This is a genomic window from Aquitalea magnusonii, from assembly GCF_003202035.1.
Lineage (GTDB): Bacteria > Pseudomonadota > Gammaproteobacteria > Burkholderiales > Chromobacteriaceae > Aquitalea > Aquitalea magnusonii.
In genome coordinates, this window is record NZ_QJKC01000005.1 from 113194 (window position 1) to 170864 (window position 57671).

At 61.6% G+C, this 57671-nt stretch carries 51 protein-coding genes and 1 pseudogene (2 of these 52 only partly in view); 27 read left to right on the forward strand and 25 right to left on the reverse strand.

All coding sequences use genetic code 11. The annotated features are described in order from the left end of the window. The 4 genes from motD to DFR38_RS06995 all read left to right on the forward strand — a co-directional run. Positions 1-758, forward strand: partial view of a flagellar motor protein MotD gene (gene motD, locus DFR38_RS06980; RefSeq protein WP_059286152.1) — the 3' portion only. 64 nt of this gene lie to the left of the window's left edge; the window shows 758 of its 822 coding nt (coding positions 65-822); its start codon lies beyond the left edge, outside the window; the stop codon is at positions 756-758. Between the two features lie 35 nt (positions 759-793). Beyond that, positions 794-1384: a malonic semialdehyde reductase gene (locus tag DFR38_RS06985; protein ID WP_059286151.1), complete on the forward strand. Its 591-nt coding sequence runs from the start codon at positions 794-796 to the stop codon at positions 1382-1384. Between the two features lie 93 nt (positions 1385-1477). Continuing rightward, positions 1478-2518 carry a quinone-dependent dihydroorotate dehydrogenase gene (locus DFR38_RS06990; RefSeq protein ID WP_110313189.1) on the forward strand — a complete coding sequence of 347 codons (1041 nt, stop codon included), beginning with the start codon at positions 1478-1480 and terminating at the stop codon, positions 2516-2518. A gap of 29 nt (positions 2519-2547) precedes the next feature. Further along, positions 2548-3003, forward strand: coding sequence for an outer membrane lipoprotein (locus DFR38_RS06995; RefSeq protein WP_233170294.1), 456 nt, complete (start codon positions 2548-2550; stop codon positions 3001-3003). A gap of 67 nt (positions 3004-3070) precedes the next feature. Here DFR38_RS06995 and DFR38_RS07000 read toward each other — a convergent pair whose 3' ends face one another. The 3 genes from DFR38_RS07000 to fur are packed head-to-tail and all read right to left on the reverse strand — an operon-like array spanning position 3071 to position 4918. Further along, complete coding sequence (locus DFR38_RS07000) at positions 3071-3802, reverse strand: arginyltransferase (RefSeq protein ID WP_110313190.1); 732 nt, start codon at positions 3800-3802, stop codon at positions 3071-3073. Continuing rightward, the gene (aat, locus tag DFR38_RS07005) at positions 3789-4490 is read right to left on the reverse strand and encodes a leucyl/phenylalanyl-tRNA--protein transferase (RefSeq protein ID WP_059286149.1); all 702 of its coding nucleotides are present in this window, start codon (positions 4488-4490) and stop codon (positions 3789-3791) included. The genes DFR38_RS07000 and aat overlap by 14 nt, the downstream gene beginning before the upstream one ends. Then, positions 4490-4918, reverse strand: a complete 429-nt coding sequence (gene fur, locus DFR38_RS07010; RefSeq protein ID WP_059286148.1) for a ferric iron uptake transcriptional regulator — start codon at positions 4916-4918, stop codon at positions 4490-4492. Before fur ends, aat begins: the two co-directional genes overlap by 1 nt. 100 nt (positions 4919-5018) lie before the next feature. Between fur and DFR38_RS07015 the strand changes: the two genes are divergently transcribed. From DFR38_RS07015 to DFR38_RS07030, 4 genes are read left to right on the forward strand one after another with little or no spacing between them, the layout of a single operon-like run. Beyond that, entirely contained in the window at positions 5019-5426 is a 408-nt protein-coding gene (locus DFR38_RS07015) for an outer membrane protein assembly factor BamE (protein ID WP_059286147.1), read from the forward strand. Continuing rightward, positions 5423-6229: a 4-hydroxy-tetrahydrodipicolinate reductase gene (gene dapB / locus DFR38_RS07020; RefSeq protein WP_110313191.1), complete on the forward strand. Its 807-nt coding sequence runs from the start codon at positions 5423-5425 to the stop codon at positions 6227-6229. Before DFR38_RS07015 ends, dapB begins: the two co-directional genes overlap by 4 nt. 44 nt (positions 6230-6273) lie before the next feature. After that, the gene (locus DFR38_RS07025) at positions 6274-7248 is read left to right on the forward strand and encodes a FecCD family ABC transporter permease (RefSeq protein ID WP_158527704.1); all 975 of its coding nucleotides are present in this window, start codon (positions 6274-6276) and stop codon (positions 7246-7248) included. Further along, positions 7241-8017: an ATP-binding cassette domain-containing protein gene (locus DFR38_RS07030; protein ID WP_158527705.1), complete on the forward strand. Its 777-nt coding sequence runs from the start codon at positions 7241-7243 to the stop codon at positions 8015-8017. Before DFR38_RS07025 ends, DFR38_RS07030 begins: the two co-directional genes overlap by 8 nt. Positions 8018-8021: 4 nt before the next feature. On the opposite strand, the gene DFR38_RS07035 is transcribed toward DFR38_RS07030, so the two are convergent. The 6 genes from DFR38_RS07035 to DFR38_RS07060 all read right to left on the reverse strand — a co-directional run bounded on the left by DFR38_RS07035 (position 8022) and on the right by DFR38_RS07060 (position 14636). Beyond that, a complete protein-coding gene (locus DFR38_RS07035) occupies positions 8022-9536 on the reverse strand; it encodes a SpoVR family protein (protein ID WP_059287231.1) in 1515 nt (504 codons plus the stop codon). Positions 9537-9568: 32 nt separating this feature from the next. Then, positions 9569-10843 carry a YeaH/YhbH family protein gene (locus DFR38_RS07040; protein WP_059287232.1) on the reverse strand — a complete coding sequence of 425 codons (1275 nt, stop codon included), beginning with the start codon at positions 10841-10843 and terminating at the stop codon, positions 9569-9571. A gap of 165 nt (positions 10844-11008) precedes the next feature. Continuing rightward, entirely contained in the window at positions 11009-12937 is a 1929-nt protein-coding gene (locus tag DFR38_RS07045) for a PrkA family serine protein kinase (protein WP_059287233.1), read from the reverse strand. A gap of 347 nt (positions 12938-13284) precedes the next feature. Beyond that, complete coding sequence (locus DFR38_RS07050) at positions 13285-13602, reverse strand: PilZ domain-containing protein (protein ID WP_239688809.1); 318 nt, start codon at positions 13600-13602, stop codon at positions 13285-13287. Beyond that, positions 13589-14146 carry an NUDIX domain-containing protein gene (locus DFR38_RS07055; RefSeq protein ID WP_059287234.1) on the reverse strand — a complete coding sequence of 186 codons (558 nt, stop codon included), beginning with the start codon at positions 14144-14146 and terminating at the stop codon, positions 13589-13591. The genes DFR38_RS07050 and DFR38_RS07055 overlap by 14 nt, the downstream gene beginning before the upstream one ends. Beyond that, complete coding sequence (locus tag DFR38_RS07060; RefSeq protein WP_158527706.1) at positions 14133-14636, reverse strand: DUF2062 domain-containing protein; 504 nt, start codon at positions 14634-14636, stop codon at positions 14133-14135. The genes DFR38_RS07055 and DFR38_RS07060 overlap by 14 nt, the downstream gene beginning before the upstream one ends. Before the next feature lie 237 nt (positions 14637-14873). On the opposite strand from DFR38_RS07060, the gene DFR38_RS07065 reads away from it, so the two are divergent. Beyond that, the gene (locus DFR38_RS07065) at positions 14874-16658 is read left to right on the forward strand and encodes an acyl-CoA dehydrogenase C-terminal domain-containing protein (RefSeq protein WP_110313195.1); all 1785 of its coding nucleotides are present in this window, start codon (positions 14874-14876) and stop codon (positions 16656-16658) included. Positions 16659-16892: 234 nt separating this feature from the next. On the opposite strand, the pseudogene aldA reads toward DFR38_RS07065, so the two are convergent. The 7 genes and pseudogenes from aldA to rhmD all read right to left on the reverse strand — a co-directional run bounded on the left by aldA (position 16893) and on the right by rhmD (position 23585). Next, positions 16893-18304, reverse strand: a pseudogene (gene aldA, locus DFR38_RS07070) (aldehyde dehydrogenase). A 71-nt stretch (positions 18305-18375) separates the two neighbouring features. After that, complete coding sequence (locus DFR38_RS07075) at positions 18376-19179, reverse strand: HpcH/HpaI aldolase family protein (RefSeq protein WP_082693574.1); 804 nt, start codon at positions 19177-19179, stop codon at positions 18376-18378. Positions 19180-19188: 9 nt separating this feature from the next. Beyond that, complete coding sequence (gene lra1 / locus DFR38_RS07080; RefSeq protein WP_059286850.1) at positions 19189-19956, reverse strand: L-rhamnose 1-dehydrogenase Lra1; 768 nt, start codon at positions 19954-19956, stop codon at positions 19189-19191. Between the two features lie 118 nt (positions 19957-20074). After that, positions 20075-21133 (reverse strand): L-rhamnose/proton symporter RhaT, encoded by a 1059-nt coding sequence (gene rhaT / locus DFR38_RS07085; protein WP_059286849.1) that lies wholly within the window; start codon positions 21131-21133, stop codon positions 20075-20077. A gap of 4 nt (positions 21134-21137) precedes the next feature. Continuing rightward, positions 21138-22037: an amidohydrolase family protein gene (locus DFR38_RS07090; protein WP_110313196.1), complete on the reverse strand. Its 900-nt coding sequence runs from the start codon at positions 22035-22037 to the stop codon at positions 21138-21140. After that, entirely contained in the window at positions 22025-22345 is a 321-nt protein-coding gene (locus tag DFR38_RS07095) for an L-rhamnose mutarotase (protein WP_059286848.1), read from the reverse strand. Before DFR38_RS07095 ends, DFR38_RS07090 begins: the two co-directional genes overlap by 13 nt. Before the next feature lie 40 nt (positions 22346-22385). Next, entirely contained in the window at positions 22386-23585 is a 1200-nt protein-coding gene (rhmD, locus tag DFR38_RS07100; RefSeq protein WP_059286847.1) for an L-rhamnonate dehydratase, read from the reverse strand. A 276-nt stretch (positions 23586-23861) separates the two neighbouring features. On the opposite strand from rhmD, the gene DFR38_RS07105 reads away from it, so the two are divergent. Continuing rightward, on the forward strand, positions 23862-24806 hold the full coding sequence (locus DFR38_RS07105; RefSeq protein WP_059286846.1) for a LysR family transcriptional regulator: 945 nt from the start codon (positions 23862-23864) through the stop codon (positions 24804-24806). A gap of 96 nt (positions 24807-24902) precedes the next feature. Here the strand turns inward: DFR38_RS07105 and DFR38_RS07110 are convergent, their stop codons facing one another. Together DFR38_RS07110 and DFR38_RS07115 are read right to left on the reverse strand one after the other, a co-directional pair. Continuing rightward, positions 24903-25574 carry a UPF0149 family protein gene (locus DFR38_RS07110; protein WP_059286845.1) on the reverse strand — a complete coding sequence of 224 codons (672 nt, stop codon included), beginning with the start codon at positions 25572-25574 and terminating at the stop codon, positions 24903-24905. Positions 25575-25671: 97 nt separating this feature from the next. Continuing rightward, positions 25672-27360, reverse strand: a complete 1689-nt coding sequence (locus tag DFR38_RS07115) for an AMP-binding protein (protein WP_110313197.1) — start codon at positions 27358-27360, stop codon at positions 25672-25674. A 194-nt stretch (positions 27361-27554) separates the two neighbouring features. Here DFR38_RS07115 and DFR38_RS07120 point away from each other — a divergent pair, with 194 nt between their 5' ends. The 9 genes from DFR38_RS07120 to DFR38_RS07155 all read left to right on the forward strand — a co-directional run bounded on the left by DFR38_RS07120 (position 27555) and on the right by DFR38_RS07155 (position 37507). Then, positions 27555-27959: a MerR family transcriptional regulator gene (locus tag DFR38_RS07120; protein WP_059286009.1), complete on the forward strand. Its 405-nt coding sequence runs from the start codon at positions 27555-27557 to the stop codon at positions 27957-27959. A gap of 139 nt (positions 27960-28098) precedes the next feature. After that, entirely contained in the window at positions 28099-29268 is a 1170-nt protein-coding gene (locus tag DFR38_RS07125; RefSeq protein WP_059286008.1) for an isovaleryl-CoA dehydrogenase, read from the forward strand. Between the two features lie 153 nt (positions 29269-29421). Next, on the forward strand, positions 29422-31020 hold the full coding sequence (locus DFR38_RS07130; RefSeq protein ID WP_059286007.1) for a carboxyl transferase domain-containing protein: 1599 nt from the start codon (positions 29422-29424) through the stop codon (positions 31018-31020). A 12-nt stretch (positions 31021-31032) separates the two neighbouring features. Then, entirely contained in the window at positions 31033-31827 is a 795-nt protein-coding gene (locus DFR38_RS07135; RefSeq protein ID WP_059286006.1) for an enoyl-CoA hydratase/isomerase family protein, read from the forward strand. Between the two features lie 10 nt (positions 31828-31837). Further along, a complete protein-coding gene (locus DFR38_RS21695) occupies positions 31838-31966 on the forward strand; it encodes a hypothetical protein (protein WP_280523841.1) in 129 nt (42 codons plus the stop codon). Positions 31967-32079: 113 nt separating this feature from the next. Further along, positions 32080-34047 carry an acetyl-CoA carboxylase biotin carboxylase subunit gene (locus DFR38_RS07140; protein ID WP_110313198.1) on the forward strand — a complete coding sequence of 656 codons (1968 nt, stop codon included), beginning with the start codon at positions 32080-32082 and terminating at the stop codon, positions 34045-34047. Positions 34048-34067: 20 nt separating this feature from the next. Beyond that, the gene (locus tag DFR38_RS07145; protein WP_110313199.1) at positions 34068-34961 is read left to right on the forward strand and encodes a hydroxymethylglutaryl-CoA lyase; all 894 of its coding nucleotides are present in this window, start codon (positions 34068-34070) and stop codon (positions 34959-34961) included. 51 nt (positions 34962-35012) lie between these two features. Next, entirely contained in the window at positions 35013-36974 is a 1962-nt protein-coding gene (locus DFR38_RS07150) for an acetoacetate--CoA ligase (protein ID WP_110313200.1), read from the forward strand. A gap of 119 nt (positions 36975-37093) precedes the next feature. Next, positions 37094-37507, forward strand: a complete 414-nt coding sequence (locus DFR38_RS07155; protein ID WP_110313201.1) for a hemerythrin domain-containing protein — start codon at positions 37094-37096, stop codon at positions 37505-37507. 51 nt (positions 37508-37558) lie between these two features. Here DFR38_RS07155 and DFR38_RS07160 read toward each other — a convergent pair whose 3' ends face one another. From DFR38_RS07160 to kdoO, 6 genes are all read right to left on the reverse strand, one after another. Continuing rightward, positions 37559-39214, reverse strand: coding sequence for an ArnT family glycosyltransferase (locus tag DFR38_RS07160; protein ID WP_059286782.1), 1656 nt, complete (start codon positions 39212-39214; stop codon positions 37559-37561). A gap of 105 nt (positions 39215-39319) precedes the next feature. Beyond that, the gene (gene rpmE, locus DFR38_RS07165) at positions 39320-39535 is read right to left on the reverse strand and encodes a 50S ribosomal protein L31 (RefSeq protein WP_045847109.1); all 216 of its coding nucleotides are present in this window, start codon (positions 39533-39535) and stop codon (positions 39320-39322) included. Positions 39536-39697: 162 nt separating this feature from the next. Further along, on the reverse strand, positions 39698-41071 hold the full coding sequence (gene cysS / locus DFR38_RS07170) for a cysteine--tRNA ligase (protein WP_059286781.1): 1374 nt from the start codon (positions 41069-41071) through the stop codon (positions 39698-39700). Between the two features lie 153 nt (positions 41072-41224). Continuing rightward, complete coding sequence (locus DFR38_RS07175; protein WP_059286780.1) at positions 41225-42442, reverse strand: 6-phosphofructokinase; 1218 nt, start codon at positions 42440-42442, stop codon at positions 41225-41227. A 235-nt stretch (positions 42443-42677) separates the two neighbouring features. Next, positions 42678-44363, reverse strand: a complete 1686-nt coding sequence (locus DFR38_RS07180; RefSeq protein WP_059286779.1) for a glutamine--tRNA ligase/YqeY domain fusion protein — start codon at positions 44361-44363, stop codon at positions 42678-42680. Positions 44364-44480: 117 nt separating this feature from the next. Next, on the reverse strand, positions 44481-45335 hold the full coding sequence (gene kdoO / locus DFR38_RS07185) for a Kdo hydroxylase KdoO (protein ID WP_059286778.1): 855 nt from the start codon (positions 45333-45335) through the stop codon (positions 44481-44483). 294 nt (positions 45336-45629) lie between these two features. Here kdoO and DFR38_RS07190 point away from each other — a divergent pair, with 294 nt between their 5' ends. Next, positions 45630-47915 carry a YgiQ family radical SAM protein gene (locus tag DFR38_RS07190; protein ID WP_110313202.1) on the forward strand — a complete coding sequence of 762 codons (2286 nt, stop codon included), beginning with the start codon at positions 45630-45632 and terminating at the stop codon, positions 47913-47915. A gap of 112 nt (positions 47916-48027) precedes the next feature. Continuing rightward, positions 48028-49368 carry an HD-GYP domain-containing protein gene (locus DFR38_RS07195; RefSeq protein ID WP_059286323.1) on the forward strand — a complete coding sequence of 447 codons (1341 nt, stop codon included), beginning with the start codon at positions 48028-48030 and terminating at the stop codon, positions 49366-49368. Between the two features lie 8 nt (positions 49369-49376). Here the strand turns inward: DFR38_RS07195 and DFR38_RS07200 are convergent, their stop codons facing one another. Beyond that, the gene (locus tag DFR38_RS07200; protein ID WP_059286322.1) at positions 49377-51044 is read right to left on the reverse strand and encodes a SulP family inorganic anion transporter; all 1668 of its coding nucleotides are present in this window, start codon (positions 51042-51044) and stop codon (positions 49377-49379) included. A 417-nt stretch (positions 51045-51461) separates the two neighbouring features. Between DFR38_RS07200 and ppk2 the strand changes: the two genes are divergently transcribed. The 6 genes from ppk2 to DFR38_RS07230 form a co-directional block, all read left to right on the forward strand. Next, positions 51462-52319, forward strand: a complete 858-nt coding sequence (gene ppk2, locus DFR38_RS07205; protein WP_199052149.1) for a polyphosphate kinase 2 — start codon at positions 51462-51464, stop codon at positions 52317-52319. Positions 52320-52436: 117 nt separating this feature from the next. Further along, entirely contained in the window at positions 52437-52994 is a 558-nt protein-coding gene (locus DFR38_RS07210; protein WP_059286320.1) for a peptidylprolyl isomerase, read from the forward strand. 82 nt (positions 52995-53076) lie between these two features. Continuing rightward, positions 53077-53568, forward strand: coding sequence for a peptidylprolyl isomerase (locus DFR38_RS07215; RefSeq protein ID WP_059286327.1), 492 nt, complete (start codon positions 53077-53079; stop codon positions 53566-53568). A 112-nt stretch (positions 53569-53680) separates the two neighbouring features. Continuing rightward, positions 53681-54403, forward strand: a complete 723-nt coding sequence (locus tag DFR38_RS07220) for a UDP-2,3-diacylglucosamine diphosphatase (protein WP_110313204.1) — start codon at positions 53681-53683, stop codon at positions 54401-54403. A gap of 513 nt (positions 54404-54916) precedes the next feature. Next, on the forward strand, positions 54917-56503 hold the full coding sequence (locus DFR38_RS07225) for a methyl-accepting chemotaxis protein (RefSeq protein ID WP_059286319.1): 1587 nt from the start codon (positions 54917-54919) through the stop codon (positions 56501-56503). Between the two features lie 196 nt (positions 56504-56699). Further along, a protein-coding gene (locus DFR38_RS07230; protein WP_082693480.1) for an L-lactate permease crosses the window boundary here: on the forward strand, positions 56700-57671 show its 5' portion. It continues 693 nt past the right edge of the window; the window shows 972 of its 1665 coding nt (coding positions 1-972); its start codon is at positions 56700-56702; its stop codon lies off the right edge, out of view.

The following is a 57671-nucleotide window of genomic DNA, read 5'->3' on the forward strand; positions in this document are numbered from 1 at the left end:
ATGCCGACTTCATCACCCTGCTGTTCGCCTTTTTCGTGGTGATGTACGCCATTTCCTCGGTCAACGAGGGCAAGTACCGGGTACTGTCCTCGGCCATTGTCGATGCCTTTCGCAGCGGCTCCACCATCAATATCAATACCACCCCGCCTACCGGCGGGGCCAACACCATGATCCAGGTCCCCCAGACCAAACCGATCGCCAAGGCGGTCACCGGGGATCACCATGTCGAGCCCAATGTCAAACTCGGCTCGCTGGCCGCTGACCTGGCCAAGGTAATGGACCCGCTGGTCAAGGGTGGCCAGGTCAACATCACCCAGAGCCCCAAGGGCATTACCGTGGATATTCGTGACACCGCGCTCTTCCCGGTGGGACAGGCCTCGCCCAACGACCAGTCACGGCAGATCATGGCCGGCATGGCCGCCCTGCTGTCCAAGGTGGACAACCAGATCCGGGTGGAAGGCTTTACCGACAACGTCCCCATCAAGACCGCCACCTATCCTTCCAACTGGGAACTGTCCGCCGCGCGCGCCGGCAGCGTGGTGCGCCTGTTTCAGGAAAACGGCATCAGCCCGGCCAGGCTGGTTGCGGTAGGACGGGGCGAAAACCTGCCGGTGGCCGACAACACCACACCGGACGGCCGCGCCACCAATCGCCGCGTGTCCATTACCGTGCTGGCCGAAGACCAGAACGAGGCAGAGGTCCTGCCATCACAGCCATCCACCACCCCGGCACCGGCAGCAGCCCCGGCCGGCAAATAGTCAGACGCCCGCACAATACCAATCAGGAGGAGCCCATGACCACCCCGCTATCCGCCACTGCGCTGGAACAGCTGTTTCACAACGCCCGCAGCCACAGCCACTGGCAACAACGTCCGGTGAGCGACGAAACCCTGCATCAGCTGTTTGACCTGCTCAAGCTCTGCCCCACCAGCGCCAACTGCTCGCCAGCCCGCTTCGTCTTCCTCAAGACCGCTGCCGCCAAGGAAAAACTGCGGCCCTTCCTGATGGAAGGCAATGTCGACAAGACCATGGCCGCACCGGTCTGCGTGATCGTGGCGCAGGACATGCAGTTTTATGAGCACCTGCCACGGCTGTTCCCGCATGCCGATGCCAGGAGCTGGTTTGAAGGCAACGATGCCGCCATTGCCGCCACCGCCGCGCGCAATAGCAGCTTGCAAGCTGCCTATCTGATCATGGCGGCACGCGCGCTGGGGCTGGACTGCGGTCCGATGTCGGGTTTTGACAATGCCGGAGTCGACCAGGCCTTCTTTGCCGATGGGCGATTCAAGTCCAATGTGCTGATCAACCTGGGCTATGGCGAAGCCGGCAAGCTGCATGCCCGCTCGCCGCGCTTCGCTTTTGACGAAGCCTGCCAGATACTCTGACACGGCCTGACCGGGGGTGGATTTGACCGTGAGGCTTCGGCTCCGGGCCATTGCCCGGTTATACTAGCGGGCAAATTCATCCCGGAGACACTCATGCTCTACCCGCTTCTGCGCCCTCTGCTGTTCAGATTTGACGCAGAAACCGCCCACGAACACACCCTGCAGCTGATGGACAAGGCGCACCAGTTGCGCCTGCTTGGTCTGGCCGCTCCGGCCGTGACCCGGGCACCGGTCAAGGCCATGGGCCTGACCTTTCCCAATGCGGTTGGCCTGGCCGCCGGCCTGGACAAGAATGGCGATCATATCGACGCACTGGCAGCGCTGGGCTTCGGCTTTCTGGAAATCGGCACCATCACGCCGCGCCCGCAGGATGGCAACCCCAAACCGCGCCTGTTCCGCGTGCCGGAACACCAGGGCATCATCAACCGCATGGGTTTCAACAACCGCGGCGTCGATGTCCTGCTCGACAATGTGCGCAACTGCCGCTTCAACGGCGTGCTGGGCATCAATATCGGCAAGAATGCCGTGACCCCGATTGAAAACGCGGTGGACGACTACCTGAGCTGCCTGGACAAGGTCTATGCCTATGCCAGCTATGTCACGGTCAACATCTCCTCGCCCAATACCAAGAACCTGCGCCAGCTGCAGCAGGGTGACGAGCTGTCGCGCCTGCTGGCCGCGCTCAAGACCCGCCAGCAGCAACTGGCCGACCAGCATGGCCGCCATGTGCCGCTGGCCGTGAAGATTGCCCCGGACCTGGACGACGAACAGATTGCCGACATCGCCCGCCTGCTGACCGTCCACCAGATCGATGGCGTCATCGCCACCAATACCACGCTGTCGCGTAGCGAGATCGCCGGCCATCCGCTGCAGGACGAAGCCGGCGGCCTGTCCGGCGCACCGGTGCGCGAACGCTCGACGCAACTGATCCGCAAACTGGCACGTGAACTAGACGGCAGCCTGCCCATCATAGGGGTAGGCGGCATTCTCAGCGGCGAAGATGCAGTAGAAAAGCTGCAAGCCGGCGCCACACTGGTGCAGCTGTACAGCGGCCTGATCTATCAGGGACCACCGCTGATCGCCCAGTGCAGCCAGGCGATCGCCCGCCACCTGCAACAACAAACCCGCAATTGACATCCGAGGGAGGATATATGTTCAACAAGATGACTCGCCTGGTAATGCTGGGCAGCCTGTCGCTGGGCCTGCTCTCCGGCTGCGCCACCTCCGACTCCGCTGCAGTCTACTCGCAGGGCCAGATGCGCCGCGCCCAAACCGTAGAACTGGGCACCGTGGTTTCGGTGAACAATGTCAAGATGGAAGGCAAGAACAACGAACTGCTGACCCTGGGCGGGGCCGCCCTGGGTGGCCTGGCTGGCAGTGAGCTGGGCGGTGGCCGCGGTTCTATTGCCGGTGGCATTGTCGGCGCCCTGGCCGGCGGCTTCGGTGCCAATGCCGCCCAGCGCAGCATTGGAAGCAAGAATGCTCTGGAAGTGACGGTGAAACTGGATGGCAGTGGCCGGATGATTTCCATTGTGCAGGACGCCGACATCCCGCTGACTGCCGGTCAGCGCGTTCGCGTACTGACTGGCGGTGGCAACGACCGGGTGGTCCCTTACTGATCGCTGTCTGGCGGCAATACGCAAAACAGGCTGACCAGGGTCAGCCTGTTTTCATTACCGGCCTGGCTTATCCGGCCTGCTCCATTGCCACCCAGCAGCCGTCCTGCAACTGCTCCAGTGGCCGGTACTGCGACTTGTAGGCCATCTTGCGGCAATCGGCAATCCAGTAGCCCAGATACAGATAAGGCAGCTGCCATGCCCGCGCCAGCTCCACCTGCCACAGCACATTGAATACGCCATAGCCCGCCTGGGCATCCTGCGGATCATAAAAGGTGTACACCGCCGACAGGCCGTCGGCCAGACGGTCGATCAGGCTGACCATCTTCAACACACCATCCAGCCGGAACTCCGCCAGCAGGCTGTCCACGCCGCTTTTGAGAATGAACTCGGAATACTGCTGCACATTATCCTCGGCCATGCCGCCCCCGGCATGGCGCGACTGCTGATAGTCGCGGTACAGCTGGTAATGATCCTGGCGAAACTGCAAGGGCAGCAGCCGCACTTCCATGGCCTGCAAGCGCTTCCAGCTGCGGCGCTGACTGCGGTTGGGGGTGAAGCTGGCCACGGGCAGCCGTACCGGCACGCAAGCCTGGCAACTGTCGCAATACGGGCGGTAGGTATACAGACCACTGCGCCGGAAACCCAGCCTGACCAGCTGGCTGTAAACCGCGGCATCAATGGCCTCGGCAGGAATCGCCACTTGCGAGCGCGCCTGGCGTCCGTCCAGATAACTGCAGGTGTAAGGGGCGGTGGCATAAAAATGAATGGCAACCGCCGGTCCGGCATCACGATGGCTCATGGTCGAAACAATAGTTCCACATGCTGTCCGCCTGGGGTTCAAGCGTCTTGTTCTTCAGAGTAGCAATAAATTCGGCTCTTGGAATCAGCGTTGCGCCCAGGCTGGCCAGATGCGGGGTATACATCTGGCAGTCGATCATGTCCACACCCTGCGCCTGCAAGTGGCGAGCCATGTGGACAAAGGCGATCTTGGAAGCGTCCGTGCGGCGGGAAAACATCGATTCGCCATAAAACATGCGCCCCAGGGCCACGCCATACAGCCCGCCCACCAGCTCACCATCCATCCAGACCTCGAAAGAATGTGCCGCTCCGATCTGATGCAGGCGACAGTAGGCTTCCACCATGGGCTGGATGATCCAGGTGCCGGCAGCCCCGGCGCGCGGTGCGGCACAGGCTTCCATCACTTGCCGGAAAGCGCTGTCCAGCGTTACCCGGTAGCGGCGATTGCGCAGCGTCTTGTCCAGCGAACGGCTGACACGCAGCCTGGATGGAAACAGCACCATGCGCTGTGCCGGCGACCACCACAGAATGGGTTCACCCTCGGAAAACCACGGGAAAATGCCCTGGGAGTACCCCAGCAGCAGGCGCGCCGGCGACAGGTCGCCACCAGCAGCCAACAAACCGTCCGGTTCGGCCAATGCAGTACGAACCGGAGGAAAAACCAGCTCGTGCCCGAGCCAGGGAATCATTACTTGCTGCCGGTTTTGCCCTGGCAGCTCAGGCATTCGCCATACAGATACAGCGCGTGTTCGGCAATGCGAAATCCGTGCTGCTCGGCGATGCGGTCCTGCAAGGCCTCGATTTCAGGATCGAAGAATTCCATCACGCTGCCGCACTTCACGCACACCATGTGGTCGTGGTGACCACCCTGGTTAAGCTCGTACACGGCCTTGCCGGATTCGAAATGGTGGCGTACCAGAATGCCGGCCTGCTCGAACTGGGTCAGCACGCGGTAAATGGTGGCCAGACCGATGTCGATATTCTCGGCCAGCAGTTTGCGATAGACATCTTCGGCCGACAGGTGGCGATCATCGGTCATCTCGAACAGGTCGAGAATTTTCAGACGCGGGCCGGTGGCTTTCAGGCCGATATCTTTAAGGTGACTGGCTTTGCTCATCGTGATATAAATTAGGTCGATTTTTGAAGCATGATAAAGCCTTTTTCCGGCTTTGCCTAACACCGCCAGTTAAATATAATCCTCAGCCCATCGGAGTCTCATGCGCGCCCTGATCATCGCTGCCGTCATCGCCCTCTCCGGCTGCACCTCCATGAATCCCATCAACTGGATTACCCCCCACAAGATGGAAATCCAGCAAGGCAACTATGTCACTGAAGATGCCGTGGCCAAGCTCAAGCCCGGCATGACCCGCTCCCAGGTGCGTTTCCTGCTGGGTACGCCGCTACTGACAGATGCTTTCCACAACAACCGCTGGGATTACCCCTATCAGGACACCAAGCAAGGCAAGCTGGTGGACAAGACCCTGCTGACCGTATTCTTTGAAGGTGACACCATGGTACGGGTTGAAGGCACGGCCCAGCCGGCCGAGCGCGCCATCCTGCCGCTTGATGCCTCTGCCCCCGCCCAGCAAGCCCAGCCTGCCGCCCAGGAAGCCCCCAAGCAATGAGTGAACTGAATATCGTCATCGTCGGCGCCGCCGGCCGCATGGGCCGCACGCTGATCGAATCCGTACTGGCCACCCCCGGCGCACGCCTGCATGCCGCCGTGGATCGCGCCGCTTCCGACTTCATCGGCCAGGACGCCGGCCTGTTCATCGGCCAGCAAACCGGGGTGAAGATTTCCAGCGATTTTGCCGCCGCGCTGTCCGGTGCGGATGTCGTCATCGACTTTACCCGTCCGGAAGCCACATTGGGCTATCTGCAGCAGTGCCAGCAGCACGGCGTGCAGATGATCATCGGCACCACTGGTTTTGATGATGCCGGCAAGGCTGCCATCAAGGCTGCCGCCGAGAAGATCGGCATCGTGTTTGCCTCCAACTTCAGCGTCGGGGTGAACCTCACCTTCAAGCTGCTGGACATGGCCGCGCGGGTGCTCAACGAGGGCTACGATATCGAGATCACCGAGGCACACCACCGATTCAAGGTGGATGCGCCTTCCGGCACCGCACTGCGCATGGGCGAAGTGATTGCCGATGCCCTGGGCCGTGATCTCAAGGAATGCGCAGTGTATGGCCGTGAAGGGGTGACCGGCGAACGCGACCCCAACACCATCGGCTTTGCCACCGTGCGTGCCGGTGATGTGGTGGGCGACCATACCGTGCTGTTCGCCACCCTGGGCGAACGGGTGGAAATCACCCACAAGGCTTCCAGCCGCGCCACTTTTGCCAACGGTGCCGTACGTGCCGCCAAATGGCTGTCGGCCAAGCCGTCCGGCCTGTTCGACATGCAAGACGTGCTGGGCCTGCGCTAAGGCCTGCGGGAGCCTGGCCGTCCGGCCGGCTCCCTTTCCCCCTGATGATCCGCCTCTCCCTGCTCTGCCAATGCCTGCTGGCCGCCCTGCTGCTGACTTGCCTCGGTTCGCTGCTGCACGGCAGTGGCCTGATCGGCCCCATGCTGCACGGCAATCAGCCGCTGCCGGCGCTGCAACTGCAGCTATTGTTGCAGCTGCGCCTGCCACGCCTGCTGGTCGCCATCTGCAGCGGCATGCTGCTGAGCAGTGCCGGCGCCGCCATCCAGGCCCGCTTTCGCAATCCGCTGGCCGAACCCGGCCTGCTCGGCATCTATAGCGGGGCTGCCCTGGCCGCCGCGCTGGCGCTCAGCCTGGGCGGCGGCATCCTGCCGGTTTCGCTGGCCGGCTTTGCCGGCAGCCTGCTGACGCTATGGCTGATACGGCTGCTGGCCTCCCCGAATGGCCAGGGCAGCCGGCTGATCCTGTCCGGCGTGGCCATCGCGGCCTTGCTGGGCAGCCTGCTGACCCTGTTGATCACCACCCTGCCCGATGGCGCCCTGCGCAGCATCACCTTCTGGCTGATGGGCAGCTTCGCCAGTGCCGAATGGCCGCAGGCCTGGCTGTTGCTGCTGGCCACACCGCTGGTCTGGCTGGGCCTGTTTCGCCACTGGCGCTTGCTCAATGCCCTGCAGCTGGGCGAGGCCACGGCCTTCCATCTGGGTTTTGATCTGCAGCGCGGCGCATGGCTGGTGGTCTGCCTTGCCTCCATTGCGGCCGGCGTGGTGGTGTCCAGCTGCGGCATGATCGGCTTTGTCGGCTTGCTGGCACCGCACCTGACCCGGCTACTGACCGGCAGTGATGCCCGCCGCCTGCTGCTGGCAGCCCCGCTGCTGGGTGCCTGGCTGACAGTCAGTGCCGACTGGCTGGCACGCAGCCTGCTGGCGCCCGCGGAGCTGCCGGTTGGCGTCATCACCAGCCTGCTGGGTGCTCCGTTTTTCCTGTGGCTGCTGCGACGAGAACAGGAGTCACCGCGTGCTTGAGCTGGAACAGGTCTGTTTGCAGCGCGCGGGCAAGCGGCTGCTCTGGCAGGTCTCGCTACAGGCGGTGCCTGGCGAGCTGTGCGTCATCCTCGGCCCCAATGGCGCGGGCAAGAGTACCCTGCTGCAAGTGATGTCGGGCTATCTGCGCCCGGACAGTGGCCGTGTGCGGCTGGGCGGGCAGGATACGGCGGGGCTGAGCCCGGCACGGCTGGCCAGCCTGCGTGCGGTGGTGGAACAACAGGCGGCGACCCCATCCGGCTGGCGGGTGCAAGAGCTGGTGGCGGCCGGCGCTTACCTTGCCGCTCCCGCACAACAGGCGGCGGCGATGGCGCGGGCACTGGCCCTGACGGACACCAGCAGGCTGGCCCAACGCCGGCTGGACAGCCTGTCCGGTGGCGAGGCACAGCGCGCCCATCTGGCACGCGCACTCTGCCAGTTGCTGGCATCAACACAGCCGGAGCGCTATTTATTGCTGGATGAGGCGACGGCGGCGCTGGACTTCGCCATTGCCGACAGCCAGATGGCGCAATGGCGGCAGCTGGCGCAGGACTTGCACATCGGCGTGGTGGCGGTGCTGCACGACCTGAACCTGGCGCTGCGCCATGCCGACCGTGTCTTACTGCTGCAGGATGGCTGCAGCATCGCTTTTGGCCGCACCGCCGACATCATGCAGCAAGCGCGGCTGGAGGCCATTTACGGTATCCGTCTGGCGGAATTGATCAGCCCGGATGCCGGCATCCGGGCCTTTGTCCCGCACACTCCCCGCTGACCCGCTACAGCCGCTGCAAATCCAGGCTGGACTTCACCTCGAAGCGCTGGGTGATGCTGCCATCGCTGTCGGCACTTTCCAGCCGCACATCAAAGCCCCACAAGCGCCCGACATGCTTGAGCACCTCCTGCGCACTGCCCTCGTCCAGCGGGCGGCGATTGTGCATGGTATGGCGCAGCGTCAGGCTGCGATCCCCCCGCACATTGACCGACCACACCTGGATATTGGGTTCGCGTGAGCCCAGATTGTATTGCTCGGCCAGCTTGCTGCGGATATCGCGATAACCCATTTCATCGTGGATGGCCGACACTTCCAGCTTGTCTTCATGGTCATCGTCGCGAATGGCAAACAGGCGGAAATCGCGAATCAGCTTGGGCGACAGGTATTGCGAAATAAAGCTTTCGTCCTTGAAATTCTTCATGGCGAATTCCAGCGAGCTGCGCCAGTCGGTACCGGCCAGGTCGGGAAACCAGGCCCGGTCCTCTTCGGTGGGGGCTTCGCAAATGCGCTTGATGTCCTGGTACATGGAAAAGCCCAGGGCATACGGGTTGATGCCGTTATACCAGCGTGCCGTCACCGGTGGCTGGTACACCACATTGGTGTGGCTCTGCAAAAACTCCATCATGAAGCCATCGGTCACCAGGCCCTTGTCGTACAGGCGGTTGAGAATGGTGTAGTGCCAGAAAGTGGCCCAGCCCTCGTTCATCACCTGGGTCTGCCGTTGCGGGTAGAAATACTGCGCCACCTTGCGCACGATGCGTACCAGCTCGCGCTGCCACGGCTCCAGCAGTGGCGCGGATTTTTCGATGAAATACAGCAGGTTTTCCTGCGGCTCGGCCGGAAAGCGTGCTGGTTCGCGATTGGCATCGTCCTTGTCGCGCTTGGGAATGGTGCGCCACAGGTCGTTGACCTGCATTTGCAGATATTGCTCGCGCTCCTCCTGCCGTGCCTGCTCCTTGGCCAGCGACAGCTTCTGCGGCCGCTTGTAGCGGTCCACGCCGTAGTTCATCAGCGCATGGCAGGAGTCCAGCAGCATTTCCACTTCGTCGATGCCATAGCGCTCCTCGCATTTGCTGATGTAGGACTTGGCAAACACCAGGTAGTCGACAATGGCCGAGGCGTCGGTCCAGGCGCGGAACAGGTAATTGCCCTTGAAAAAGCTGTTGTGGCCATAGGCGGCATGGGCAATCACCAGCGCCTGCATGGTCATGGAATTTTCTTCCATCAGGTAGGCAATACAGGGGCTGGAGTTGATGACGATTTCGTAGGCCAGCCCCATCTGGCCGCGCTTGTAGCTTTTTTCGGTGGCGACAAAGTGCTTGCCGAAGCTCCAGTGATGGTAGTTCACCGGCATGCCCACCGAGGAGTAGGCATCCATCATCTGTTCGGCGGTAATCACTTCCAGCTGGTTGGGATAGACATCCAGCTGGAATTCATCCACTGCAATCTTGCGGATTGCGCGGTCGTATTCTTCGATCAGGTCGAAGGTCCATTCGGACCCGGTGGAAATGGGTGTCATGCTGCATTCCCCTTGGCGGCCGGCCCTGGCGCTCAGGCGCGCGTGGCTGGCTGGCGTTTGAACAGCTCCCGGAATACCGGATAAATATCGGAGGCCGAGCGGATTTTCTGCATGGCGAAATGCCGCTGGCGTTCCTTGACCTTGAGGTACTCGTACCAGAGGTTTTGCGGCTCGCCTTCGGTGATTTCGATGTAGGCGAAATACTGGCAATAGGGCAGCAGTTGTTCGTCCATGATGCGGCCGCAATTGGCCGAGTCGCTATCCCAGTTGTCGCCATCCGAAGCCTGGGCGGCATAGATATTCCACTCGCTGCCGCTGTAGCGCTTCTTGACGATGTCCGCCATCAGGTTGAGCGCCGAGGACACCACCGTCCCACCGCTTTCACGCGAATGGAAGAAGTCCTCCTCGTTCACTTCCACCGCACTGGTGTGATGGCGGATGAACACCACTTCGATCTTGTCGTAGTTCCGCTGCAAGAACAGGTAGAGCAGGATGAAGAAGCGCTTGGCCATGTCCTTTTTCTGCTCGTCCATCGAGCCGGATACGTCCATGATGCAGAACATCACCGCCTGGCTGGTGGGCTTGGGCTGCTTGATGCGGTTGTTGTAGCGCAGATCAAAGGGGTCGATGAAGGGGATGCTGGCCAGCTTTTCGCGCAGCAGGTGGATGCGCTTGCGCTGGTCGCGCACTTCCAGCGCGCTTTCCTCATCCGACTCCAGCAACTGGTCCAGGTCTTCCTCGGCCTCGCCCAGGCTGGCCAGGGTCGGCGCGGCCATGGCCACCCGCCGCGCCAGTGCGCCACGCAGGGAGCGCACGATGCTGATATTGGCCGGGGTGCCGTCATTGGTATAGCCGGCGCGTACCTGCTTGAGTTCTTCCACCCCCATCAGCTGGGTCTTGATCAGGTTGGGCAGGGCCAGGTCGTCGAAGAACACATTGAGGAATTCTTCGCGCGACAGCTCGAACACGAAGTCGTCCTCACCTTCGCCATCCTGGCTGGCCTTGCCGCCCCCTCCGCCGCCACCGCCACCTTGCGGGCGTTGAATGCGATCCCCCCGGATGAATTCCTCATTGCCCGGATGCACCTGTTCGCGCACGCCGCCCTGGCCGTGGTGAAATACCGGCTCGGAAATATCCTTGACCGGAATGGAGACTTTTTCGCCGCTCTCGATATCGGTGATACTGCGCCCCTTCACCGCACGCGAAACGGCTTCCTTGATCTGCGCCTTGAAGCGGCGCAAGAAACGCTCGCGATTGACCGCGGACTTGTTCTTGCCGTTCAGGCGTCTGTCTATGATGTGGGACATGGCAACCTCGCTGTTGTCTCCTGCGGCCCGGCAGGTCGATCGACACGACCACCGCTTTGTCCACCCGCAGCCATCCGGGCCAAGCCGGACCCTATCCTTTTAGACAGGCCGGACCAGAATCGGTGCCGGACAGCCGCGTGTCGCCACCCGGCTGCCGGCGCTTGCTCAGGAGGACTTGCGCACCCGCAGATACCATTCGCACAGCAGGCGGACCTGCTTGGCGGTGTAGCCCTTTTCCACCATGCGGTTGACGAAGTCTTCGTGCTTCTTGGCATCCTCCACGCTGGCCTTGGCATTGAAGGAAATCACCGGCAGCAGCTCTTCGGTATTGGAGAACATCTTCTTCTCGATCACCGTGCGCAGCTTTTCATAGCTGGTCCAGGTCGGGTTCTTGCCGCCGTTATTGGCCCGGGCGCGCAGCACGAAATTGACGATTTCGTTGCGGAAGTCCTTGGGATTGGAAATCCCGGCCGGTTTTTCGATTTTCTCCAGTTCGCCATTGAGCGAGGTGCGGTCGAAGATTTCGCCGGTATCCTGATCGCGGTATTCCTGGTCCTGAATCCAGTAGTCGGCGAAGGTGACATAGCGGTCGAAAATGTTCTGGCCGTATTCAGAGTAGCTTTCCAGATAGGCGGTCTGGATCTCCTTGCCGATGAACTCGACATACTTGGGCGCCAGATACTCTTTCAGGAAGGTCAGGTACTTCTGCTCCTGCTCGGCCGGGAACTGCTCGCGCTCCACCTGCTGTTCCAGCACATACAGCAGGTGCACCGGGTTGGCCGCCACTTCCTGGTTGTCGAAGTTAAACACCTTGGACAGGATCTTGTAGGCAAAGCGGGTCGACAGGCCATTCATGCCCTCGTCTACCCCGGCATAATCGCGGTACTCCTGCAGCGACTTGGCCTTGGGATCGGTGTCTTTCAGATTCTCCCCGTCATACACCTGCATCTTGCTGAAGAGGCTGGAGTTTTCGGTCTCCTTCAGCCGCGACAGAATGGCAAACTGCGCCATCATCTTCAGCGTTCCCGGTGCGCACGGCGCATTGCCCAGGGAAGAGTTGCGGATCAGCTTGTCGTAGATCTTGATCTCTTCGGTCACGCGCAGGCAGTACGGCACCTTGACGATATAGATACGGTCGAGGAAGGCCTCGTTGTTCTTGTTGTTGCGGAACTGCTTCCACTCCGACTCATTGGAGTGGGCCAGCACGATGCCATCAAACGGGATGGCGCCAAAGCCTTCGGTACCCTTGAAATTGCTTTCCTGGGTGGCGGTCAGCAGCGGGTGCAACACCTTGATGGGGGCCTTGAACATTTCCACGAATTCCAGCAGACCCTGGTTGGCCAGGCAGAGGCCACCGGAGTAGCTGTAGGCATCCGGGTCGTCCTGGGCGTATTTTTCCAGTTTGCGGATGTCCACCTTGCCCACCAGCGAGCTGATGTCCTGGTTGTTCTCGTCACCCGGCTCGGTTTTGGCCACGGCAATCTGCCGCAGTACCGACGGGTAGCGTTTCACCACCTTGAACTGGCCGATGTCGCCATTGAATTCGTGCAGCCTTTTCACCGCCCACGGGCTGGGAATGGTCTTGAGATAACGGCGCGGAATGCCGAATTCCTCTTCCAGAATGGCACCGTCTTCTTCCACATTGAACAGGCCCAGCGGCGACTCGTTTAGCGGGCTGCCTTTCAGGCAATAGAAGGGCACCTGCTCCATCAGCTCCTTCAGCTTTTCGGCAATCGACGACTTGCCGCCGCCCACCGGCCCCAGCAGGTAGAGAATCTGTTTCTTTTCTTCCAGCCCCTGGGCGGCATGGCGGAAATAGGCCACCACCTGCTCGATCACTTCCTCGGTGCCGTAAAACTCGCGGAAGGCGGGATAGACCTTGATGACCTTGTTGGAAAAGATGCGCGACAGACGCTGGTCGTGACGGGTATCCACCAGTTCCGGTTCGCCAATGGCGGCCAGCATGCGCTCGGAAGCCGTGGCATAAGCAGCTGGATCTCGTTTGCAGATCTCCAGATACTCCTGGATGGTGTATTCCTCTTCACGCGTCTTGTCGTAACGGGAGGCGTAGTGGCTCAAGATGTCCGGGTGCATGGCTCTCTCCTGGCTGGTTGCAGGGGCGCGCACGGCGTGCATGGTGCACCCGCATTCCCCTGGCAAAATTAGAGTACTGACTGGTTTTCAGATTCTCTTTTTCTGGGTATAGCACATGCGCCAAGGAGCAAGAATAAAAGCGAGGCAATCAGGACTTTCGGCATAACAGCCCGGTAAGTCACTGAATTTTATTGAGAAATATCTTGATATGACCAAAGAAAAAACTAAGCTGTTAAATTCCCAGCTGGCATTTTAAGAAAATAAATGTTTTAAATCATGCACATACAAAAACATCAGGCAGATGACTCTGCCTGAAAGAATAATGTATCAATTTGCAAGCAGATGTTTCAGCTCTTGCGCTCGATAATGCGCGTGCCGATTTCATAGACCTGCCCGCGCTTGACCTCATTGCAGCGGCGCACTTCCACCTCGGCCTCCAGCGGCTTGCCTGGCAAGCCACCCAGCGCGGGGGCCAGCACGATGACCGACAAGCGCTCACCATGCTGCGGTACATAGGACGAGCGAAAGGCCATGCCGTCTACCGACAGGTCGACACATTCGCCATAGTGGGTTTCGCCGGTGTGCAGCGAGCGGATGCGGGCCTTGCACCCCATCTGCAAGCGGCGCGCGCCACGGCGTTCATGGTAAGGATCAAACGGCGGCACCGGGCAGTCTCCCATCCAGGTAGGCGGCCAGCCAGTGCAGGCCGACAATGGATTTGCTGTCGCAGATTTCACCGGACAGCGCCATCTGCATCACCTGCTCCAGCGGCAGGGTCAGCACCTCGAGAAACTCGCCTTCGTCCAGTTGCCGTTCGCCGGCTTGCAGCCCTTCGGCCAGGTAGTAGCTGATCTGTTCGTTGGAATAACCGATGCAGGGATAGGCCGTCCCCAGATAACGCCAGCTGGCCGCCTGGTAGCCGGTTTCTTCCAGCAGCTCGCGGCGGGCCGTCTGCTCTGGTGCTTCGTCGGGATCGATCTTGCCGGCAGGAATCTCCAGAAACACCCGGCCGGCCGGATAGCGGTATTGCCGCTCCAGCACCAGTTGCCGGTCCGGCGTCAGCGCCAGGATGGCCACGGCACCGGGGTGCAGGATGTACTCGCGGCTGGCATGCGACTCATCCGGCAGCAGTACCTTGTCCTTGTGTACCTTGAGAAAGCCCCCCTCATACACCAGCTCCGACTGCAGTTTCTTTTCAACAAGATCCACGTGCTGCCTTTCTGTTTTTCCAGTTTCGAATCACGGCACAGCGCCAGCCCAGCATCACCAAGACATAGCCGCACAAGGCCAGACCCAGCCCCATGACCAGCAAACCGAGCAAGAGGGGCCAGCCCAGCGACAGCAACCAGTGCGCCAGCTGCAATGCCCACTGCTCAAGCGGCAGCGCCTCCCAGGATGGAGGCTGGCTCATTGTACCTGCAGCCGGCTCACCCAGTAACAGCAGTCCACAGGAATAGGCCAGAAAATAAAGTGGCAGGATGGTGAGCGGATTGCTGTACAGCGTGGCCAGCAAGGCGGCCGGCAGATTGACGCGCAGACACAGCGCCAGCAGCACGGTGGCCAGCCGCTTGGGTGGACCCGGCAGCAAACCGGTGAGCAGACCAAGCGCCACGCCCTGCGCCACCTTGCGCCGCTGCACCGCCCAGCAGGCTGGCTGGTCCAGCCAGCGCCCCAGCCAGCCCAGGCCAGGGCGGCCCAACAGCTGATGCCGGTAAGCACTGAGACGGCGGATTGTTGTTCGCAAGCAACGCATGGCCAGCCACTTTCCCGTTGTCGTAATGCCACACCGCGGGGACGGCGCAGATAAAAGAGGTTGTCAAACGCCGCGGAATAAATTAAACAAGCGTTTGAATTAAGTGGGCGTAACATCACCCCCTGCCCACACCAGCCATTCGACCCGGAAAACCCGGGCAGCGCAACCAACAGGAGAGACCCCATGCCCACATACAAAGCCCCGCTGCGCGACTTTGACTTTGTGCTCAACGAACTGATCAAGGTACAGGACATCATCCCCGCCCTGCCCGGCTACGAGGAAGCCACCCAGGACATCTTCACTTCCTACCTGGAAGCCGCTGCCCAGTTTTGCGAAAGCGAACTGGCCCCGCTGAACCGCCAGGCCGACGAAGAAGGCTGCCAGTTCGACCCCAGCACCAAGGCGGTCACCACCCCGCCGGGCTTCAAGGAAGCCTACAAGCAGTATTGCGAGCTGGGTTTCCCGGCACTGGACTGTGACCCGGCCTATGGTGGCCAGGGCATGCCCAAATCGCTGGCTTTCCCGATCATGGAAATGCAGTGCTCGTCCAATGTGGCCTGGTCGATGTATCCCGGCCTGTCGCATGGCGCTTATGCCGCCATCCACGCCCATGGCACGGCAGAACAGAAAGCCACCTATCTGCCGCGCCTGGTGGACGGCAGCTGGACCGGCACCATGTGCCTGACCGAACCGCATTGCGGCACCGACCTGGGCTTGCTGAAAACCCGCGCCGAACCGAATGGCGACGGCAGCTACAGCATTACCGGCACCAAGATTTTCATCTCGGCCGGCGAACACGACCTGTCCGATAACATCATCCACCTGGTACTGGCCCGTTTGCCGGATGCGCCCAAGGATGTGAAGGGCATTTCCCTGTTCATCGTGCCGAAGTACCACGCCGACGGCAGCCGCAATCCGGTGGCCTGCGGCAGCCTGGAACACAAGATGGGCATCAAGGCCAATGCCACGGCGGTGATCAATCTGGATGGTGCCAAGGGCTATCTGATTGGCGAAGCCAACAAGGGCCTGTCCTGCATGTTCACCATGATGAATGCGGCGCGTCTGGGCTGCGGCATGCAGGGTCTGGGCATTGGCGAAGCCTCGTTCCAGGGTGCGCTGGCCTATGCCCGCGAGCGGCTGCAAATGCGTGCGCTCACCGGAGCCAAATGTCCGGACAAGGCAGCCGACCCCATCATCGTGCATCCGGACGTGCGCCGCATGCTGCTGACCCAGAAAGCCTATACCGAGGCCGGCCGCGCGCTCACCGCCCTGCTCGCCCTGCAACTGGATATCGAGGACAAGCACCCGGATGCCGCCGCCCGCCAGGATGCGGCCGATCTGGTGGCCCTGCTCACCCCGGTGGCCAAGGCTTTCATGACCGACAATGGCTATGAGGCCGCCAATATGGGCATGCAGGTGTTCGGTGGCCACGGTTTCATTCGTGAATGGGGCATGGAGCAACTGGTGCGTGACTGCCGCATTTCGCAGATTTACGAAGGCACCAATGGCATCCAGGCCATCGACCTGCTGGGCCGCAAGGTATTGCTGGATCAGGGCCAGAAGCTGCGCAAGTTCACCAAGCAGATTCACCAGTTCTGCCAGGCCAACGAAGGCAATGACAAGCTGGCCGAATATATCGCGCCACTGAGCAAGCTGATGAAGGATGTGGGCGAAATCACCATGGGCATCGGCATGGCCAGCCTGCAGAACAAGGACGAAGCCGGCGCGGCAGCCAGCGACTATCTGCGCCTGATCGGCCATCTGAGCTATGCCTGGCTGTGGGCGCGCATGGCAGAAGTGGCGCACGCCCGCCTGGGCCAGGGCGATGATGCCTTCTACCAGGCCAAGATTGCCACCGGCCGCTTCTACATGGCCAAGCTCTTCCCCGAAGTGCATACCCTGCTGGCCCGCATCAAGGGCGGTGCTGCGCCGCTGATGGCGCTGGATGAGGAACACTTCGCCTTCTGATTGCTTGTTCGACTCCACTGATACGGCCCTGCGGGGCCGTTTTTTTGTGGGGCGCGGATTGTCGTGACGGAACCGCCCGCACAAAAAAAAGCCCGGAAAACCGGGCTTGTAAATAAAGGAATGAAAAAAAGAGAGCTCGTACTCTCGTTTTTCATTCTAATCAAAACCATTCCGGCCTGCCATGCTTTTTGCATGACCGGCCGGGAAAGCACAGAGGGCGCAGCCTGAGCCCGCTCAGGACTGCAAATAAATCACATGGCTATGGGTGTATTCGTACAGGCCATTCTTGCCATCGGCCCCGCCGATGCCGGATTGGCGGACCCCGGCATGGAAACCTTGCATCGCTTCGAAATTTTCCCGGTTGATGTAGGTCTCGCCAAAATCCAGTTCGCGCATCGCCTGCATCGCCTTGCCCAGATCACGGGTGTAGAGGGATGAAGTGAGGCCGTAGCTCGAGTCATTGGCCAGGGCAATCGCCTCCTCCAGGCTGTCCACCACCTGTATGGGCAATACCGGGCCGAAAATCTCTTGCCGCATGATGTCCATCTGCCCATGACATGCCGCCAGCACCGTGGGCTGGAAGTGGAAACCGGCCCCCAGCTCGGCCACCTGGCCACCGGTAATCAACTGCGCCCCCTCCTGCAGCGCCTGCGCCACCTTGGCCTGCACCCTTTGCAGTGCCTGACGGTTGATCAACGGCCCCATGTCGATATCCGGCCTTGCCAGCGGATCGCCATAGCGGGTTGCCGCCATGGCGCTGGCTATCTTGTCGATGAAAGCATCTGCCACCTTGCGCTCGACATACACCCGTTCGGCACAGTTACATACCTGGCCGGTATTGATGACCCGTGAGGCGTGGATGGCCCTGACCGCCAGATCGAGATCAGCATCGGCCAGCACGATGGCCGGTGCCTTGCCCCCCAGCTCCAGATTCAGTTTGGTGATATGCGGCGCCGCCGCGGCTGCAATGCGCGCACCGGTCGCCACGCTGCCGGTAAAGCTGATCATGTCGACGGCAGCACTGCCGGCCAGCTCAGCCCCGGTCTGTGCCTGGCCATACAGCACATTGAACACCCCGGCCGGCAAAGCTGACTGCGCCACCAGCTGGCTGAACAGATGGCAGTTGATCGGCGTTTCCTCGCTGGGCTTGATCACGATGGTATTGCCGGTCAGCAGGGCCGGTGCCATCTTGCGGGCAATCAGAAAGAAAGGAAAATTCCAGGGTAGGATGCCGGCCACCACACCCAATGGCTTGCGCAGCAGGAATATCTGCTCGCCGGCGCGGTCGCTGCTGATAACCTCGCCTTCAATGCGTCTGGCCCATTCGGCCATGTAGTCCAGGTAATCGGCCGTAAAGTGCACTTCAATGTTGGCCAGCGCCAGGGTTTTGCCTTGTTCTGCGGTAATGGTATGGGCCAGCGCCTCTGCTTGCTGGCGAATCAGCGTGGCAATACTGCGCAGAAATCCGGCGCGCTCGATGGCCGGGCGCGCTGGGCGGCGCGCGCTGCGGCCATCGCCTCGGCCACCTCCGCCGCCGAAGCCTGTGGCGAGTAAGCCAGCAGCGTGCCTTTAGCCGGATTGTGCACCGCATGGTAATCGTGGCCTGCGACAAAATGGCCGTTGATGTAATGCTGCAATTGCAGAATGTCGGACATCAGAATGCTCCTGAAAAGTGATGGTGCTGCCGCAGCGCTGCAATGCCGCCGCCAGCGCTGGGCTAATAAGCACGGCTGCTGCCAACCGGGCCGGGGCAGGCGCGGAAGCGTGCCAGGCTGGCCAGCGCGGCCTGACGCAACAGGGGGATGTCGATGCTGATGGCCATGAAGCTGCAGCCCCACTCGGCATAGCGCCGGGCATCCTGCTCATTGGGCGCCAGAATGCCGCAGGCCTTGCCCTGCTCCAGACAGCAGGCAATGGTGTGGCGGATGCCGTGCTGGACATCGGCATGGCTGGCATCCCCCGCGTGGCCCATGCTGGTGGATAAATCCGCCGGGCCGATAAAGATGGCATCCACGCCGTCCACAGCAGCGATCTGCGCCGCGTTTGCCACGCCGAGGGGAGATTCGATCTGCACCACCAGGCAGAGCGACTGCGCTGCCTGGCGAATGTAGTCCGGTACGGCATCCCAGCGGGCGGCGCGGATCAGCCCGCCGCCGACACCGCGACTCCCCGCTGGCGGATAGTGCATGGCCCGCACCAGGGCCGCGGCCTGCGCCGCCGTCTCCACCATCGGCACCATCAGCGTTTGCGCACCGATATCCAGTACCTGCTTGATCAGCACCGGGTCATGGCTGGGAATGCGTAGCACGGGATGGACCGGATAGGCGGCTACCGCCTGTAATTGCGGCAACAGGTCGGCCAGGGTATTGGGGGCATGCTCGCCATCCAGCAGAATCCAGTCGTGACCGGTGGTCGCCAGGATTTCTGCCACATAAGACGAAGCCGTGCCCGCCCAGATGCCGTACAAGGGAGCAGATGAGGGCAGCTGCCCTAAGGCAGATTTGAAAGGATTCAGCTGCATCGGCAACTCCTATTGCAGATTGACATACATGCCACCATCCACCAGCAGGCTGGCCCCGGTGACATAACGCGCCAGGTCCGAGGCCAGGAATACCGCCGGGCCGACCAGATCTTCCGGCTGCCCCAGCCGCCCCAGCGGGATGCGGTTTTGCATATAGCTGCGCTTGTGCGGATCGGCCAGATCCTGGCGGTTGATGTCGGTTTCTATGGTGCCCGGCAGCAAGGCATTGCAGCGGATGCCAAGCGGCCCCAGCGCAATGGCGCAGGACTGCATCAGCGACAGCAAACCGGCCTTGGTGGGGGTGTAGTGCGTCTGCATGGCGCCGCCCACCAGGGCACTGATGGAGCTGACCGCGATGATGGCGCCGCCCTCGCCCTGCTGCTGCATCTGCCGTGCGGCCGCCTGTACGGCAAAATAGGCCCCGTTGAGATTGGTATTCACCGTGCGGTAATAGGTCTCGCGTGGCATGTCCAGAAAGGCGTGAAAGGGACAGATGCCGGCATTGCTGATAAAGACATCCACTCCGCCCAGCTGCTCCACGGCACCGGCGATCAGCGCGGCACCGGTATCGGGGTCGCCGATATCGCCGGCCAGATCAGCCACCTTGCGCCCCAGAACCTCAATCTGCTGACGCAGGGTCAGGATGTCATCCTCATTGCTGCGGCCGCTGTGGCCCAGCATCACATCCGCCCCATGGCGGGCACAGCCCAGTGCAATGGCCCGCCCTATGCCACGGGACGCCCCGGTAATCACCACTCGCTTACCTGCTAACAACATCGCTTTGTCTCCTCAGGAATACCGGCGATACAAGCCCGATGTGCTACAGCAAACCCTTGATCCCATGCTCACCACCACAGGCCAGGACCAAGGACAAATCCCCTTGTGCCAGCCGCCCTTAATGGTCGGCACTACCAAAACCCACCAGGCCGATGGCGGCAATGATGACCACGATGCCCAGCAACAAGGTGCGGCGGGTTTGCGGCGCCGTGCCACGCCATTCGCCCAGACAGACACCCCAGATATTGGAAATCAGGATGATGAAAGACATGTGCAGCACCCAGGAGCTGGTGGGGTTGTGCAAACGGCTCTCGCCCATGCCGTAGAAGAAGAACTGCAAATACCACAGCAAGCCGCCCAGCGCGCACAGCAGGTAATTGCGCAGCAAGGGGGTATTGCGATTGACGAACTCGCCCAGACTGCGACGGCGCAAGGACAGGCGCAGACACCACAGCGCATTGGTGGTGAGGCCACCGAGCATGATGACGGCAAAGGTCAGGTTGTTCATGAACAGGGAGTTGGCCCCCTGGCTCACTGCGGCCAGTGCCAGTGGCTTGCCCGCGTTGATGCCGTAGCTGAAACAGGCGCTCAGGCAACCGGACACCAGGGCGACGGCGATGCCCTTTTTCATATTGAATTCCTGAACCGCGCTTTGCTTGGTCGCCAGATCGACTTCACGCTCCTTGCGCATGCCGGCCATGCCGCATAACACGATGCCGATCAGCGAGCCCAGCACCCCCAGCAGCACCATCTGCCCGCCGCGGCTGAGCAGCATCTGGCTTAGCCGCAATCCATCCTCGCGCCCGAACAGGTCATTGAACAGCGGCGGCATCAGGGCACCCAGCGCCGAGGTCAGGCCCATGATGATGGACATGCCCAGCGACAGGCCGATATAGCGCATGGCCAGGCCAAAGGTGAGGCCGCCAATGCCCCATAACACGCCGAAGAAGTAAGTCCATCCCAGCGTCGCCCGCTCCGCCGTTTCCAGAATGAAAGCAAAGCCGGGAATGGTCAGGAAAATCGCCAGCCACGGGGCAATCAGCCAGGAAAACAAGCCGCCCAGTAGCCAGAAGTTTTCCCAGGACCACAGCCGGACGCTGCGATAGGGCAGGTAAAAACTGGCGGATGAAAACGAGCCGATGAAATGGAACAACAGACCCAGCAGAATGATGGCCATCTGACTAGCCTCCCAATTGGTAGAAACGCCAGGCGTTGTCGGCAAACATGGCACGCCGCTCATGGGATGCCTCCTGTGCCAGCAAATGGTCATAGGCTTGCCATAGCCGGCGGTAGGAGGTGTACAGGCTGCATACCGGGAAATTGGAAGCAAACATGCAACGTGCACTGCCAAAGGCGTCGATGGCCTCGTACACCAGCGGCCGCAGACTGTCCTCGGTCCAGTGGTGGTCGAGCATGCCGAAACCGCTCAGCTTTACCTGCACATTCGGGCAGGCTGCCAGCGCCCGCATGCCATCGCGCCACATGCGCCAGCCGGCCGGAGCATGGCGATCCACATACATGCCGGCATGGTTCAGCGCAAAGCGCACCCCCGGATAACGCCGCGCCAGCGCAGCGGCCTCCCGCATTTGGGAGGGGTAGATTTGCAATTCGAAGATCAGCTTGTGGCGCTCCAGCAGGGCCATGCCCAGCTGCCATTGCGTCTCGCGCATATAGTGGCGGCCCACGTAGTCGAACTGCGGATCGGCATGGACATTCAGAATCTGCCGCACACCACGCACGCGGGTGGAAGCGGCCAGTTGCCGGGCCAGCTGATCCGCCGCCTGCGGGCTGGCCAGATCGAGAAAGGGCAGCAACACGACGGGCAACTGCTTGCCGGAGAAATCCAGCATCTGCTCCAGTTGCCGGGTTTCCTCCAGCGCATCCGTCGCATTGGCTTCGACATGCACCACCCCGGCCAGCTCGATATCGGCCTGCTCGGCCAGCTGCCGCAAATCTTCCAGCCTGAAATCGCGTGCCAGCGCGGCATAATCTCCCAACAGATTCGGCTGGCGCCGGCTCAGCCAGGGGTACTGCTTGCCTTGCAGCCACCAGAAATGGCAATGGGCGTCTACGATGCGCATGGCGGCCCCTCCCCCGTGCTCAGCACAAACATGCTGTGCAAGCCAACCTGTACCGGCGAAAGGTCCGGCTGGGTCTCCATGATGTCGGCCATATGGGCCCACCATTGCTGCATCACCGGCAGGCTGGGCAGTTCCGCCAGCCTGTCGGGCTGCCGGCAGTACAGCACGGCAAACAAGGCGTCATCATGGTCATCATGAAAAATGCGGTACTCGACAATGCCGGCATCCAGCAGGGCGGTTTTCAGTTCCGGCCAGATGGCGGCATGACGCCGTTGATATTCCTCGGCTTGCCCCGGAAACAACTGCATGCGGAAAGCCAATGTGCAAAGTGCTTGTCCATGCGTCATCTCAGCCTCCCGGAGTGTGCAGGTAGGGGCGGTGCAAGGCGCAGGCGGGATTAAGCTCCACACCGAAGCCGGGCCGATCCAGCCGCGACACGCGCATGCGGCCGTGTTCCGGCACCGGTTCATGCAAGAGCTGCGGGCTGAACATCGGGACGACTTGATCCGCCTGCGGTGCCATCATCAGGAATTCGGCGAAGGGGCTGTTATGCCGGGTGGCGACAAAGTGATAGCTGTACACGCTGGAGCCATGTGGAATCACCAGCGCCTGGTGTGCATCGGCCAGGGCGGAGATTTTCACTAGCTCGGTGATGCCGCCACACCAGCCGACATCGGGCTGGATGATGTCGCAGCAGCCCATTTCCAGCAGCATGCGAAAGCCCCAGCGCGTGGCTTCGTGCTCGCCGGTAGTGCACAACATGCCCGGCGGCAGTTGGCGGCGCAGTGCGGCATAGCCCCAGTAGTCGTCTGGCGGCAGTGCTTCTTCTATCCATTTCAGGCCATATTCTTGTGCCGCCTGCGCCAGCCGGGTGGCGTAGTTCAGGTCCAGGCTCATCCAGCAGTCGACCATCAGCCAAAAGTCCGGGCCTACCCGCTCACGCATGCCGGCCAGCAAGGCCAGGTTTTTTTGCAGGCCCTCCTCCCCCTCTGCCGGCCCATGGTGCAGCGGCATTTTGCCGCCGATGAACCCCATGTCACGGGCCAGATCAGGCCGCGCGCCGGTGGCATAAAACTGTAATTCGTCGCGCACCGCCCCACCCAGCATTTGGTACACCGGTTCCTGCCGCACTTTGCCCAGCAAATCCCACAAGGCCAGGTCCACCCCGGAGATGGCGTTGAGCACCAGGCCCTTGCGCCCGTAAAACAGCGTGCCGTAATACATCTGGTCCCAGATGCGTTCGATATCACTGACTTTGGCCCCTTCGACAAAGCGGGCCAGATGACGCTCGACGATAAATGCCGCCGGCTCGCCACCCGTCGTCACGGCAAAGCCGACATTGCCGGCACTGTCCTCCACCTCCACCACCAGGGTGCCCAGCACATTGATGCCAAAGCTGCGCCGGCTTTGCCGGTAGGACGGATATTTGGACATGGGCGTGGCGATATGGTCGTCTATCCAGTGGCCATCGGCCTGATCGTGATAATCGGCACCGCCACCGCGCAGGGTAAAAGCACGAAGGTGTTTGATAAGCGGGGTTTGCTTCATAAGGTGCTGCTCCAGCGGTAAATGTCGCCATGCAATCTGATCAGACAAAACCAGTATCAGAAATGAATTTGCATGAACATCTTGCGAAATTAATTTCAGCCAGTAATAAAAAACCGATCAAAACAGGACAAGACCCAAAACCGGGAAATATCTTAAATAGCATCGGTCAATATCAGGCCATCCATTACGCCCGACCAAAATGCGGCAGCAGCAAAACTAAGTCATACTCGCCAAACCATCCAATTACATTTAATTAACCGGTGATACCTTCTGCTTATGGATAAAACCACCCACCTGCCATCAGCACAGCACCGCCATTTATTGCAGCGCTTGCGCTACAAGCATTTGCAGATGCTGCTGTTACTGGGCAATAACCAGAACATGAAACGCACGGCGGAAGGCATGTATATGTCGCAACCGGCGGCCAGCCGCATGCTGCAGGAAATCGAGGATATGTTTGACTGCCGGCTGTTCGAACGGCTGCCGCGTGGCATGCTGCCGACGGCGCTGGGCAGGGTGCTGATCCAGTTTGCCACCCTCAGCCTGCACCATCTGGAAGGCTGCATGGAAAAGCTGGCATGGCAAAAGAAGGAAGGATTGGGCTATCTGTCAGTCGGCGCCATCATCGGTGCGGCACCGGCATTGATCATGGAGGCAATTGCCCGTTTGAAACAGGATCGGCCACGCCTGTATATCCGCGTGATGGGCGATACCAGCGACGAGGTGGTCAGCCTGCTGGAGCAAGGCCGCATCGACCTGGCCATTGCCCGGCGCAGCCCGGACATGGCCGATGAGGATTTCTGTTTTTCGCCATTGGGAAATGAAATACTGCGGATTGTGGTGGCTAAAAACCATGCCTTGCTAAAAGAAAACCATATCGAATGGCCAGCGCTGCTGCGCGATTGGCCATGGATATTGCAAGCACCATCCAGTCCGGCACGCATGGCGCTGGAGCAATATCTGCGCGAAGCATGCCTGCCCTTGCCTGGCAATATTATCGAGAGCAATTCGGTTTATGCCATGCTGCAACTGATTCAACGCAGCAATGCGGTGATGCTGTTATCAGAATCCGCCCTGCAGGATTATCTCGACATGGGTATCGTGCAGATCTTGCCGATCAGCGTGAGCATACCGCTGCCGCCTTTTGGCATTTTGACACGCAAGCACGAACCACTCAGCGAAGAACAACGGATATTCATGGCCTATCTGCAGCAGTCTTGAATCATCGACCGCCCATCCAATTGACCAGTAAAAGAAAAAGCCTCCACATGGAGGCTTTCAGGTATGGCATTCACCAGCGCTGGACTGGCAATACAATCAGTTGCTACCGCAGCAGGCCTTGTATTTCTTGCCGCTGCCGCAGGGGCAGGGATCGTTGCGGCCGACCTTGTCGCCTTCACGGCGTACGGTGGCCGGCGCCTGGGCCTTGGCACGCCAGTAGTTGAACACGGCAATCAGTGCCTCGGGCAGCTGTTCCTTGCAGTCGTCCTTTTCCTCGTCGGTAAAGGTGACCAGGTCTTCGCCGTCTTCTTCCTCGAACATGCCGCCCAATACCAGGATAGGCATCAGCAGGTCTTCGAAGCCTTCATCGTCGGCGGCTTCGAACCAGTCGGTATCGACCACGTCCAGCGCATACAGATAGGCATTGCACCAGGGCCAGTAGTCGGCTTCGTCGTCGTCGCTGTCCTCATCGGCGTAGAGGATCAGGTCCAGCTCACGGCCATCGGCCAGCACATGGGCGGTGACATCGAACAGCTTTTGCAACAGGGCTTCCAGCTCGGCCTTTTCATCGGCATTTTCAAAAGCAGGAGCATCACCCAGCACCTCGGCCAGCCACATGGCGCGCTCCGGGGCATCCGGGCCGCTGGCCAATGCCGCGAAGAAACCCTGGACTTCGTCGGGACGCATGGTACTGCCACTGATCGACAGGGGCGTCAGCAACTGTTCCAGCCGGGCCAGATCGGCGTCATTGAATACGATATCAGTCATGGTGCGCTCCTAGCGGTCAGAATGAATTGGCCGCATTGTATCGAAAAAAGCCCCGACACGTCGGGGCCATTTCGCACAAGGCTTGATCCACCTCGCATCAGGCGGTACGGGCATCGCTCAGCCCCAGCTTTTCCTTCATCTGCTGGCGCATGACAAACTTCTGGATCTTGCCGGTAATGGTCATGGGAAAGCTGTCGACAAACTCGATGTAGCGCGGAATCTTGTAATGGGCGATCTGCCCCTGACAGAAGGCACGCATATCGTCCACACTGGCCGTTTCACCATCGCGCAGCTTGATCCAGGCGCACAGTTCTTCGCCAAAGCGGTCGTCCGGCACACCGATGACCTGCACTTCCTGAATCTTCGGGTGGCTATAGAAAAACTCTTCGACTTCACGCGGGTAGATGTTTTCGCCACCGCGTATCACCATGTCCTTCACCCGGCCGACGATGTTGACATAGCCCTGCCCGTCCATCACCGCCAGATCACCGCTGTGCATCCAGCCCGACTGGTCGATGGAGTCGGCGGTTTTCTGCGGGTCGTCCCAGTAACCCAGCATCACCGAATAGCCACGGGTCAGCAGTTCGCCGGTTTCGCCATGCGCCACGATGCGGCCATCGTTGTCGACGATTTTCACCTCCACATGCGGATGCACCAGCCCCACGGTGGACACCCGCTTGTCCAGCGGCGTGTCGGCGCGGCTCTGGAAACTGAGCGGACTGGTTTCGGTCATGCCGTAGCCTATAGTCACCTGCTCCATATGCATCAGGGTGGTCACCCGCTTCATGACTTCGATGGGACAGGGGCTGCCGGCCATCACCCCGGTACGCAGGCTGGACAGGTCGAATTCGGCAAACTGCGGATGATCCAGCAGGCTGATAAACATGGTCGGCACGCCATGCAGCGCGGTACAGCGCTCTTCCTGTACGGCATGCAATACGCTGAGCACATCGAAACTTTCTGCCGGGAACACCATGCAGGCGCCATGGGTGAGGCAGGTCAGCGTGCCCAGCACCATGCCGAAACAGTGGTAGAGCGGCACCGGAATGCACAGCCGGTCATCCGGGCCAAAGCCCATGGCCTGTCCGGTAAAGAAGGCATTGTTGAGGATATTGTGATGTGACAGCGTGGCACCCTTGGGGCTGCCGGTGGTGCCGGAGGTGAACTGGATATTGATGGCATCGTCGAATTGCAGGGTCTGGCCCAGTTGCTGTAAGGCAGCCAGCTCTTGCGGCGTCGGCTCGCTCAGCAAATCGGCAAAACCCAGCATGCCCGACGTGGCCTGCTGGCCCATGCGGATCACCCATTCCAGCCTGGGCATGCGGGCGGCCCTGAGTGCGCCGGGCTGGCTATCGGCCAGTTCCGGCAGCAGGTCCTGCAGCATTTCAATGTAGTTGCTGCTCTTGAAGCTGGGCGAGGCAATCAATGCCCGGCAGCCTACCTTGTTGATGGCGTATTCCAGCTCGGAACGGCGGTAGGCCGGATTGATGTTGACCAGCACCAGCCCGGCCTTGGCCGTGGCGAACTGCGTCAGCACCCATTCGGCATTGTTCTGCGACCAGATGCCGATGCGGTCGCCCGGCTGCAAGCCCAGCCGTAGCAGGCCGCAAGCCAGCCGGTCTACCTGCTGGCGCAATTCGGCATAGCTCCAGCGTATGCCCTGATGCCGCACGATCAGGGCCTGCTGGCTGGCATATTGCTGGCTGGCCTCATCAAACAACTGACCAATCGTTTGCCCGATCAGCGCTTGCTGGCTGGCACCGTGCACATAGCTGGCATGCTTCATTGCTACTGTCTCCTTGTTGTGGTCTCGATGGTCCGCGGTAGCCGCTTCGCGGGGCGGCCGCGTGGCCTCATGGCGCAGAGGTCTTTTTTGCATTAATCCCACAAGTTGACGATTACGTAAACGTAATGTGCCATTCAGGATGAGAAGCCGTGGGAAAAACGCTACAATCCGTATAAATACTGAAAGCAGACATCATGACAGAACAGCAAGTCTTCACCATTTCGGATCTGGCGCGGGATTTTGACGTCACCCTGCGCACCATCCGCTTCTACGAGGAACAAGGCCTGATCGAACCCAAGCGCGATGGCCGCCAGCGCGTGTTCACACGCCGCGACCGGGCACGGCTGCGGCTGATCCTGCGCGGCAAGCGCATCGGCCTGTCGCTGTCGGAAATCCGCGAAATCATAGACCTGTACGATCTGGCCCGCGACGAAGCCAGCCAGTCGCTCAAGCTGCTGCACCTGCTGGTGGCCCGGCGCGAACAGCTGGAAGAACAACGCCGCGACATCGACGTGGTGCTGGCGGAGATCGACGCGCTGGAACAGCACTGCCGTGGCGTGATCGACCAGATGACCACCAAGGCCGATAGCCCGGCCTGAACACCTGCCCTCGTGCAGGTTTTTTTACCACACCATATTGACGCTTACGTAAACGTAATTCAATATTCAAACCAGTAACGCGACCATCACAATAGCCTGTCAGGCACAGCCGCCACGACCGGCACCGAGGAGAAACACCATGTACAGCAGCCTGCGTTTTGACCACGGCGACACCTACGACATGTTGCGCCAGAGCGTGAAGGATTTTGCCGACGCCGAAATCGCCCCGCGTGCCGCGCAAATCGATCAGGACAATCTGTTCCCGGCCGACCTGTGGCGCAAGTTTGGCGAGATGGGCCTGCTGGGCATCACCGCCGAAGAAGAATACGGTGGCGCCAATATGGGTTATCTGGCCCACATGATGGTGATGGAAGAACTCAGCCGCGCCTCCGCTTCGGTGGCCCTGTCCTACGGCGCGCACTCCAATCTGTGCGTCAACCAGATCCAGAAAAACGGCACGGCAGAACAGAAAGCCCGCTACCTGCCCAAGCTGATTTCCGGCGAGCACGTGGGTGCCCTGGCCATGTCCGAACCCAATGCCGGTTCCGACGTGGTCAGCATGAAGCTGCGCGCCGACAAAAAGGGCGACCACTATGTACTGAACGGCAGCAAGATGTGGATTACCAACGGCGGCGATGCCGACACGCTGGTGGTGTATGCCAAGACCGACATCAATGCCGGCCCCAGAGGCATCACCGCCTTTATCGTGGAAAAGGGTTTTGCCGGTTTCTCGCATGGCAGCAAGCTGGACAAGCTGGGCATGCGCGGTTCCAACACCTACCCGCTGTTCTTCGACAACTGTGAAATCCCCGCTGAAAACGTGCTGGGCGGCGAAGGCAATGGTGTGAAAGTGCTGATGAGCGGGCTGGATTACGAACGCGCCGTACTGGCGGCAGGCCCGCTGGGCATCATGCAGGCCTGCATGGATATCGTGGTCCCCTATCTGAACGACCGTAAGCAGTTTGGCCAGGCCATTGGCGACTTCCAGCTGATGCAGGGCAAGCTGGCCGACATGTACGTCAAGCTGTCCGCCAGCCGCGCCTATGTCTATGCCGTTGGCCAGGCGCTGGACCGTGGCGAGAGCGGCCGCCAGACGCGCAAGGACGCTGCCGGGGCCATTCTGTACGCCGCCGAAAACGCCACCCAGATGGCGCTGGACGCCATCCAGTGCCTGGGCGGCAATGGCTATATCAATGAATACGCCACCGGCCGCCTGTTGCGCGATGCCAAGCTGTATGAAATCGGTGCGGGCACCAGCGAAATCCGTCGTTGGCTGATTGGTCGCGAGCTGATGGCCGAAACGCGCTAGGCGCGGGATAAAACGCCTGATGCTGCGTTGCGCCGCCTGGCCGTACCACCTGTACTGTCTGCGGCGGCGCGCCTTGCCTCAGCCGCTTTCTCCGCACGCCTTACTCTGCATTGAAAAAATCTTACGGATCGGCACAAAAACAAGAGGCTCCCTATGCCAGTCATCGAATCCAAATTGTCGCCGCGTAGTGCGGATTTCCAGGCCAATGCCGACAAGATGCGCGCCCTGGTGGCCGATCTGAAGCAAAAGGTTGCCCAGGCCGCACTGGGTGGAGGCGAGGGACCGCGTGCCAAGCACGTAGCCCGCGGCAAGCTGCTGCCACGCGAGCGTATCAACCTGCTGCTGGACCCGGGAGCGCCCTTTCTGGAGCTGTCCCAGCTGGCCGCCCACGGCATGTATAACGATGATGCCCCCGGCGCCAGCCTGATCAGCGGCATTGGCCGCATTGCCGGGGTGGACTGCCTGATCATCGCCAACGACGCCACGGTCAAGGGCGGGACTTACTACCCGATGACGGTGAAAAAGCACCTGCGCGCCCAGGAAATCGCCAGGGAAAACCGCCTGCCCTGCGTTTATCTGGTGGATTCCGGCGGCGCCTTCCTGCCCTTGCAGGACGAAGTGTTTCCGGACAAGGAACACTTTGGCCGCATCTTCTATAACCAGGCCCAATTGTCCGCAGCCGGCATTCCGCAAATTGCCGTGGTCATGGGCAGCTGCACCGCAGGCGGTGCCTATGTGCCGGCCATGTCGGATGAAACCATCATCGTCAAAGAGCAAGGCACCATCTTCCTGGGCGGCCCGCCGCTGGTGAAGGCCGCCACCGGTGAAGTCGTCACGGCAGAAGAACTGGGCGGCGGCGATGTACACACCCGCATTTCCGGCGTGGCCGACCACCTGGCGCAGAACGATGCCCACGCGCTGGGCATTGCCCGCCGCATCGTGGCCGACCTCAACTGGCACAAACAGGGCGTGCTGGACCGCGCCGAGCCCAAAGCACCGCGCCACCACGCCGAGGAAATCTATGGCGTGATTCCGGCCGACCCGAAAAAGCCGTTTGATGTGCGTGAAATCATCGCCCGGCTGGTGGATGATTCGGACTTCGACGAATTCAAGCAGAACTACGGCACTACGCTGGTCACCGGCTTTGCCCGGCTCAATGGCTGGCGCGTGGGCATCATCGCCAATAACGGCATCCTGTTTTCCGAATCCGCCCTCAAGGGTGCGCACTTTGTCGAACTGTGCTGCCAGCGCGGCATTCCGCTGATCTTCCTGCAGAACATCACCGGCTTCATGGTGGGCAAGAAGTATGAAAACGGCGGCATTGCCAAGGATGGCGCCAAGCTGGTCACCGCCGTGGCCTGCGCCAGCGTGCCCAAGTTCACCGTGCTGATTGGCGGCAGCTTTGGCGCAGGCAACTACGGCATGTGTGGCCGCGCCTACAGCCCGCGCATGCTGTGGATGTGGCCGAACAGCCGCATTTCGGTGATGGGCGGCGAACAGGCCGCCGGGGTACTGGCACAGGTCAAGAAGGAACAACTGGGCGATGCTTTCACCGCCGAGCAGGAAGAAGCACTGAAAGCACCGGTACGCGAGCAATACGAACGCCAGGGCCACCCTTACTACGCCAGCGCCCGGCTGTGGGACGACGGCATCATCGACCCGGCCCAGACCCGCGATGTGCTGAGCCTGGCACTGGAAGCCGCCCTGTCCGCGCCCATCGACAAGACACGCTTTGGCGTGTTCCGCATGTAAGGAGCCGCCACCATGCACTACGACACGCTGCAAATCGAACAACAGGGCAAGGTCGCCACGGTATGGATGAACCGTCCCGAGCTGCACAATGCCATGAACGAAACCCTGATCGCCGAGTTGACTGCCGCCTTCAAGGCGCTGCAACTGGACGACAGCGTCAGGGTCATCGTGCTGGCCGGGCGCGGCAAGAGCTTTTCTGCCGGGGCCGATCTGGACTGGATGCGCCGCGCTGCCGGCTATAGCGAAGCGGAAAACCTGGCCGATGCCCACCACCTGGCCGCCATGCTCAAGACCATCTACCGCAGCAAGAAACCGGTGATTGGCCGCATCCATGGCGCAGCCATGGCCGGTGGCACCGGGCTGACCGCCGTGTGCGACATCGCCATCGCCACCGAACACGCCCGTTTCGCCCTGACCGAAGTACGGCTGGGGCTGATTCCCGCCACCATCGGCCCCTATGTGGCCGATGCCATCGGCTGGCGCCAGGCGCGACGCTATTTCCTGTCGGCCGAGCGCATTGATGCCGCCACCGCCGCCCGCATTGGCCTGGTGCACGAAGTGGTAGCAGCCGCAGCACTGGACGAACGCATTGCCAGCATAGCCGCCGAACTGGCCCAGGGTGCGCCGCAAGCCCTGTCCGCAGCCAAGGATTTGCTGTCGGTGCTACACGAGGCCTCGCCCTGGGATGATGATCTGCTGAGCGACACGGCCGGGCGTATTGCCAGCATTCGCGTGGGCCGGGAAGCCCGCGAAGGGCTGGCCGCCTTCTTCGACAAACGTCCGCCTGCCTGGCAACAAGAACAATAAGGACAACGCCATGTTCAAGAACATCCTCATCGCCAACCGTAGTGACCAGCAGCCGCAAGGCTGCGCAGCTGCGCAGCAATATCGCCTGACGGCGCCTCTGCACCGTGACGATTTCGCCGCGGGAGACCGCCATGTTTAAGAAAATCCTCATCGCCAACCGTGGTGACCAGCAGCCGCAAGGCTGCGCAGCTGCGCAGCAACATCGCCTGACGGCGCCTCTGCACCGTGACGATTTCGCCGCGGGAGACTGCCATGTTTAAGAAAATACTCATCGCCAACCGCGGGGAAATAGCCTGCCGGGTGATCAAGACCGCCCGCCAGCTGGGTATTGCCACTGTGGCGGTTTACTCAGACGCTGATGCCGACGCCCGCTTTGTCAAACTGGCCGATGAAGCCTGGCGACTGGGCCCGGCACCCGCTGCCGAATCCTATCTGAAAGCCGACATCATCCTGGACATCGCCCGCGCCAGCGGTGCCGAGGCCATCCATCCCGGCTATGGCTTCCTGTCGGAAAATGCCGAATTCGCCGCGGCCTGCGCGGCAGCCGGCATCGCCTTCATCGGCCCGCCGGCCAGTGCCATTGCCGCCATGGGCAGCAAGTCGGCAGCCAAAACCCTGATGGAAAAAGCCAGCGTGCCACTGGTTCCCGGCTACCACGGTGCGGAGCAGCAAGCAGAATTCCTGCAGCAGCAGGCCGACCATATCGGCTACCCGGTGCTGATCAAGGCCAGCGCCGGTGGTGGTGGCAAGGGCATGCGCATAGTCGAGCGCAGCGAAGACTTTGCCGCCGCACTGGCGTCCTGCCAGCGCGAGGCCAGTGCCAGCTTTGGCGATGACAAGGTGCTGGTGGAAAAATACCTGACCCGGCCGCGCCATGTGGAAATCCAGGTATTTGCCGACAGCCATGGCCAGTGCGTCTACCTGTTCGAGCGCGACTGCTCGGTGCAACGCCGCCACCAGAAAGTGCTGGAAGAAGCCCCCGCCCCACACCTGCCCGCCGTCATGCGCCAGGCCATGGGCGAAGCCGCCTGCGCCGCCGCCCGTGCCGTGGGCTATGTCGGTGCCGGCACGGTGGAATTCATCGTCGACGTGCAGGCCAATGGCCAGCCGGGTGGCTTCTATTTCATGGAAATGAATACCCGGCTGCAAGTGGAACACCCGGTCACCGAAATGATCACCGGCCAGGATCTGGTGGCCTGGCAGCTGCATGTGGCCGCCGGCCAGCCACTGCCGCTGCGCCAGGACGAACTGAAAATCCATGGCCATGCCATCGAGGCGCGCATTTATGCCGAAGACCCGGACAAGGGCTTTCTGCCCGCTACCGGCCGGCTGATCCACCTGCACGCCCCGGCGGAAAACGCCCGGGTACGCATTGATACCGGCGTCAGCGAAGGCGACAGCATCACCCCCTTCTACGACCCGATGATTGCCAAACTGATCGTCTGGGGCGAAAACCGCGAAGCCGCCCTGCAACAGCTGGATACGGCACTGGCGCAGTACCAGATTGCCGGCGTCAGCACCAATATCGCCTTTCTGCGGCGCATCGTGCTGCATGACAGCTTTGCCAGCAGCCAGGTCGATACCGGGCTGATTGCCCGCCATCAGGATGTGCTGTTGCCCACACCGGCCACACCCAGTGCGCAGCAACTGGCCTTGCTGGCCGTGGCCGAGGCCCTGCATGCCGCCGCGCCCTGCCCGGCGCCTGCCGGCTGGCGACTGAACGGCGTACTGGAACAGAACCTGCAGTTCCGCCAGGGCGAGCAGCTGCACAGCGTGGGGCTGCGTTATCTTGAACAGGGTTTTGTCGTCACCGTGGCGGAACAGCAATTCAAAGTGCAAGCCCGGCTGCAGGGCCGCCAATTGCAAGCCACGCTGGATGGCCTGGCGCTTTGCGCCAGCGTGGTACGGCAGGATCAGCAACGGCTGTTGTTCGTGCAAGGTGAACGCCTGCAACTGGAGTGGGTCGATCCCTATGCCGCAGCCGCGGACGAAGTACACGGCGTCACCCATCTGAAAGCACCGATGCCCGGCCGGGTAGTCACCCTGCTGGCCAAGGCAGGCCAGATCGTCCGTCAGGGCGAGCCCTTGCTGATTCTGGAAGCGATGAAGATGGAACACACCATTCACGCCCCGGCCGATGGCGTGCTGCGCGGCTTTTACTTCGCCGCCGGTGAACAGGTGTGCGACGGCGACGAGCTGGTGGATTTCGACGCCGCCTGAGTGGCGGCATGGAGGACAGAATGACTCGCGTGAAGATTGTCGAAGTCGGCCCGCGTGACGGGCTGCAAAACGAAAAGCAGCAACTGGACACGGCCAGCAAGCTGGAACTGATCCGCCGCCTGGCGGCCAGCGGCCTCACCACCATCGAAGCCGGCGCCTTTGTCTCGCCCAAATGGGTGCCACAAATGGCCGACAGCCTGCAAGTGCTGCAAGCGCTGGACCTGTCCGGCCCGGTCAGCTACCCGGTGCTGGTGCCCAACGACAAGGGCATGGAGCAGGCGCTGGCGGCCGGAGTGCGCGAAATCGCCGTGTTCGGTGCCGCCAGTGAAAGCTTCAGCCAGAAAAACATCAATGCCAGCATTGCCGACAGCCTGGCCCGCTTCGACAGCGTGCTGGCCACGGCCCGCCGCGAGCATATCCGCGTGCGCGGCTATGTATCCTGTGTGGTGGACTGTCCTTATGAAGGGGCCATTGCCCCGGCCAAAGTGGCGGAAGTCGCCGCCCGCCTGCTGGACATGGGTTGCTACGAAATCTCGCTGGGCGACACCATAGGCAGCGCCACCCCCAACCGGGTGCTGGACATGCTGGCCGCCGTGAGCAAGCTTGTGCCAATCGACAAGCTGGCCGGTCACTTCCACGACACTTACGGCATGGCCATCAGCAATATTCATGCGTCTTATCAGGCGGGAGTCCGGACCTTCGACTCCTCCGTTGCGGGTCTGGGCGGCTGCCCGTATGCTCGTGGAGCTTCCGGCAATGTCGCAACGGAAGATGTGGTCTACCTGATGAACGGACTGGGCGTGGACTGCGGCATCGCCCTGCCACGACTGGTGGAAACGGCCTGGTTCGTTTCCGGCCTGCTGGGCCGCGCACCGGCATCCCGGGTGGCACAGGCCATGGGCCGCCACCACTGATGCTTGCACGCACGGCCCGCCGCGCCCGTGACAACAATAAAGAGGAGCAACATGCAGCATTCCACCACCCCGATCTGGCATCCCTCGCCTGCCCGTGTGGCAGGCTCCCACCTGCATGCCTTTCAAAAGCTGGCCGAAACCGCCTATGACCGCCCGCTGCCCGACTACCACAGCCTGTGGCAGGCCAGCGTGGACGACCCCGGCCGCTTCTGGGCGCTGGTATGGGACTACTGCGGCGTCATCGGCGACAAGGGCGCTACGGCGCTGGAACACGGTGACAATATGCTGGCGGCCCGCTTCTTCCCCGAAGCCCGGCTCAACTACGCGGAAAACCTGCTGCGCCGCGATGGTGACGAACCCGCCATCGTGTTCTGGGGCGAAGACAAGCTCAAGCGCCAGCTAAGCTGGCAGCAACTGCGCCAGCTGGTGTCCCGCCTGCAACAGGCGCTGCAGGCCGCCGGCATCAAGCCGGGCGACCGCGTGGCCGGCTTGCTGCCCAATATGCCGGAAACCGTGGCCGCCATGCTGGCCGCCACCAGCCTGGGCGCGGTGTGGACCAGCTGCTCGCCCGATTTCGGCATCGACGGTGCCATCGACCGCTTTGGCCAGACCGAACCCAAGCTGTTGTTCTGCCCGGATGGCTACTGGTATAACGGCAAGCAAATCGATATTCACGACAAAATGCAGGCGCTGGCCGCCGGCCTGCCCTCGGTGGAGCAATTCATCGCCATCCCCTATCTGGGCGATGCCGTGGAGTTTGCTGCCAGCCTGCCGCGCACCCAGACCCTGAGCGACTTCATCGCGCCGTTTGCGCCCCGTCCCTTGCACTACACCCGGGTGGGCTTCAACCACCCCTTGTTCATCCTGTATTCCAGCGGCACCACCGGCAAACCCAAGTGCATCGTGCACGGCACCGGCGGCACCCTGCTGCAGCACCTGAAAGAACACCAGCTGCACGGCGATGTACACCACGCTGACCACCTGTTCTTCTTCACCACCTGCGGCTGGATGATGTGGAACTGGCTGGTGTCCGGCCTCGCTTCCGGTGCGGCACTGATGCTGTACGACGGTTCGCCCTTTGCCGCACAGGGGCGCGTGCTGTGGGACTATGCACAGCAATGGCAATTCAGCCATTTCGGCACTTCGGCCAAATACATCGACGGCCTGCGCAAGATCAACCTGAGCCCAGCCACCGAATACCGGCTGGATGCGCTGCGCGCCATCTTCTCCACCGGTTCGCCGCTGATGGCGGAAAGCTTTGACTGGGTCTACGCCAACATCAAGCAGGACATCAATCTGGCCTCCATTTCCGGCGGCACCGACATCGTGTCCTGCTTTGCCCTGGGTTGCGCCACGCTGCCGGTGTATCGCGGCGAACTGCAATGCCGTGGCCTGGGCATGGCGGTGGACATCTATAACAGCCATGGCCGGCCGGTACGCCAGGAAAAGGGCGAACTGGTGTGCACCCGCCCCTTCCCCTCCATGCCGGTAGGCTTCTGGCAGGACGAGCAGGGCAGCAAATACCGCCAGGCCTACTTCGGACGCTTTGACAACATCTGGTGCCATGGCGACTATGCCGAACTGACCGAGCACGATGGCATGGTGATTTATGGCCGCTCCGACGCCGTGCTCAACCCCGGCGGGGTGCGCATCGGCACCGCCGAGATCTACCGCCAGGTGGAGAGCATTGCCGAAGTACTGGAAAGCCTGGCCGTGGGCCAGCGCTGGCAGGATGACGAGCGCGTGGTGCTGTTTGTCAGGCTGCGCGAAGGCTGCCAGCTGGATGAAGCACTCACCGTGCGCATCCGCGAGCAGATCAAGCGCGGGGCCAGTCCGCGCCATGTGCCGGCCCGCATCATCGCCGTGGCCGATATTCCGCGCACCATCAGCGGCAAGATTGTCGAACTGGCGGTAAAGAATGTCATCCACGGCGAGCCGGTGAATAATCTCAGCGCACTGGCCAACCCGGAAGCACTACAACTGTTTGCCAACCTGCCACAGCTGCAACACTGAAGCAGAACGCGGCTTGCCCCCAACTGCCAGCCGGGGGCAAGCCGCGCATGCTTGAGCCTGCTCAAGGCTGCCCCGCTGCGCTTGCTGCAGGCTAATCATCCCGGATCTCAGAGCACAGCATGAAACGCAGCGCCGCACTTAGCCCACTCTCCCGTGAGCACCACCACGCACTGTCCCTGGCCATCCAGGCCGGCAAGGCCGCCCGCACCACCGACCCCGCCCAATGGCAACAGGCTGCGGCCAGGATCTGCCAGCAGGCAGAACAAAGCCTGCAGGCCCACTTTGCCGAGGAAGAACGCACCTTGCTACCGGCGCTGGCCCTTGCCGGCCATGGCCAGCTGGTTGAACGCACGCTGGAACAGCACGCCTACCTGCGTCGCCTGTTGCAACACGCCGAACTGGCCAGCCCGGCCATCCTGCAGGCTTTTGCCGATGCCATGACGGCCCATGTGCGCTTTGAAGAACGCGAACTGTTTGCCGTGGCCGAAAGCCTGCCGGCGGTCATGGCGGCGCTGACAGCGTCTGGCGCATGAAAAAGGGCCGGCATGTGCCGGCCCTTTCCGCGTGGATGGTGCAGTCAGGCGCTAATGGTTTGCGCGGCGGAACAAGCCAAACAGCTCGAACTTTTCGCGCGGACGCGAGCCCTGCCACAACAGGGTCCAGCCCGGCTCGGCCAGGCCGTCGCTGCGCGAGCGCACCAGCAGCTGGTAATCGCAGGGACTGCTCTCCCCCGCCGGATAAGCCAGCAGATCGATACCTGCGTAGTAATGCCAGCTGATACGCGCCACCATGTTCTGGCTTTCCGTCGCAATGCACTGCGCCTTGTCCGCGCCGACTGCCGGCATCGCCCGCAGCATGCTCTCCACCACCGGCCGGTAGCTCTTGGCGGCATCCAGCCACGGCAGCCACAGGCTGAGTGCCAGCCCCCAGCACAGGGTCAGACCGGCGGCCCAGTTGGTGATGGCCTGCCGCCCGCGCAAATGGCTGCGCGTTACCGCCCAGATCCAGGTCATGGTGGCCAGCACGGCAAATACCGCCGCCAGCACCGACACATGCGGCACATAGTAGGGGCTGAAATACTGGGCACGCCCGGCCAGCCGCTCCGGCCAGCCATAGTTCATGGCGGCCCAGCCCGCCCAGATCAGCAGGCCGAACACGCCGAAGGTCATCAGGCCAAACCAGTTGAGGAAGGCCGCCGCACCACGGCGCAGATTATCCAGCTCCACCGCGCCCAGCAGTGCCAGCGGCAGCAGCAAGGGCATGGCGTAATCCATGCTCTTGCGCTCGGACAGCGTCAGCATGATCAGCACCACGCCAAAGAACATCAGCGGCAGCTGCAGCATGGGCAGCTCGTACTTGCGGTTGCGGTATAGCGTCCAGGCCGCCAGCGGCCAGGCCGGCCAGGCAAACCAGATGGTGTTGAAGGTGTAGTAGCCAAAACCGTGAAACAGGCTGACCGTGCCAAAGCCATTCAGCGGACCCAGCGCATGGTCTGCCCACCACAGGCGGAACAGCGCAGGATAGCTGCGCGCCAGCTCCAGCGGCCAGATCAGGGCCACCGGCAGGGCCACCAGCAAGGCCATGAAGACCGTGATGGCGTAGCGCTTGTTGCGCCAGGCGCTGAAAGCCGGCAGAAACAAGACCACCGCCCACACCAGCATCACTTCCAGCAGGCTGGCGCTGAGAAACAAGGTGGCACTGCCCGCTCCCAGGATGGCGCCGGCCAGGCCGGGTGAGCGCAAGGTCAGCGCCAGGGCGTAAAATGCCGCGGCAAAACCGGTAAAAGTCGCCACCATCGGCGTCAGCTGGTGGCCGGTGACAATCAGCCCCAGGCAGCCGATCAGGATCATCACCACACTGCGGCCATGGCGGCGGCCGATCAGGTCGCGCCCGGTCATGCCAGCCAGCGTCAGCCCCAGCGCCATGAACAGCGGCGTGGCCAGCCGTGCCGCATCATGTGCCGGCAGCAGCCAGGGAGAAAACAGCTTGGCAAAGCCTGCGGCCACCCAGTAGTACAAGGGTGGCGACTCCAGATAAGGCACCCCCTGCAGGGTGGGCAGCAGCCAGTTGCCGCTGTGCAGCATGCCCTCTACCACTGCCATTACATAGGGTTCGTCCGGCTTCCACGGGTCGTGGCCGATAATGCCGGGCCACAGCCAGACAAAACACAGCAACAGCAAGACCCAGGGTTTTTCGGTGGGAGCGGGAACAGTGGCGTTTTGCGGGGAGTACGTCAGCATCGAGGCGCGCGCCGGTAGGAGTAAAGCCTTATTTTAATGTGCAAGCACACGCAGCGGAAATGAAAAAAGGCAGCCGCAGCTGCCTTTTTTCCAAAGCTTACAAGCTTAGCGCTTGAAGAAGCCGCCGAACTTCTGGTTGAACTTGTCGATACGACCAGCGGTATCAACAATCTTCTGCTTGCCAGTGTAGAACGGGTGGCAGCTGGAGCACACTTCAATGTGGAAGGCGTCCTTGCCCATGGTGGACTGGGTGGTGAAGGTGTTACCGCAGGAGCAGGTAACCGCAACTTCTTTGTAATTCGGGTGGATATCAGCGCGCATGATGAGCTTCCTTGGTTACGGGTACAGGGGTTTTGCCTGTACTACTTAGTGAAGGGACGCATTATCCGCGCTTTATTAGCGCTTGACAAGTCGCCCGAAACGAAAACGGCGACAGCCCTTATCAGACTGCCGCCCCGGACTCACCCGGCCAGCGCTGCTGGCTCAGGCACGACGCCAGCTGGTGCCCTGGGCATTGTCTTCCAGTACCACACCCTTGGCGATCAGCTCGTCACGGATACGGTCGGACTCGGCCCAGTTCTTGTTGGCGCGCGCATCACGACGCGCCTGGATCAGGGCTTCGATCTGCTCGGCAGTCAATTCGCCCTCACCGGCACCGGCCTTGAGGAATTCTTCCGGCTCGCGTTGCAGCAGGCCCAGTACGCCACCCAGGTCCTTCATCAGCCGTGCCAGCTGCACATCGCGCGTCTTGTTGACTTCACCGGCCAGCTCGAACAGCACGGCCACGGCTTCGGAGGAACTGAAGTCGTCGTCCATTGCCGCCTTGAAGCGCGCAGCGTACTGGTTGCTCCAGTCAATGCCCGTGCTTTCCGGCAGCTCCAGGCCACGCAGCGCAGTGTACAGACGGGTCAGGCCCTGCTTGGCATCGTTGAGGATGCTGTCGGTGTAGTTGACCGGGCTGCGGTAGTGGCTGCGCACGATGAAGAAGCGCACCACTTCGCCGTCGAAATGCTGCAGCACATCGCGGATGGTGAAGAAATTGCCCAGCGATTTGGACATCTTCTCGCCATCGACATTGATAAAGCCGTTATGCAGCCAGTAATTGACATACTGGTGGCCATGCGCGCCTTCGGACTGGGCGATTTCGTTTTCATGGTGCGGGAATTGCAGGTCCTCACCGCCACCGTGAATGTCGAAATGCTCGCCCAGATGGTGGCAGCTCATCACCGAGCATTCGATATGCCAGCCCGGACGGCCAGCCCCCCACGGGCTGTCCCAGGACGGCTCGCCCGGCTTGGCGGCCTTCCACAGCACGAAGTCCAGCGGGTCGCGCTTGTTGGGGTCGATTTCCACGCGCTCACCGGCGCGCAGCTTGTCCAGCGTACGGCCGGACAGCTTGCCGTAGCCTTCAAACTCGCGCACCGCGTAATACACATCGCCATTGGGTGCCGGGTAGGCCTTGCCATTGGCAATCAGCTGTTCGATCAGCGCAATCATGCCGCCCACATGGTGGGTGGCGCGCGGCTCGTGCGTTGGCGGCAGCAGGTTCAGCGCGGCGGCATCCTGATGCATGTCGGCAATGGTTTCCGCCACCAGCTGGTCCGGGGTGATGCCACGCTCCAGCGCCCGCTTGATGATCTTGTCTTCGATGTCGGTGATGTTGCGCACGTAGTTGACATCGTAGCCGGAGGCCTTGAGCCAGCGGTAGATCACGTCAAAGGCGGCCAGCATGCGGGCATGGCCGATATGACAGAGGTCGTACACCGTCATGCCACACACATACATACGCACCTTGCCCGGTTCGATGGGATGGAACTCTTCTTTCTGGCGAGTCAGGGTGTTGTACACGTTCAGCATGATCTAGATAACCTGTGCTTGGGTAAAAGGGGAAATTGTAGCAGAGTCGTCAAGCCCCCGCGAAGGGCAGCCTGATCCCGACCTGTGCCGGCTCCAGCATGCAAAACCGGGCACATGGCCCGGCTGCTCTGCAGATAAAAACGCTATATGGGGTCACACCGGCGGCCATTCAATACGGCGGTAGTCCGGCAAGCCCTGCCGGAAGGGCGGCATGCGCTCGCCTTCCATCAGCGGCAGCAGGTAGTCCAGAAAAGCCTGGGTCACGCCATAGCCATCGGCGGAGATGAAGTGCGAGGGGAAAGCCTTTTCCAGATCTCCCACCTCAGACAGCGGAAATTCCGCTACTTCCCAGCGGTAAGGGTGATCGGACAGGCGGCGGATGCCGGCCATGACGCCGCTGCGCCCGGCCTGTAGCCATTCCACGCCCTTTTGCCCCATCTGGTAAGCCTGGGCGGCATCGGTGGCCGACACCAGATGTCCGGCTGCGCGTTGCAGATAATCCACCTGCGCCACATGGGCGGACAGGCCGCGCTCGCGCTTGAGCAGCGCCGCCAGCCAGCTCCCCACCCCGCCCAGCTGTTCGTGGCCATACACGGCCGAGGCATTGGCCTCGGTGACAAAGCGCCCGGCGGCATCCACCAGGCCTTCCGCCACCGAGATGGCACACTGGCCATGCGCCGCCAGGCTGGCATCCACTGCGGCCAGAAACTTGTCCTGATCAAACGGCACTTCCGGCAGCAACACGATATGCGGTGCCTGCCCGCCATGCATGCGCGCCGCAGCCGGTGCCGCCGCCAGCCAGCCGGTATGGCGGCCCATGGCCTCCATGATGAATACCCGGCCGCGACCCATGCTGAGCATGTCCATGCCTACTTCCAGCATGGTGCTGGCCAGAAACTTGGCCGCCGAGCCATAGCCGGGGCTGTTGTCGGTGCCGACCAGATCGTTGTCTATGGTCTTGGGCACACCGATCACATGCAGGGCATGGCCGGTATGGCGCTGGAAATCTGCCAGCCGGGCGGCACAACCCAGCGAGCCGTTGCCGCCATTGATCAGCAAATAATGAATGCCATGACGTGCCAGCACCTCCTTCATGCGCAGCCAGTCCGCAGGACATTCTTCGAAACGGCCTATCATGCGGCGGCTGACGCCAAAATGCCCGCCGGGCAAAAAACCCAGCCGGGCGATGTCGTGATCGGACACGCCATCGGTATTCACCAGCCGGTCTTCCAGCAGCCCAGCCAGACCGTCGCGGGCGGCATATACCGAGATGCCCAGCTTGCGCGCGGTTTCGATCACCCCTTGTGCCGAGGCATTGAGTACGGCGGTGGGGCCGCCGGATTGCAGATACAGCAGGCGTGGCTGGTTCATCACATTTCTCCGCAAAGCAAGAGTGGATGGCTTCGATGCTAGGCGGCTGGCTTGTAGCAGGCAAATTACATCACGCCAAAGTCGACGCGCATCAAATGCTGCGCTGGCGAAGCTTGTCAGTGCCCGCTTAACGGTGTAGCCCGCGCAGCAGACATGAAAAAAGCGGGCCATCAGGCCCGCTTCAGCGTCTACGTCGCCAAGCCAGTCAGAACTGACTGGCTTGTTTGGGCAAAATTTATTTGCTCCAGTTGTCGCGCAGACCCACAGTCCGGTTGAACACCGCACGCACACCTTGCTGATGGTCGTAGCGGTCGGTGACAAAGTAACCCAGGCGCTCAAACTGGAAGCGCGATTCCGGGGCGGCCTTCAGCACCGCGTCTTCCACATAGGCGGTGACGGTTTTCAGCGATTCCGGATTGAGGAACTGGCGGAAGTCGACATATTCGCCATCTTCACCACGCACCGCATCCGGACGTGGCTCGGTGAACAGGCGGTCGTACAGGCGCACATCGGCTTCAATCGCGTGCTCGGCCGACACCCAGTGAATCACGCCCTTGACCTTGCGGCCTTCCGGGTTCTTGCCCAGGGTGTCGTGGTCGATGGAGCACTTCAGTTCCACCACCTTGCCGTCGGCGTCCTTGATCACTTCTTCGCACTTGATGACATAGCTGTAACGCAGGCGCACTTCGCCGCCAGCGGTCAGGCGCTGCCACTTGGGCGGCGGCACTTCGGCAAAGTCCTCACGCTCGATCCAGATTTCACGGGCGATCGGCACTTCACGCTCGCCGAACTCCGGGTGATGCGGATGGAAAGGCGCGCTGCGGCTGGCAGTGACGGCGGCATCGAAGTTGTTGAGGGTCACCTTGATCGGGTCCAGCACCGCCATCACGCGCGGCGATTCGTTTTCCAGCATCTCGCGCACGGCGCCTTCCAGCACGCTCATGTCGATGATGTTTTCACCCTTGGATACGCCAATGCGCTGGGCGAACAGGCGGATACCGGCCGGGCTGAAACCACGGCGACGCATGCCTTCGATGGTGGGCATGCGCGGGTCGTTCCAGCCGTCCACCAGGCCGTCGGTCACCAGTGCCTGCAGCTTGCGCTTGGAGGTGAGCGCGTACAGCAGTTCCAGACGGGAGAATTCGTACTGGCGCGGGTGGCAAGGAATGGTGATGTTGTCCAGCACCCAGTCGTACAGCGGGCGATGGTCTTCGAATTCCAGCGTGCACAGGCTGTGGGTGATGCCTTCCAGCGCATCGGAGATGCAGTGGGTGTAGTCGTACATCGGGTAGATGCACCACTTGTCGCCGGTACGGTGGTGATGGGCGCGGCGGATGCGGTAGATCACCGGGTCGCGCAGGTTCACGTTGCCGGAAGCCATGTCGATCTTCAGGCGCAGCGTCTTGCTGCCGTCCGGGAATTCGCCATTGCGCATGCGGGTGAACAGGTCGAGGTTTTCTTCCACGCTACGATCACGGAAGGGGCTGTTTTTGCCCGGCTCGGTCAGGCTGCCGCGATAGGCGCGCATTTCTTCGGCGTTGAGGTCACAGACAAAGGCCTTGCCCGACTTGATCAGCTCGACGGCGTAGTCGTACAGCGCATCGAAGTAATCCGAGGCGAAACGGACATTGCCATCCCACTGGAAGCCCAGCCATTCCACGCTGTCCTTGATGGACTGCACGAATTCGTCGGATTCTTTTTCCGGGTTGGTGTCATCCATGCGCAGATTGCACTTGCCCTGATAGTCTTCGGCCAGACCGAAGTTCAGACAGATGGATTTGGCGTGGCCTACGTGCAGGTAGCCATTGGGCTCCGGCGGAAAGCGGGTGACGATGGAACTGTGCTTGCCCGAAGCCAGGTCCTCGTCAATGATGTTGCGAATGAAGTTGCTGACTACTGGCGCGTTGTTTTCCGTGCTCATGATTCTGGCTGCAGACTAAATGAAAGCAATCGGTGATTGTAACCGATTTGCCCTTGCTGGGGAGGACCAGTCCCGGCATGGCGCGAAGCTGCCGGTTCTGGTCTGCGGAATGGACTGCTAGAGCAGTTGACGGCCGGTAATGGCCTGTAATTCGGCCAGTGGCGAGCGCGTCGGGTCGGCCATGTCCTGCGCCGGCAGCCAGAAGGTCTGCTCCAGCATGAACTGGCCGGACATCACCGCATGCGAGGCATGGTCGGAAAAGCACACCCAGCCGCAGCCCGGCGGGAAGGGCATGGTTTCCTGCGGGCAGCTGCGCTGGTAGTCCATGTCGGCCTTCATCGCATCGTGCAGATGCAGCATCAGGTGGTCGTAGGCGCTGCGCTTGCGCTTGGTGATTTTCAGCGCCGCCATCAGCGCCGCCGAACCCGGCCATTGCCGCGGAATGCGCGGCAGCATGCGCCGCGCCATGTCAGCAAACGGCTCGCCCACCCGCCACACGCGCGGTTCACCATTGGGATTGGCATTGTAGAACACGCGCAAAATGCGCTCGCCGTAAGTAGGCCGCGATGGAAAGGCATCCACATGCAGGCGGCTGTCGTCCTTGCGCCAGGAGGTCTGGCGGTCTTCCACCCGCAGCAGGCGCAGGCTGGTGGGCGCGGCGCGCAGCTTGCCACGGTATTCCGGCAGCAACTGCTCGACCAGGGCAAAGGCGCATTCGCGGTAGCGGCTGATCAGCGCGCGTACCGCCGCTTCATTGGCCGGATCGGCCACACCATGCAGCTTGCCGTCCGCTTGCGGGTCCAGGCTGATGTTCTTGCGCTTGGGGTCGGCCACCTGCGGATTCAGCAAGGCCAGTTCGGTAGGCTGGATGGCAAAATCCAGCTGCGGCAAAAACAGTACCTTGCCGCTTTCCAGTGCGGCGACTTGCGAATGCTGCGGCCTACCCGCTAGATGTAGGATCTGGCTACTCATGTCTCTGGGGCTTTCGGTTGGGTTCTGCTGGCAACGGCGTCCATCAGGCAGCAGACTGCCGCTTGCCATGGGCGATAAAGCAGCAGGTTACGCCAAACTGCGGCCGCGGTCACATCGCGCCAGCATGCGGCGGACAAGCTGCTGATTCCACGACAAAACCCCCGTGCAGACTAAGCCCTACTTGCAGCACGACAATTCATCATAAAAAACAACTGTTTATAGTGATAAAACCCAAAAAGTGCGGCATAATGCCGGGTTGCTCGCACACCAGCGCCACTACCGCATTCCATCAGCATGACGACACAGCCAGCCGCCGCAAAACCGATCACCTCTTACCGCAAGTACTGGGCCAGCCGCTTTGGCAACGCCCCCTTCCTGCCGATGAGCCGCGCCGAAATGGACGAGCTGGGCTGGGACTCCTGCGACATCATCCTGATTTCCGGTGACTGCTATATCGACCATCCCAGCTTTGGCATGGCGCTGGTGGGCCGCCTGCTGGAGGCGCAGGGCTTCCGCGTCGGCATCATCGCCCAGCCGGACTGGCAGTCGGCCGAACCCTTCCGTGCACTGGGCAAGCCGAACCTGTTTTTTGGCGTCACCGCCGGCAATATGGACTCGATGATCAACCGCTATACGGCTGACCGTCGTCCACGTTCGGATGATGCCTACACCCCCAATGCCGAACCGAACAAGCGCCCGGACCGTGCCGTTACCGTCTACGCCCAGCGCTGCCGCGAAGCCTACCCCGGCGTGGGGGTGATGATCGGCTCCATCGAAGCCAGCCTGCGCCGCATCGCCCATTACGATTACTGGAGTGACAAGGTGCGCCAGTCGGTGCTGATCACCTCCAAGGCCGACATCCTGCTGTATGGCAACGCCGAGCGCGCGCTGGTGGAAATTGCCCATCGTGCCGCCAAGGGTGAAAAGCTCAGTGAAATCCGCGATGTGCGCGGCACCGCCTTCGTGGTGCAGCAAGGCTGGCGGCCGGATGAAGAATGGCAGGAAATGGACTCCAGCGTGGTGGACCTGCCCGGCCATGTCGATCCGCACCTGAACCCCTATCAGGAAATACCGGAACAAGCGGCAGAAGCCACCAAGGGCAGCGACCCGACCGCGCCGCAGGTGATCCGTATCGAATCGCGCGAAGAACGTCTGGCCAAGCGCCGCGCCCAGCGCGCCAAAACCGTCATCCGCATTCCTGCATATGAGGCCGTGGCGCACGACCCGGTACTGTATGCCCATGCCAGCCGCACCCTGCATCTGGAATCCAACCCCGGCAATGCGCGGGCGCTGGTGCAGCTGCACGGCAGCCGCGATGTGTGGCTGAACCCGCCGCCCATTCCGCTGACCACCGAGGAAATGGACTTCGTCTACGGCCTGCCCTACGCCCGCAATCCGCACCCCAGCTATGGCGATGCGCATATTCCGGCGTGGGAGATGATCAAGTACTCGGTCAACATCATGCGCGGCTGTTTTGGCGGCTGTACCTTCTGCTCCATCACCGAGCACGAAGGCCGCATCATCCAGAGCCGTTCGGAAGAATCCATCCTGCACGAGATCGAGGAAATCCGCGACAAGACGCCAGGCTTTACCGGCCACATTTCCGACCTGGGCGGCCCGACCGCCAATATGTACCGCCTGTCGTGCAAGGACCCGAACATCGAGCGTTCCTGTCGCAAGCTGTCCTGTGTGTTCCCGGACATCTGCGAGAACCTGAATACCGACCATAGCCACCTGATCCAGCTCTACCGCAAGGCGCGTGCGCTGCCGGGCGTGAAGAAGATCAACATCCAGTCCGGCCTGCGTTACGACCTGGCAGTGCGCTCGCCCGAATACATCAAGGAACTGGTGCAGCACCATGTGGGCGGCTACCTGAAAATTGCGCCGGAACACACCGAGGACGGCCCGCTGTCCAAGATGATGAAGCCGGGCATGGGCGCTTACGACAAGTTCAAGGAGCTGTTCGAACGCTTCAGCCGTCAGGCGGGCAAGGAGCAGTACCTGATTCCCTACTTCATCGCCGCCCACCCCGGTACCAGCGATGAGGACATGATGAATCTGGCGCTATGGCTGAAGAAGAACAACTTCCGCCTGGACCAGGTACAAACCTTCACCCCGACACCGATGGCCATGGCCACCACCATGTGGCATACCCGGCGCAATCCGCTCAAGCGGCTGTCGCGCAGCTCGGAAAAGGTGGATGTGGTGCGCGATGGTTACCGTCGCAAGCTGCACAAGGCCTTCCTGCGCTATCACCACCCGGACAACTGGCAGATCATTCACGATGCGCTGATCAATATGGGCCGCAGCGACCTGATCGGCCACAGCAAGCACTGCCTGATTCCGCCTACCCCGCCGGGTGACAAATCCGCAGCGGTGCGGCACCGCCTGGGCGCGCCGGTGGCACGCCAGAACAGCGGCAAGCCCGGTCAGCCGCGCACCGGCCAGGGCAAGGCCACGGCAACCCCGGGCAAATCCTTTGGCGGACGCCCGCAAGCCACCGGCCGGCCGGGCGCCAAACCCGGCAGCAAGCCGGCAAGCCAGGCCGCAGGCAATAACCGCAGCAAGCATAAACGCTAAGCCAGGCCGGCCCAGCGAGCAACGGCATTGTCCATGACGATGCCGTTTTTCTTGGGCAAATCCGCCAGCGCCAGTTACAGTACAGTCAGGCTTTATAAACAGGACACGCACAATGGGCGCCTCACTCAAACTGGCCGAACTACTGGGCTCGCTCAGCTATGCGCTGGACATCACCGAGGGACAGCCAGAAGGCCATTGCGTGCGCAGCTGCTGGATAGGCATGCATATCGGCCGCGCCATCGGCCTGGACAGCCAGTCACTGTGGGAGCTGTACTACGCCATCCTGCTGAAAGACCTGGGCTGCAGCAGCAATGCCGCCCGTATCAGCGCGCTCTACCTCACCGACGACCGTCAGTTCAAGCAGGACTTCAAGCGGGTGGGTCAGGGCCTGCCGCAGATGCTGGGCTTTGTGTTCAGCCATACCGGCCGTCACGCCGGCTGGGCCGACCGCCTGGCCTCCATCGTCAACATCATGCGCAATGGCAAGGAAATTGCCGACGAACTGATCCACACCCGCTGCCACCGTGGCGCCGATATTGCCCGCCAGCTGCGTTTCAATGAAAAGGTGGCACGCGGCATCCAGTCGCTGGACGAACACTGGGATGGCTCCGGCCGCCCGCTGGGCCTGCAGGGCGAGGCCATTCCGCTCAATGCCCGTATCGCGCTGCTGGCACAGGTAATCGATGTGTTTCACATCACCAACGGCCGCGACGGCGCACTGGCGGAAATCCGCAGCCGCGCCGGCGGCTGGTTCGACCCGCAGCTGGTGGCCTGCTTTGCCAGCGTGGCGCAGGATGAAACTTTCTGGCAGGTGCTGGAATCCACAAGCGTCGATCAGGCGGTACTGGCACTGGAACCGGCCCAGCACCAGGTGGAAGTGGACGAGGACTATCTGGATGAAATCGCCGAAGGCTTCGGCCAGGTGGTCGACTCGAAAAGCCCCTTCACCGCCGGCCACAGCCAGCGCGTCGGGCACTATGCCGACCGCATTGCCGCCACCCTTGGCCTGGATGATGCGCGCCGCCGCTGGCTCAAGCGCGGTGCCCTGCTACACGACGTGGGCAAGCTAGGGGTGAGCAACAGCATTCTGGACAAGCCGGGCAAACTGGACGCCGAGGAATGGGCAGCGGTACAAAAACACGCCAGCTACACCCATGCCATCCTGGCCCGCATGCAGGTATTTGCCGAGCTGGCCGATGTTTCCGCCGCCCACCACGAGCGGCTGGATGGCAAGGGCTATCCGCGCGGCCTGGCCGGCGACGCCATCACCCTGGAAACCCGCATCATCACCACCGCCGACATTTTTGACGCCATCAATGCCGAGCGCCCCTACCACCCGGCCACACCGGTGGCCAAAACACTGGACATCATGCGCCAGAACCTGGATGTGGCCATCGATGCGCGCTGCTTCGATGCCCTGCAACAGGTGCTGCGCGAAGAGGGTCAGCTGTAAGCCGGCGGCTAGCCCCACACCACGCCACGGGTCAGCAACTGTTCCGCACGCAATAGCGCGGCGGCCAGATCCGGCTGCAGATTATCTTCGCCCAGGTCATCCGCCAGCCGCGAGCCCTTGAGCATGGCCAGCACCTCATCCGCCGCACCACACAGAATCAGCGTCTTGCCCTGCGCCCTGAGCTTGTCGTTAAGACTGTCCAGTGCCAAGAGGCCGGTGGTATCCAGCAGCACCAGCCGGTGCAATTGCAGAATGATGACGCGCGCCTGCTCGGCTTGCTGGTGGATGATTTCCACACTGTCCGCTGCGCCGAAGAACAAGGCCCCTTCCACACGAAAGGCCGCACAGCCATCCGGCACATGCTTGCCGGCAATGGTGTGGCGCTCGAACAGCTGGGCATATTCCGGCAACAAGCGGTTGACCGAGGTATGGCTGGCCATGCTGCGGATAAAGAACACCGCCGCCATCAGCAGGCCGATCTGCACTGCCACGGTCAGGTCGAACACCACGGTCAGCACAAAGGTGACAATCAGCACTGCGGTATCGCGCTTGGGAAACTGGAAGGCCTTGCGGATATCCCAGTCACCCATTTTCAGCGCCACCGCAATCAGGATGGCCGCCAGCACCGCCAGCGGAATACTGGCCGCCAAGGGAGCGGCCACCAGCAGGATCAACAGCAACAGCAAGGCATGCACCATGGCCGCCACCGGGGTTTTACCGCCGTTGCTGATATTGGTGGCAGTACGCGCCACGGCACCGGTCGCCGGAATGCCACCAAAGAACGGTGCCACCATATTGGCAATGCCCTGGCCGATCAGCTCCTGATTGGAGTCGTGCTTGTCCGCCGTCATGCTGTCGGCCACCACCGCACACAGCAGCGACTCGATGGCCCCCAGCAAGGCAATGGTAAAGGCCGGTGCCAGCAGGTCGGACAGATGGGTCGGGTCCAGGTCCAGCCCGCCAAAGCTGGGCAGGCCTTGCGGAATGCCACCGAACTTGCTGCCCAGCGTGGCCACCGGCAGGCTGAACAGTGCGGTGAGCAGCGTGGCCAGCACCAGCGCCACAAAGGGGGCCGGCAACACCCGGTTAAGCCGCTTCGGCCACAACAGGATAAGTAGCAGGCTGGCTGCCGACAGCAGCAAGGTGGGCCAGTGGAAATTGCCCAGCTGCTCACGCAGGACCTGCATCACGGCAAAGAAACCGGCCGGCATCTTGTCCACCGGCAGGCCGAAGAAATCCTTCAGCTGGGTCAGGAAAATCAGCACGGCGATGCCATTGGTAAAGCCGGTAATCAGCGGTAGCGGAAAAAAGCGGATCACCTGCCCCAGCCGGAAAAGCCCCATCAACACCAGCATCACGCCGGACATGAAGGTGCAGATCAGCAGATTGGCCACGCCATACTTGGCCACGATGCCGTAAATGATGACGATGAAGGCCCCGGTGGGGCCGGTGACCGACAGCCGGCTGCCACCCAGCGCCGCCGCCAGGAAACCGGCAATCACCGCAGTAAAGATACCCGCCTGCGGCGTCACCCCGCTGGCCATGGCAAATGCCATCGCCAGCGGCAAGGCGACAATGCCGACCGTCAGGCCCGCCATCAGGTCAGCGCGCAGCAGCTGGCGGTTGTAGTGTTGCAGGGTATCGAGGACACGGGGACGGAAACCCAGACTGAACATGGCGACGGCTTTCTGTTGTGGTGAACGGCCGGCAGGTTCTGGCACACCGGCAGCATGGTCATCCTGTCATCATCGACGCCACGCTCTTGCCATGCAAGCGATGTACGCTTTCCGGCCGCATTCCGACGGTGGCACCGGCCATGGCGGAGGCATATCGACACCCCAATTCAACAGGCGTAGGATGATTTCATGACCACTTCAGCATGAGGGAAAACCATGACACAAGACAAAAATACCGATCCCGTCACCCCTGCCGTCCCCACGGAAGCCCCCGCCCCCCTCACCGACACGGCCGTCAGCAACACAGCGGCGCCGGCCCGCAAGCCCGCTCGCAGCAGCAGCCGTCAAAGCAATGTAAAACGCGTACATCAGGAATCGATCAAGGCCATCGAAACCATCAGCCAGCAGCCGGTGGCGCTGCAAGTGGCCGAAGCACCACGCGGCACCAGCGAGGACAGCACCACGGCCGAGCTGCCGGCCAGCTATCCCTACCGCACCCGCCTGCGCCGTACCGAGTACGAAAAGATCAAACTGGAACTGCAGATCGAGCTGCTGAAGGTACAGAACTGGGTCAAGGAAACCGGGCAGAAAATCGTCATCCTGTTTGAAGGGCGCGATGCCGCCGGCAAGGGCGGCACCATCAAGCGCTACATGGAACACCTCAACCCGCGCGGTGCCCGCGTGGTGGCGCTGGAGAAACCGTCCGAGCGCGAACGCACCCAATGGTATTTCCAGCGTTATATCGAACATCTGCCGGCTTCCGGTGAAATCGTGTTCTTCGACCGCTCCTGGTATAACCGCGCCGGCGTGGAACGGGTCATGGGCTTCTGCACCCCGGACGAATACCTGGAATTCATGCGCCAGACGCCGCAGCTGGAACGCATGCTGGTCAACAGTGGCATCCACCTGTTCAAGTTCTGGTTCTCGGTCAGCCGCGAAGAACAACTGCGCCGCTTCATCTCGCGCCGTGATGACCCGCTCAAGCACTGGAAACTGTCGCCCATCGACATCCAGTCGCTGGACAAGTGGGACGACTACACCGCCGCCAAGCAGGCCATGTTCTTCCACACCAATACCGGCGATGCACCGTGGGTGGTGGTGAAATCGGACGACAAGAAGCGGGCCCGTCTCAACTGCATCCGCCATTTCCTGGCCAGCCTGGACTACCCCAACAAGGACCTGCGCGTTGCCCATGCCGCCGATCCGCTGATCGTGGGTGCCCCCAAGCACATGCAGAACGAGGACGAAGACAAGCTGATGCGCTTCGGCATCTGAGAGCCTGGGCAGAAGCAGGGGCCAGCATGCTGGCCAGCTGTTGGTGCCGGTCGTCGCCACGGCCGGCTGCTGTGCTAGAATTCGGCATTGTTCCTGCCGATAGCACTCGATACCTCCATGAAAAAACTGCTCTCCAGCCTTGCCCTGTGCGCCTTGCCCTTGCTGGCACACGCTGCACCGGTAGTGGAAATGACCACCAACAAAGGCGTGATCGAAATCACCCTGGATTCGGCCAAGGCGCCCAAGACCGTGGCCAACTTCGTCAGCTATGCCAAGGCCGGTTTTTACAACGGTACGGTGTTTCACCGCATCATCGACGGTTTCATGATCCAGGGAGGCGGCTTTGACGGCAAACTGGAACAAAAGAAAACCAATGCGCCCATTCCGAATGAAGCCGCCAACGGCCTGAAAAACACCATCGGCAGCATTGCCATGGCACGCACCGCCGACCCCAATTCGGCAACGGCACAGTTTTTCATCAATGTGGCCAATAATGAATTCCTTGATTACAAGAACCCGACACCGCAAGGCATCGGCTATGCCGTGTTCGGCAAGGTAAGCAAGGGGATGGATGTGGTCAACCGCATTGCCAAGACCCACACCGGCAGCATGAAAGGCATGGACGACGTGCCGTTCGAGCCCATCGTGATCCAGAAGGTGGTAGTCAAGCCCTGACCTGCCGCCAGGCGGTCCGGCAGGCCCGGACCGCACACCACCACATCAGCAAGCATTCGCTTCAGACACAAGGATGACCCTCATGATCAAACTGACCACCAATTTTGGCGACATCGTACTGGAACTGTTCAGCGACAAGGCTCCGCTTACCGCAGCCAACTTTGAAGAATACGTCAAGAGCGGCCACTATGATGGCACCATCTTCCATCGCGTCATCAACGGTTTCATGATTCAGGGCGGCGGTTTTGATGCCGACATGAAGCAAAAGGACACCCGCGATCCGATCAAGAACGAAGCCAACAACGGCATTTCCAACAAGACCTACACCGTGGCCATGGCGCGTACCATGGACCCGCACTCCGCTTCGGCACAGTTCTTCATCAATGTAGCCGACAACGACTTCCTCGACTTCAAATCCGAAACCACCCAGGGCTGGGGCTACGCCGTATTCGGCCAGGTGGTGGAAGGCCAGGATGTGGTTGACCGCATCAAGACCGTACGCACCGGTCGCAGCGGCGGCCACCAGGATGTACCGGTAGAGGCCGTGGTGCTGGAAAAAGCCGAAATCATCTGATACGGCGGCCCGGCGCCCCTGCCGGGTCCTGTCATGCCAGCCAGCCGCCGCAAGGCAGCTGGCTTTGCTTTAGCCAACGCCTTCATTGGCCATTTGCCGCTGCCTACCCACCATGAGCCATCACTTCATCTCCGACCTGCACCTGAGCGAAGACACCCCGGCACTCTGCCAGCTGTTCACCAAGACCTTGCAGCAATGGCAAGGACAGATCGACAGCCTGTTCATTCTGGGCGACCTGTTCGAATACTGGGTGGGCGATGACGATGACAGCGCGTTCTTGCAACCCTTGCTGGCCGCCATGCAGCAGTTCTCGCGCCACACCCCGCTGCAGGTGATGCGTGGCAACCGCGATTTTTTGCTGGGCGAGGGTTTTAGCCAGCGCTCCGGTGCAGTACTACTGGAAGATCCTTACCTGCTGCAAGCCTACGGCCAGCGCTATCTGCTCAGCCACGGCGATGCCCTGTGCACGGCCGATACCGCCTATCAGCAATTCCGTGCCATGAGCCGCAATCCGGCCTGGCAAGCGGCCATGCTGGCCAGGCCACTGGCCGAGCGCCACGCCATCGCGGCGCAGGCACGCAGCCAGAGTGAGGCCGCCAAGCAGCAGCAAGGCCTGAGCGCCATCACCGACGTGACCGACAGCGCCGTGCTGGAACTGCTGGAGCAGTACGACTGGCCGACGCTGATCCATGGCCACACCCACCGCCCGGCCACCCACCGCCACCAGCAAGGCAGTCGCCAGGCCGAACGCTGGGTCATCCGCGACTGGCACGGTACCGAGGGGGCTTACCTGCGGCTGGATGCTTCCGGCCTGATGGCGCTGCCACTGGGCTAAGATGCTGGTCATCGTCGGCGCTGCGTCGCTGATCTTGCCTTAAAACGCCGGTGCACTGCGCAGCGACTCACGCCACCGCAGCCCTGGCCGTTTGCGCCTTTCCCCCCTGGCGCGCGAAACCTTGCACACCCACCAAGAAGCGCCACCCCAACTCGGCGGCGACCTTGCGCCTGTCCGGTCCCGAGCGTGTCGGCGCCGGCGCAGCTTGACCGGGGACAGCAGGCTGACCTGCTGGCCGCACCAAGCCGGCTCGTCCACCCCCTCCCCAACAGGCCAGAGCCGATCCGACATCCCGGCCGCGGGTGGTGATCACCCACCTCACCAGCGCCAGCAAACTTCAAGCTAAACTGTTCTTTAGACTGGGCTTTTTCAGTCAGGCCGTCCTCGCATGTGCTATGCCTGTTAATGGGCAATGCGGATGGGCAGCCTGTTTGCCGCCCCTCCTGCCCGATAACAACAGCACACGGTCACCAGACCAGGCGACAGCCATGTGCCCGCATCGGGGAAAATCTCATGTTCGATCATCACCGTGTTTTTTCGGTGCGCCAGCGCTTTGTCTGGCTCACGCTGGTCCTGGCAACTTTACTGGCCTGCGTGGCCATGGGGGCTGCCCTGCTCATCCGGCAAATCACCATTGGCGGTGCGCAATATCAGCGCATTGTTCTGGCCAAGGATCTGGTTGCCGACATTCTTCCCCCTCCGTCCTACATCATCGAGGCCAATTTGCTCAGCTACCAGTTGCGCCAGGCGCCACCAGCACAGCAGGCCAGCATCATCAGCCAGCTGCAGCGCTGCGAACAGGCATTCAATCAGCGCTACCAATACTGGCAACAACAGGCCCTGCCCATTCCGCTGCGTGATGCACTCATTGGCCAGGCACAGCAATATGGGCGGGAATTCTTTGTCCTGCTCGATCAGCAGCTGATACCTGCCCTGCAAAAACAGCAAACCGGCAAGGCGGCTGCCGTTTTTGCCAATATGCAGCAGGCGTATGCACAGCACCGCCAGGCCATCGACAAAGCCGTTTCACTGGCGCAGCAATACCAGACCCAGCTGGAAAGCGAAGCCGACAACAGCAATCTGCGCAACTGGCTATTGCTGGGGCTGGCACTGATGACGACCGTACTGGTCGTCGCCCTGCTGCTGCGCCGGAGCTACCGCCAGCTGATTGCCCTGCTGGGGGCCGAGCCGCTACAAACCCGCCAGCATATCAGTGAGCTGGCCGAGGGCTTGTGGCACACCCGGCTGCAACAGGCCGACCCGAACAGCATGAGCGGGGTGCTGGACAGCATGATCAGCCGTCTGAGCCGGGTGATGCAGGGGATCCGGCAAACAGCCCATGACATGACAGCCCTCTCCGGCCGCGTCGAACATGCGGCCAGCCATATCGGCGATCAAACCAGCAGCGAAGCAGCCCATCTGGAGGAAATCGCCACCACCTTGCAGCAGTTCTCCTCCATGCTGGACGCCACCATGCACAGTGTGCAGGAAACCGAACACCAATCCGGCATTGCGGTAGAGGCCAGCCGCGAGGGTCGCCTGCTGGTAGAAAACACCCTGCAGGCACTGCATCACATCATCAATTGCATCGATCAGATCGACGATATTGTCTACCAGACGGATTTGCTGGCCTTGAACGCCAGTATTGAAGCCGCCCGCGCCGGCGAGCACGGCAAAGGTTTTGCCGTCGTGGCACAGGAAGTGCGCAAACTGGCCCAGCGCAGCAAGGATGTGGCCCTGGAAATCCAGCAGCTGTCACACCAGACCATGCAGCGCGCCCAGCATGCCGACAGCGCCATGGGCACACTGGAGCAAACCATGGTCCAGACCCAGCGCCTGATCGAACACATCACCAACAGCAGCAAAGAGCAGAGCCTGGGCATTGGCCAGATTTCGCAGTCACTGAACCAGCTGAGCAATTCATCGGTACAAAATGCCGAAGAATCGCTGAACATGGCCACACTTTCCCGCGAAATGCTGCAACACAGCGCAGCACTGCAACAGCGTGTTGCCTATTTCCGCCTGCACGATGAAGCCGGCGCAGCCGCACCACAGCCTGCCGAACACCAGCCTGCCCCTGACGCGACGCCCCGGTTTTAGGGCGGCTGCGACCGGCTCCCGCCGTGCCGATAAAGGGTAAACCCGCAAGGGCAAGCCCTAAATGACGTTTTGATGCGCAATCACTACAGTTGCAGCATCCGCCACCAGTACAAAAACAGGCGGAACGCTCGATAACGGGCCCGTCCGCCGCGACGCACAGCCCGATCAACGCCAACAATCATTGGAGAGAACCATTATGTGGTCCCACGTCTACGACCCACTGGGCAACCCGTGGCTGTCTACGCTGTGCGCAGCGCTGCCGGTCATCGTGCTGCTGGGCGCACTCGGCATTTTTCATATCAAGGCACACATCGCCGCCCTGATGGGCTTGATCACCTCACTGGTGGTCGCCATCGGCATCTTCGGCATGCCCGGCAGCATGGCAGTCAGCGCCACCCTGATGGGGGCGGCCAATGGCCTGCTGCCCATTGGCTGGATCATTCTCAACGTGATCTTCCTGTACCAGCTGACCGAACGCAAAGGCCAGTTTGCCATCCTGCGCGAGAGCATTACCGGCGTGACGCAGGACCGTCGCCTGCAACTGTTGCTGATCGCCTTTTGCTTCGGCGCCTTCTTTGAAGGTGCCGGTGGCTTCGGCACCCCGGTTGCGGTAACCGGCGCCATGCTGATCGGCCTGGGCTTCTCGCCGCTGGCCGCATCCGGCCTGTCGCTGATCGCCAATACCGCACCGGTTGCCTACGGCGCACTGGGCACCCCGATCACCACCCTGGCCAAGGTCACCGGCATCGATGTGATGCTGATTTCCTCCATGGTAGGTCGCCAGATGACCATCTTCGCCGTCATCGTGCCGTTCTGGCTGCTGATTGCCTTCTGCGGCTGGAAGAATACCCTGCGCATCTGGCCTGCCGCCTTGGTGGCCGGTCTGTCCTTCGCCATTCCGCAGCTGATTGTCTCCAACACCATGGGCCCGGAACTGGTGGCGGTGATTGCCTCGGTCTGCTCCATTGCGGCACTGGTATTCTTCCTCAAGGTATGGCACCCGAAAGAGGTGTACACCTCCACCGCCGGCACCATGGCCGGCGCGGCTGCCGAAGCTGCCGGCAACACCGGCCTGCAAGCCAAGCATGGCTACAGCACCGGCGACGTGATCCGCGCCTGGCTGCCGTGGCTGATCCTGTCGGTGCTGGTTTTCGCCTGGGGCTCGCCC

Bases quoted from the DNA above. Each gene is read 5' to 3' on its own strand.
- cysS (WP_059286781.1), bottom strand. From the start codon at position 41,071: ATGCTGAACGTGTACAACACCCTGACTCGCCAGAAAGAAGAGTTCCAT.
- DFR38_RS06990 (WP_110313189.1), top strand. From the start codon at position 1,478: ATGCTCTACCCGCTTCTGCGCCCTCTGCTGTTCAGATTTGACGCAGAA.
- DFR38_RS07200 (WP_059286322.1), bottom strand. From the start codon at position 51,044: ATGTTCAGTCTGGGTTTCCGTCCCCGTGTCCTCGATACCCTGCAACAC.
- DFR38_RS07215 (WP_059286327.1), top strand. From the start codon at position 53,077: ATGATCAAACTGACCACCAATTTTGGCGACATCGTACTGGAACTGTTC.
- DFR38_RS07220 (WP_110313204.1), top strand. From the start codon at position 53,681: ATGAGCCATCACTTCATCTCCGACCTGCACCTGAGCGAAGACACCCCG.
- DFR38_RS07025 (WP_158527704.1), top strand. From the start codon at position 6,274: ATGATCCGCCTCTCCCTGCTCTGCCAATGCCTGCTGGCCGCCCTGCTG.
- DFR38_RS07135 (WP_059286006.1), top strand. From the start codon at position 31,033: ATGCACTACGACACGCTGCAAATCGAACAACAGGGCAAGGTCGCCACG.
- DFR38_RS07120 (WP_059286009.1), top strand. From the start codon at position 27,555: ATGACAGAACAGCAAGTCTTCACCATTTCGGATCTGGCGCGGGATTTT.
- rhaT (WP_059286849.1), bottom strand. From the start codon at position 21,133: ATGGCCATCATTCTGCTGGGTCTGTTGTTCCATTTCATCGGCTCGTTT.
- DFR38_RS07145 (WP_110313199.1), top strand. From the start codon at position 34,068: ATGACTCGCGTGAAGATTGTCGAAGTCGGCCCGCGTGACGGGCTGCAA.
- aat (WP_059286149.1), bottom strand. From the start codon at position 4,490: ATGATTCCCTGGCTCGGGCACGAGCTGGTTTTTCCTCCGGTTCGTACT.
- DFR38_RS07065 (WP_110313195.1), top strand. From the start codon at position 14,874: ATGCCCACATACAAAGCCCCGCTGCGCGACTTTGACTTTGTGCTCAAC.
- DFR38_RS07105 (WP_059286846.1), top strand. From the start codon at position 23,862: ATGGATAAAACCACCCACCTGCCATCAGCACAGCACCGCCATTTATTG.
- DFR38_RS07075 (WP_082693574.1), bottom strand. From the start codon at position 19,179: ATGCAGCTGAATCCTTTCAAATCTGCCTTAGGGCAGCTGCCCTCATCT.
- DFR38_RS07225 (WP_059286319.1), top strand. From the start codon at position 54,917: ATGTTCGATCATCACCGTGTTTTTTCGGTGCGCCAGCGCTTTGTCTGG.
- DFR38_RS07040 (WP_059287232.1), bottom strand. From the start codon at position 10,843: ATGTCCCACATCATAGACAGACGCCTGAACGGCAAGAACAAGTCCGCG.
- fur (WP_059286148.1), bottom strand. From the start codon at position 4,918: ATGAGCAAAGCCAGTCACCTTAAAGATATCGGCCTGAAAGCCACCGGC.
- DFR38_RS07195 (WP_059286323.1), top strand. From the start codon at position 48,028: ATGGGCGCCTCACTCAAACTGGCCGAACTACTGGGCTCGCTCAGCTAT.
- DFR38_RS06985 (WP_059286151.1), top strand. From the start codon at position 794: ATGACCACCCCGCTATCCGCCACTGCGCTGGAACAGCTGTTTCACAAC.
- rpmE (WP_045847109.1), bottom strand. From the start codon at position 39,535: ATGCGCGCTGATATCCACCCGAATTACAAAGAAGTTGCGGTTACCTGC.
- DFR38_RS07210 (WP_059286320.1), top strand. From the start codon at position 52,437: ATGAAAAAACTGCTCTCCAGCCTTGCCCTGTGCGCCTTGCCCTTGCTG.
- DFR38_RS07110 (WP_059286845.1), bottom strand. From the start codon at position 25,574: ATGACTGATATCGTATTCAATGACGCCGATCTGGCCCGGCTGGAACAG.
- rhmD (WP_059286847.1), bottom strand. From the start codon at position 23,585: ATGAAGCAAACCCCGCTTATCAAACACCTTCGTGCTTTTACCCTGCGC.
- DFR38_RS07035 (WP_059287231.1), bottom strand. From the start codon at position 9,536: ATGACACCCATTTCCACCGGGTCCGAATGGACCTTCGACCTGATCGAA.
- DFR38_RS07190 (WP_110313202.1), top strand. From the start codon at position 45,630: ATGACGACACAGCCAGCCGCCGCAAAACCGATCACCTCTTACCGCAAG.
- DFR38_RS07095 (WP_059286848.1), bottom strand. From the start codon at position 22,345: ATGCAGTTGTTTCCGGGGCAAGCCGAGGAATATCAACGGCGTCATGCC.
- DFR38_RS07045 (WP_059287233.1), bottom strand. From the start codon at position 12,937: ATGCACCCGGACATCTTGAGCCACTACGCCTCCCGTTACGACAAGACG.
- dapB (WP_110313191.1), top strand. From the start codon at position 5,423: ATGAGTGAACTGAATATCGTCATCGTCGGCGCCGCCGGCCGCATGGGC.
- DFR38_RS07115 (WP_110313197.1), bottom strand. From the start codon at position 27,360: ATGAAGCATGCCAGCTATGTGCACGGTGCCAGCCAGCAAGCGCTGATC.
- DFR38_RS07140 (WP_110313198.1), top strand. From the start codon at position 32,080: ATGTTTAAGAAAATACTCATCGCCAACCGCGGGGAAATAGCCTGCCGG.
- DFR38_RS07125 (WP_059286008.1), top strand. From the start codon at position 28,099: ATGTACAGCAGCCTGCGTTTTGACCACGGCGACACCTACGACATGTTG.
- DFR38_RS07160 (WP_059286782.1), bottom strand. From the start codon at position 39,214: ATGCTGACGTACTCCCCGCAAAACGCCACTGTTCCCGCTCCCACCGAA.
- DFR38_RS07150 (WP_110313200.1), top strand. From the start codon at position 35,013: ATGCAGCATTCCACCACCCCGATCTGGCATCCCTCGCCTGCCCGTGTG.
- DFR38_RS07180 (WP_059286779.1), bottom strand. From the start codon at position 44,363: ATGAGCACGGAAAACAACGCGCCAGTAGTCAGCAACTTCATTCGCAAC.
- DFR38_RS06995 (WP_233170294.1), top strand. From the start codon at position 2,548: ATGACTCGCCTGGTAATGCTGGGCAGCCTGTCGCTGGGCCTGCTCTCC.
- DFR38_RS07175 (WP_059286780.1), bottom strand. From the start codon at position 42,442: ATGAACCAGCCACGCCTGCTGTATCTGCAATCCGGCGGCCCCACCGCC.
- DFR38_RS07015 (WP_059286147.1), top strand. From the start codon at position 5,019: ATGCGCGCCCTGATCATCGCTGCCGTCATCGCCCTCTCCGGCTGCACC.
- DFR38_RS07155 (WP_110313201.1), top strand. From the start codon at position 37,094: ATGAAACGCAGCGCCGCACTTAGCCCACTCTCCCGTGAGCACCACCAC.
- DFR38_RS07130 (WP_059286007.1), top strand. From the start codon at position 29,422: ATGCCAGTCATCGAATCCAAATTGTCGCCGCGTAGTGCGGATTTCCAG.
- DFR38_RS07000 (WP_110313190.1), bottom strand. From the start codon at position 3,802: ATGAGCCATCGTGATGCCGGACCGGCGGTTGCCATTCATTTTTATGCC.
- lra1 (WP_059286850.1), bottom strand. From the start codon at position 19,956: ATGTTGTTAGCAGGTAAGCGAGTGGTGATTACCGGGGCGTCCCGTGGC.
- DFR38_RS07090 (WP_110313196.1), bottom strand. From the start codon at position 22,037: ATGCGCATCGTAGACGCCCATTGCCATTTCTGGTGGCTGCAAGGCAAG.
- kdoO (WP_059286778.1), bottom strand. From the start codon at position 45,335: ATGAGTAGCCAGATCCTACATCTAGCGGGTAGGCCGCAGCATTCGCAA.
- DFR38_RS21695 (WP_280523841.1), top strand. From the start codon at position 31,838: ATGTTCAAGAACATCCTCATCGCCAACCGTAGTGACCAGCAGCCGCAA.